The sequence below is a fragment of the Pseudogemmobacter sp. TB195 genome (assembly GCF_058313095.1).
This window is the reverse complement of sequence record NZ_JBZEGG010000004.1, coordinates 171,099-227,227: the sequence shown is the minus strand read 5'-3', so window position 1 is coordinate 227,227 and position 56,129 is coordinate 171,099. Positions and strand designations below refer to the sequence as shown.

Below are 56,129 nucleotides of genomic sequence, written 5' to 3'. Positions count from 1 at the left end.
ACGATAGCGAGTCGGGGTTTCCAGCAGGGCCGCTTTGTAATCAAGAACATTATCCTGTGTGATTGATTTGGCCGGGATGGGCTTCCCGAGAAACTCCTCGAACATGCGAATTGCAGTGCGATGTTCGTCCATCGTCTTTTGGGCAAGGGTTTCTCGACCGGCTGTGCGTTCCTTGTGGAACGCTGTCAGAACGTCCGAGAGGGTTGTTTCAGCGCCACGGGTTCTGGTCGGCATGGCAACCGGCTCGGGATCGGGTTCGGTCAGGATGGGCAGGCTTGGCGCGCTAACTTTGATTTTGCCTTCGTCACGCTCATTGAAGGCGTTCAACGCTTCGAGCTGCACTTCGGCCAGCGAGCGCAACAGCTCAGCCCTGGGCATGTCAGGAGCCAGCCCGCGCGCTTTCAGAACGTCAGCAGCATACCCGATAGGTGCCTCAGCCTCGTCTTTCTCTACTCGATCGGCCACCAGAAGCCGGAGCTTGTTCGCGTAGATCGGGCGCGAGAAAGCCTCGAAGTCGGCTGTCGTGGAATCGCGCACCGCACGAGCCTGATCGTCAGCAGTTAGCTCAGCGCGGAAATGAGCCTTTGCGGCGGTCGAGAGGGTAGGACGGCGCGAAGCCAAAACCTCGCGAGCTTCGTCGATCGTCGCATAGAAGCTGTTGATTACCGCGACAGCCTTACGCTCGCGCGCCTTCGCGTCTGACGGCAGCTCATAGTCAACCAGCTCGCGTTTACCGACGATCTCGCGCAGCTCCTCGGGAACGGTGACACGGACCACCCACTTTCCCCGGACATGCTGTAAATGCTTCATCCTCGCGACCCTGCTTGTAGCAAATTTTGTAGCAAGGTTTGTAGCGGAAGCCCTTGTAGAACAAGGGGTCTGAGTAAATTCAACGCTATAAGGGCTTAATGGCGGAGAGTGGCGGTAGGAATCTAAACCTATCACACACCGACGCTGACGAGCTTTTTCAGATACTTAGCGATTGGGATGCTCAACTCCGCAAGATGGCTGCGGCTCCGAAAGGGCCACGGCCATGAGGGGGGCACAGACCACAAAGCGTCTGCCGCCGCTCTCTATCCGGCTGTCTGCGGAGGAACGGGCACAACTCGCGCGGCAGGCGGGCAACCAGCCCCTTTCCAGCTACATGAAGGCCGTTCTGCTGCGGGGGGAAGCCCCACGCCAGCGGGATAGCCGCACACAAGCCGACCATGCCATATTGGCACGGGTGTTAGCGGTTCTGGGCAAAAGCCAGCTCGCTTCCTCGCTCGAACGGCTGGCACAGGCAGCGCATAGCGGCAGCCTGTATGTTGATGACCAGACAGTGCAGCAATTGCATGAAGCGTTCAACACGGTCGCCGCCATGCATTTTTGCCTGCTCACGGCTCTGGGCAAGCGCCCTGAACGCCCGATGGCACTGCCCGCCGATCTGTCTGACGTGTTTGCCAATGTGGCACAGGATCAGGAGGCGCAGCCATGATCCTCGTTGGCTCCCAGCGTGGCGGTGCGGGTAATCTTGCCCGCCACCTGCTCAATGACCGCGATAACGATCATGTCACGGTGCAGGAATTGCGGGGCTTTACCGCCCGCGACCTGCACGGGGCGTTTGAGGAAGCCCATGCGATTTCTCTGGGGACGCGGTGCAAACAGTTCCTGTTTTCTCTAAGCCTGAACCCACCCAAGGATGGGAACGCCAGCCTTGATGACTTCATGGCGGCAGCTGACCAAGCTGAGCGCAAGCTCGGCCTGGTCAGCCATCCCCGCGTGGTGGTGATCCATGAAAAGAAAGGCCGCAGACACGCCCATGTGGTGTGGTCGCGTATTGATGCCGAGAGCATGAAGGCGGTGAATCTGCCGTTCTTCAAAACCGCGCTCAATTCCCTGTCCAAAGACCTGTACCTTGAACATGGCTGGAAGCTGCCGGAAGGCTACCGCGAAAACGGCTGGAAAAACCCGCTCAACTTCACCCTTGCCGAATGGCAGCAAGCCCAGCGGATCGACCTCGATCCGCGCGAGATCAAGCAAGTATTCCAGCAGGCTTGGGCGGGATCGGACAATCAGCAAAGCTTTAGGGCAGCCCTTGAAGACAGTGGGTATTTTCTGGCGCGGGGTGATCGGCGCGGCTTTGTTGCGGTTGATATTCATGGCGAGGTGTATTCGGTCGCCCGCATGACGGGGGTGAAAACCAAGGATGTAACCGCCCGCCTTGGCAGCCCTGATGCCCTGCCAAGTGTGGAAGACACCAAAGCCCAAACCCAAGCCAAGCTCTCTTCGGGCTTGAAAGAACACCTGAAAGCCTCACGCGAAGAACAGCGCCGCGCCCTTCAACCGATTGAGGATGAACGCGCTAAGTTGGTGCGCGATCACCGCACGGAGCGGGCACGGCTGGAACGCGGCCAAGCGCAACGCTGGCAAGCGGAAGCCAAAGAGCGTGCCGAGCGCCTGCGTTCTGGCCTGAAAGGCGTGGTTGATTTCATCACTGGGAGGGCCGCGCGGATGCGGGCGCAGAATGGCCGCGAAGCCCTTGCCGCCCATCAGCGTGATCGCAATCAACGGGACGCTTTGCATCAGGCACAGGCAACTGACGTGGTCGCACTGCATAAGCGCTACGCCGATCTCAAAACCCAGCAACGCCAAGAGCGCATGCAACTGGCCGCCAAGATCGGCCAGATGCTGCGCCTGACACGGGCAATGGGGCTGGATGCGAAACCCGCCCCTGATGCGTCCCGTAGCAGGCTTTCCAAACAACGCGGCTTTGATCTCGACCTTTAAGACGGGAGAACACCATGACCAATGGCCTTATCAATCTGCCCACCAGCACAGGCGGCGCGGGTGCTGTCGCAAAAGCTGACGCTGCGCATATCCCGCTCGGCACGGCGGCGTGGCACAATTTTGATGCCGCGAGTACTTTCCGATTTCGCACGGGCGATCTGTGGTTATCGCGTGATCTTGCGGGCGAACCTGCCGGATATCGTGACGACCGCCATGTGCTGCTGGTGAGCGGCACACGCATGGGCAAAGGCGCATCCGTGATCGTGCCGAATTTGTGCCTGTGGCCGGGGTCGGTGGTCGTGATCGACCCCAAGGGCGAAAACGCGATTGTCACCGCCCGAAGACGTGGGGCGGGGTCTGCCTATAGCGCGGGCTTGGGGCAGCGTGTGCTGATCCTTGATCCCTTTGGGGAAGTGGTGCGGGGTGAGGATGATTTTGCGGATATGCGGGCAGCGTTCAATCCGCTGGATGTGATCCTGACGCGCAAGCGTGAAGCGGTTGATGATGCTGCCAGAATTGCAGATGCCCTGATCGTAAGCGAAGGCAGCGGGGATTCCTTCTTTGATGATACAGCCAAGGGCATCATCAAGGCGCTGATCCTGCACGTTGCCAGTGACCGGAACTATCCCGATCATCAACGCAATCTGCTGACTTTGCGCCACGCTTTGCTGGCTGGCGATGATGAGATGCGCCGGATGCTTGAGCGTAACGGTGTCGAAACACCGCCCAGCGGTATCGACCTGTTATTTTCCCGCATGAAATTCAACGGGGCGTTTGGCGGCGTGGTCGCCAAACATGGGGCAATGCTGCAAGAATTGCTGGATACCTCGCCGCGCACCCTCATGTCGGCGCTGCAAGTGGCGCGAACGAACACGGATTTTCTGGATAGCCCTGCACTGCGCTCCTGCCTTGATAGCTCGACCTTCCAGCTATCCGATCTGAAAGCCGCGCCTACCAGCCTGTATCTGTGCTTGCCGCAGCGCTTTATGGGCAGCCATTATCGTTGGCTGCGCATGATGACCACGCTGATCCTAGGCGAGATGGAACGCGCCCGTGTGCGTGTGCCGCCAAAGCACCCCATGCTGATGGTGCTGGATGAGTTTCCGGCGCTTGGGCGTATGAAGGTGATCGAGAACGCGGCAGCCCAGATTGCGGGCTATGGCGTAAAGATGATGTTCGTGGCGCAGACCATGGCGCAACTCAAGGACGTGTACAAAGACAATTGGGAAACCATGGTGGCGAATGCGGGGGTGAAACTGTTCTTCGGGAACGATGACAATTTCACGCGGGAATATATTTCCAAGATGATGGGCGACATGGAACTGCGCCGCTGGGCGCAAAGCTATAGCCACAGCGAAGGCCGCAGCCAAAGTACCAGCCATGGCAGCCAGCAGGGATATTCGGGCAATCGTACAACGGGTGCTTCCAGCTCTGTCTCATTCGGGCAGAATGGCAGTTTCACGATGGGGGACTCCCGCAGCAAAAGCGAAGGCTGGTCACGGGGTGAGAGTCACAGCACGACCCAAGGCACCACCGAGGGTAAAACCGAGGGCGCAAGCGAAACGTTTCACAAACGCCCCTTGCTGACACCGGACGAAGTAGGGCGGTTGTTCGGTAGCCGCCAGACCCCCGCCATGCTGGCGCTGATCTCTGGCCTGCAACCTATCGCCCTTAAGCGCACCCTGTATTTCGCTGATCCGGTGCTTTCTGAAAAGTTCGATCCGCACCGCGATCATCCTCCGCCGCCCACGCGCGCGCAGCTTGCGCAGCGCGACATGGCGATCTTTTTCAAACACATATTTTCACCACCGCCTGCCGTGAGGCAACCAACCCAAAAGGCGACAAGCGCCACCTTGCCGCAAACGATCAGCGTGGATACGGCGCCGACACCCGCCGCCAGCAACGGCTTGATACAGGCAGCTTTGTACTCCGCCATGGTCACAGCGTTGAAGGTGCTGGCGGTAGGCAGCGCAGTTGCAGTCTATGCGCTTGCGGTCGGTTTTTAGCTCACCACATACGGCTGGCAATCTCGCGTTCTTCCTGCCCCAGCACATGGGTATAGATGGCCGTGGTGGACAGGCTTGCATGACCCAGCCAGCGCTGCACAAGCGTAATAGGTATGCCTGAACGGATTGCGTGAACGCCGAAAGCATGGCGCAAACCTTTTGGCGTTGCGTGCGGGCCTGTGCTGATCTTGGCTTCGCTCATGACGGCCTTCACCAACCACCAAGCGCGGCTGCGCGATAGCGGCCACAATGGGGTATCATGTGGGCTGTCATGCCCGCCGCCCAGGGCATCCAGCCGCCGGATGATTTGATCGGGCATGGGGATCTCCCGCACGACGAGCGCTCCGCGTTTTTTGAGGCTGCACACGGCTATGATGCCGTCCTCGGCATTGATGTTGCCCACTGTCAGCGCAAGCGCTTCCGAGATGCGGCAACCAGTGAAGGCCAACACAAGGCACAGTGCGGCCACTTCGGCGCGTGGGTGCTTGCCTGCGGTCACGATGAAGCGCCCGCGCTCCTGCGCGGTCAGATACTTGCGCCGACCGTCACGGGTGTAGAGGCTGGCGGGGCGTGTAAGGTGTAGATTTTCCATGTTTTCCCTTATCGGCACGAGGGTTGCCGAGAAGGGAGGACACGACAGAATTACACATTCTGTTCAGTCACCGTGAAGGCCATGGAACCGCAAGGCTTTCTCGGTGGTATCACCTACGCCACTTAACATTGGGATTGCCCAGAATCAAGCAAAACTAGCCCTTTTGTGGACGACTGAACAGAATGTGTAATTCTGTTCAGCGCCTTACACGGTGGTATCTCCGGCATTTATTCACCTCAATTCAGGGGCTGAATTTTTGCTGGGTCGGACTTCCCTGTTTTGGCTGCCAATACAGAAAGGCGCGATCATGTCCAATGACGACTACCTGCGTAAGCAGGCGCAGAACCAGTTCGAGCAAACGCCGCAAATGCAGAATTTGCAAAGCTATCAGGCCAATCATCACATGGTGCAGACCTACAACAACGAGCTTGAGCGCCTGCGCCGCGAACAAGACCAAAAGAGCCGCTGACGTTCAGCAGATGATGCTTCTTGCCGGGCTGGAAAGCATCCAGTCCGGCATTACGGATTCCGGCGACACAGAAAATATACTGCGAGGACATTATGCTGAGTACGGAGGATAAAAAGCGCATTGAGGCTGAGGAGGCCTATCGTGCGCAAATTGCTTCCCGTAAAAGGCCATCCGCTGCAAGCACCGGATTCTGGCTTGAAATGGGACGGGTGAAGTTTAAGCTCGTAGCCCTGCTTATTCTAGTCGCACTTACCTTGGCAATGTGTGCGGGACGCGCGGTGCTTGTGGGTGCCTCTGACAGCGAGCGCCCTATGACGGACAGGGAGGCCTTCATCGCCGATTTGGATGCAGATATTGCGGAGCTTAAGGAGCGGTTTGGGGATGATTTTGATCCCGAAATGCTATCCGGAAAGCCTTACAATTTCTTAGATGAAGGTGTTGAAAATCTTCTGCCTCCGCCCCCACCACAGTGAGTAAGGCGGGCAATCAGATAGATAATCACTCTGTCTGACTTTCAAATTCAACTACAAATCAGGTGAGATATGTCACAAGATGGAATGCTCTGTGGGTTTTGTGGAACGGAAGTGATGAGCGGGTTCACTATCTGCAAAGGGTGTGGGGCTAATTATCGCAGCAGCCATGCATTGGCCAAAGTCGGCGCTGCGGTCGGGATGTTTGGTCTGGTCGGCATGACGGCGAACGTTGCGGTTGGCATAACCATCATCTTGATCGGTATTGGAATATATTTCATTCCACTGCCGAAGCGGTGGTATCGCCGGAATGACTGATCGCTGCCAATGATCTGATGGAGTAAATACATGAAAACACTGAATGTCACATCGACGCTTGCGGGTATCGTGGTAAGCATGGCTCTTGCTTCGCCGTCCATGGCCGATGCGTGGGCATATGCGGGCGATAGCAGTGACAAGAAGGTCTATACTTACAGCGAAAACAAGGCCACGAGCATTGCAATCGGTTGTGATCGCATGGGCCTGTATTTTGACCTGTATTTTCTGTCTGGCCTTGCTGGCTGGCAGGGGAATGGTGATGTGAGCCTTGTTGTCGGCCAGCAGACCTTCCCTGTGGTCGCACTCGATGGCGGTTCCGATTATGCCAGACTATTCACACGTGCGGATGGGCAGGATGGTGTATCGGAGGCGCTGATTTCTGCAATGTCGTCTGGTAGTGTCCTAACCATTGAGGGTGCCGCAACGGCGAAGATGAAAGCAAGCTCTCGTACCTACGGCCTGAATGGCTCTGCGGATGCAATTTCCCGAATTCGCCGCCAATGTGGGCAATGATTGAAATATACTGAAAACAAGACAGGCGCGGGATTTTTCCGCGCCTGTTTTCTTATCTGACAGTAAGAACAGAAACAGCTCCTGCGCCCCGCGCCATTCTCGGGCGGATCATGATTTCAACGTCCTGATCCAAACGCGTCAGAAGTTCCATCAGGCGCTCCACTGAAAATTCATTCAGTTTGTAGCGTGACAGAGCAGAAACGCGAGGCTGCGGAATGCCGAGGATTTCGGCACTTTCAGCTTGCTTGAGCTTACGATCTGCAATGAGTTCGTTTATCGCCATCGCTAGTCGTGTTTTTGTCTTGCGTTCGACGGCATCTGGTTTTCCCAGATCGGCAAACACATTCCCAGTGCCAGTTTTGATTTCATCACTCATGTTACGCCCCCTTTCCGGTGGGGTGGTTCTTTGTCATTTCGTCGTAATGCGCTTGAGCACGTTTCAGTCGCTCATGCACCAAGTCCTGATCCCGCTTGTCAGTCTTGATCCCTTTAGGGGATTTCTTTTGAAAAGCGTGCAGGACGTAAATCGCGCCCTCGAAGCGTACCGTGTAGATGGCGCGGTACGCATCACCATCATAGCGTTCGACAATCTCAAGAACGCCGGGGCCTTCGCCCTTCCAGTGCTTGGCATCAGGGTGTTTGCCACCTAACTGTGCAACACCAAGAGCATACCCAATGTCGTCTATGACCGCTTCGGGAAAAGCGAGCAAATCGTCTTTGCTCGACCCTACCCAGTGTATCGGTGTTTCTTCGTGCCGCGTGCGCTTCATCATCAAAATATATCAGACTTGGTATAAAAGTCAAGTTTGCCGCAGGTAAACGCCCAGGGCGTGGAGGGTGGGCAAGAAGCCTTGCAGCCGCCTACTGAGGCGGTTGCGCATGATCCTAGAACAAAGATAGCTGCTGCGCGGCGGGTTTGCACCATCCAGTGCGGTCGGCCTCGTGGTCAAGCCATGCGGTGACGAAGGCCACCGCCCCGCCATGTGCGGCCACAGTGCCAGCGGCGATAAAGTGCGAACGGTAGCCCGTTTCTGTCACGGGCAGCGCGGCCTTGCCTGTGCTGTGCAACTCTATGTGGTCAACCAGCCCGAATGCCTCCGGTGTAAAGTCGATGCGTAGCGCGATGCCGCGCCACGTGATGTTGTGTGTTTCCATCTGCTCGGCCTGCCTTGGGGAACACGCCGCTTACGCGGCGCGTCCTTCCTGTAAGGGGTTGGGTTGAACGGTTTGGGCTTGCAGGTTGTGCAGATAGTCGGCGGCACGTTGGGCGTGTGCGGCTGCGGTGAAGATGGCGCGTCTGTCGTCCTTCAAGACGGTAAGCCAGCTTTGAATATAGGCGGCATGGTCGGCGCTCGGCTCCGGCCTCAAGGCCAGATCAGCGCAAAGGAACGCCGCGCCCAGCTCGGCCACCAGTTCTTCGCGGGCATAGCCTTCATCCCCCCATTTCTTCCGGCCAAAATCCCGATCCAGCCGCGCGGGGTGTTTCGTCCAGTGGGTCAGCTCGTGCGCCAGCGTAGCATAGTAGGATGCTGGGCTGCTGAACGCCTCGAACGCTGGCATCTGCACATGGTCAGTGCCGCCGCTGTAGTAGGCACGGTTGCCGCCGTGGCGAAGGGCTGCGCCTGTCGCGGCAAAGAATGCCTCCGCATGGGCGATGCGCGGCAACATATCAATCACAGCGGGCGGGGGTGCGCGGTATTGGTCTGGCAAGCCCTCGATCTGCTCGACGTTGAATACGGTGTAGCCCTTCATAAACGGGATGCTGCGTTCTTCGTCCTGCCCGTTCTCGCCTTCCTCGGTCTTGGTGATGGTGTTGGCATAAACCACCAGCGAGCCGCGCTCTCCCTTGCGCACATGCCCGCCAAGTTCCTTGGCCTGCTGGAAGGTCATCCAGTGCGGGGCGATAAAGCCCGCTTCCACCGATGCTGCCCAGAGCATCAAAACATTGATCCCGTTGTATGGAGTGCCGTTGTGCCGCAAGGGGCGAGTGATCCGCCCTTCAAGGTTGCCATTGCTCCAAGGCTTGATCCAAGTAAGCTGGCCTTGCTCAAGATCAGCCACAATCTTGTCGGTGACTTTTTGGTAAACATCGGTTTTCATTGGGCGTTCTTCCTTTTCTAGATGTCGTTTGCGCATGCAAACGGGACTAGGCCCGCGCCAATGAGCGGGGGAAAACCGTCCAGACCGTATCCGGTGGAGGGGGATCACCCGCCCTGCACGCAGGCGAAGACAAGGAAGGGTGGGGATACCGCCGGATACGCCCACGCGCCAAAGGCGCAGGGCTTGGTCTTGACGGTTGGGGGCAAGGCCCCTTCCTAAAAAAGGGCGTTCAGCCTCCCAGCACTGTCAGGTTTCTAAAGGAAAGCTCGGCTCGTTAGGGTGCTAAACCCAAACATTTCATACGTTCTGATTATGTTCGGCTTGAACTTCTGAGAGCACAGTGCTTGCGGCAACAACTGCAGCAGATGGACGTGCCTGCTATGCGCAGTCATACTCTAATATTATTGCATATATGATGAACCCCGGTAATATGAGCAAGCATATTGCTTTCTGGAGGGTTGGATATGAGAATTTCTTCGTTTAATTTGAAGGGGTACAGAAGGCTAGCCGATGTTAGTTTAGTTCTTGGCGACAGGAAAACCGTGTTGGTCGGGGCAAATAATAGCGGCAAAACTTCATGCATAGGTGCGCTCCATACGTTCTTAAAAAGCCCCGATAATCTTAGAATCCGAGATATATCAAAACGAAATTGGAAAGAGATTCAGTCTCTTGGTCAGGAGGTTGAAATCGACTTTCCTTCAAGTGAAAAATTGGAGGAAATTCTTTTCAAGTTGGCTAGTCTAATGCCCACATTGGATGTAGCAATCGACGCAAATGCAATCGAAGCATACAAGGTTCGGGATATTCTTCCTGATTTGGAATGGAGCGGGGGGATATTAAGGGTTAGGCTATCCTATGAACCAAAAGATATAGCTAAGCTACTTCGTGATTTTGTTGATGCGAGAAACGTTGTGTCAAAACACAGCGGCGCTGTAAGCTTGTGGCCAAAAGATCTTTGCGACTTTTTAGAGAAGGGTAACAATTTTAGCTCTTACATTCGGCAAAATCACTACATATTAAGCAAGTCAGCCGATCCTAAAGAGAATGATGTGCTGCAGCCTTTAAAATCAGACGCATTGAGGAAATTGGTTCGGGTAGATGTGATTTCCGAACAAAGGGGTTTGGGTTCAGAAGATGGCGAGGATCAAAGAGGCCCATATTCCGAGAAGCAAAGGCTGAATAAGCTGCTCCGTGATTACTACGAGCGAATTCTGAATCCCGATGACCACCCTGAGGAAGGCGATATTAAGGTATTGGGACAGCAACAGGTTTTGGAGAATGGCTTTACAGACAGGCTAAACGAGCAGTTCAAAAATCCCTTCGATGAGCTGAGGATTATGGGATACCCAGGCATTGGTGGAAATCCATCCGTCGAAATTGCTGCAAAAATAAGCGGCACTGATGCGCTGAGAAAATCATCATCTGTGAGGTACCGTTTTGACAAAAATGAAGATGAGTTTCTTCCTGAAAGCTATTTGGGACTTGGATATCAAAATCTTATCTACCTGACTTTTCGACTCTTAGGGTTCCGTGACAGTTGGATGCGTGTTGGGAAAGCGTCTCTCGCTACAGAAGGCGTTGAGGAGCAAATTGAACCTATTCACTTGGTCCTCCTCGAAGAACCGGAAGTGAATTTGCATGCTCAAGTTCAAAGGGTGTTTATCTCAAAAGCTTATGATACGCTGAGAAATCATTCACGACTGCGTGATAAAGAAAGCAAGCAAGACAAACCTGAATACCAAACGCAATTGGTGATTAGCACCCACTCAAGTCACATTATTGATAATGTAGATTTTAAAGATCTGCGATACTTTAGGCGAAATGTAGCGAGCGCAGATATTGCCATGGATCACACATCAATCGCGAATATGTCAGAACTTTTTGCCACCCCCAAGAAGGAGCTTCAGTTTGTAAGAAAGCATCTTAAACTCACACACTGCGACATTTTTTTTGCCGATGGCATCATTTTCGTAGAAGGCCAAGCTGAGAGACTTCTAGTGCCTGAATTTATTTCAACTAAATTTCCCGATCTGTCGAGTAGATATATTTCTATGTTGGAAGTGAGTGGTGCACATACTCATAAGTACAGAGAGCTGGTTGAGAAGCTTGGTGTTACAACCTTGATCCTCACAGATCTGGACTCTGTGGACAGTGAAGGGAAATCATGCGTTCCTAAGGTTGGGTCAGGTCAAAAAAGCAACAATGACACCTTGAAGATGTGGCATCCTAAAAAAACGACATTGGATGAGTTATTGGGGCTGCCAAAGGAAAGTCACTCCTCGACATGCCAAGATGCGTCTATATATGTGGCCTATCAAAAATCAACACACGTTCTAGGGCAGGAAGTTTTATCAAGAACCTTTGAAGATGCTCTGATTTTGGCGAATATTGACCACCCCAAATTCCAAAGCATTGAATTTCTCAATGAAGCTAAGGCAGACGCTAATAATGGCAAGAAGCCCCTGTCGGAATCACTCTATGAGTACGTTAAAGGATTGAACAAGGGTGAATTTGCCTTTGGTTGCCTATTGCATCTTTCTGATGAGAGTGCTCTGAGATTTGAGCCCCCAGAGTATATGAGTGATGGCCTCAAATGGTTGGAAAAAAATCTCTCGATAAAAACGCAGGAGCCATGACTATGCCGCAAGATGTATTTTTGGCCGAAACTAGGCGCATTGACCATGACGGTAAAGTCGATGAACGCATTAGAGACTGCCTTAGCCCCGGCTCAGGCAAGAGCTTCATCACGTTTGCTGGTGCGGGATCGGGCAAAACCTACTCTCTAAAAAAAGCACTGGATTTCCTGAAGGCAGAGCATCGTTCTGATTTTTCTAAAGACGGAAGGCAAATTGCGGTAGTCACATTTACAAACAATGCCGCAGAGGAAATACAGGACAGAATAGAGCAGAGTTCAATCTTTGCAGTCTCAACAATTCATAGTTTCTGCTGGGCATCCATTTCGGGATTCAACGAAGACATTAGAAAGTGGTTCTTGAGTAAGATCCCTGATGATATTGCCGATCATGAGGAGAAAGAAAAAACCGGGCGTCCAGGGAAAGCATCAGATGCGCGGAAGAGAGCTATCGCTCGACTTAAGGCTAAAATGGAGTGGCTGAATTGTCCGCGCTCGTTTGTTTATGATCCCAACGGCGTTAATTCATCGCAGAACTCACTGTCACATACAGATGTTTTGAATATTTTCTCAGATTTCTTGACACATAAACCCATGATGGCAGAGATCATAGTGAATAAATTTCCATTCATATTCATCGATGAGAGCCAGGATACTAACCAAAAAGTTATGAATGCATTTTTTTCGCTGAAATCTTCCAAACCTGACCGTGTTGTTATAGGCCTCATGGGCGACACGATGCAGAGAATTTTTGGTGGCGGCGAGCCCGATCTTGGCAAGGGCAAGCCATCAGGTTGGATCAATCTTGATAAAGAGATGAATCACCGATCCGCGCGAAGAATTGTGGGATTAGGAAACCAAATTCGTAGTGAGGATGATAAGCGTACTCAATTTGCCCGAGAGGGAGCGGTGAATGGAGTTGTCCGCTTCTTTCTACTGCCCTACGGCGTCATCAATAAAGATTCAATCGAGAGTAAAATTCGAGAGAGAATGGCTGTAATTTCTGGCGACTCCGGATGGAATGCTGTGGATGACAAGGATACTGCAATTCTACTATTGGAGCATAAAATGGCAGGGCCGCGCTTGGGGTTTTCAGAGCTCTGGGCTAAGCTGTCGCAATCAGAAGTAATAAAAGATCAAATTTCCAGCGGGGAAAATTCTGAGTTAAATTTCTTCTCAAGCATTGTTTTCCCTATGGCTGAAGCTAGCATATCTAAGCGTCGAGCTGAACTGATGTCCATTTTGAGGGAGCACAAATCCCCTCTTTTAGAGATGTCAGTTTTTGAAGCCAGCAAGGATGATCCTCTTGCCGCCGCACGGGCTGCGGAACAAGCATTTAATAAAGTCGTCTCAGAACCACAAGCGAGTTTTCGCGCGGTTTTGGAAATTATTAGTGAGCACAATCTACTAAAAATCCCGCCAAAGCTTAGGGCGTTTTTGCCAACCTCTTCCGACGATGCCCCTGAATCGAAAGTAAGTGTGATCGAGAATGACTTTCAGGAAAAGCTGGATGAAACTGAGGAGTCGACCGATGACAGCGAAATCGCTGCGTGGGCGGACGCATTGGAAATCGAGTTCTCTCAAGCTGGGCTTTATCAAAGCTATATCAAAGAAAATTCGCGTTTTCGGACACATCAAGGTGTGAAGGGGAACGAATTTAATCGCGTTATGGTTATCATGGATGATGAGGAAGCTGGGGGATTCTTGTTTTCATATGAGCAATATTTCGGCGTAAAGGATCTCTCTGCGGCGAGCCGGAAGAAACAAGATGCTGGAGAAGAGACTGGGCTTGAACGTACACGTCGGCTATTTTATGTTACATCAACGCGAGCAAAAAGCAGCCTTGCACATGTAATCTACACTTCTGACCCCATTAAACTCAAAGCCAATCTTCTGGGTAGAAAGCTATCTGCAGAAAATGAAGTGATTATTGTCGACCCCCAGAACGGGTTTTCTGTATAGAGGAAATTCAGGATGAAATGCTGGAGAAGGTGCTGAATGGCGTTCAGGCGTCAAACGCTTGTGCATGGTTCGGTGCAGGTGGAGAAGCATATCTCCAAGCCCTGCTCGTGGGCTCAGGGGGAGCGAAAGCCCTCTGATCGGGTTCAGCGTCGATACGGTGGCGGCATCCAATCCACGAAGGGTTGGTCAGGGTTCCATAGGGGCAAGAACGCCTCTTGGTCGATGGGGGTCTTGGGGGAGCGCGAAGGCTCCCTCCCAAGTGGTGCTGCAACGGCCAGACGTTTGCGAGTGATTGACCGACGATACGGTCTGTCAGCCTGCCGAGTGGCTCAATGCCCGAAGTCAGGCCGTGGCGTGGGGGATGCAACGGGGGCGCGCAGCGGACCCCTTGCCAACGAAGGTACGACAGTACACATCGTTGCAGTGCAGGGCGTAGCCCACATGTCCCAGTGCAGGGCGTAGCCCACATGTCCCAGTGCAGGGCGTAGCCCACATGTCCCATGTGTACCACCTTGCGCCTGCTATGATAGGCTGGCGGCACCCACACCAACTTGATGTATCCAGCGCTCGACTCTCCGCAGCAAGAGGATAAAATGGGTACCAAAGAAAATAGGAGGTGTGACCTAATGGTACGTCGATCTGACGGGCAGAAATCACCGAGAGAAGGCGCCCCTGTCCCCCGCGAGTTTTCTACACAACCATTGCTTCAAGCTCCCAAGGAAAACCTTAAGGATGTCAATGTATTTGGTGTAAAACAAAGCGGCATTCGCTTTGGTCCACACGAAACAATGATACAAGTTTCCGCAAGCCCAAGCGGGAACAATATAGACATCCAGAAGACTAAACGGGATTTGCTTTTTGTTTCCCAGCTCCGGGAGGCATCCGAAGCAATAAAATTGCCTCAAGAGGCAGTTGAAATTTTCTTTGATGCGCTGACAGTTCACGTTTGCACTTCGCCCCTTCCATTTGATCTTCATGGCGGGGAAAATTGGGGAAATTTGCTTAAAGATAGCAATGCGCTTATTATCTCAAGAATGAGCGCAGAGCACCAGAGGAAAGATAGTATACGTAATGTATTTGGCAGAATCGCTGAGGGTGAAGATTTTTATTCATCTGAAGTGATTGAAATTGCCAAGGCCATTGCGAGCATGAATGGCGATCAGATATCCATTCTATCTTCCGCCATGAAACGTATTGTTGATGGTACATATCAAGAGCCTCAAAATGTCGTCCTCGAAGGAGGAAGCGAAGAAACCACGGCCCGTGCCGCCAAAGAAATTGCCAATGCAAACATACCTTTCTGGGCGAACAGAAAGAATCTACAAGGAACGGGAGAGCGGTGGAAAGGTAGTGCCGTTGACTTCATTCAGCATTGGTATGGGGAATGGATTGAGAAAAATGAGATGAGATTGTCTCATCTTCGAAGAGATATACCTTTGTATAATGCATATTTGGCTTACGTTGTGCGATGTAAGAAAGTCGATATCACGCCAGCGCTTGATATTCCTTCAGACGTAAAGCGCTACTCCGATGAGGAGCTTGCAGCTGCGAAACTCCCTTCCGGTGCCTCGAAGTATATTCCAACGGCACAGCTTTCGCCCGACCAACAAGCGCAGAGGCGAGCTTACGGTGCGGCACACCAGAGAAAGCAGCGTGATAAAAATTCTTTAAAATCAGGAAGATATATAAAATAATATAGTTTTGAACTATACATGCTGACTTTCAGTGTGGCGCGTGTCATGCTGGTGTTGGCAGCTTAAAGAGCTGCTGATTCGAGGAGAACTCAGCATGCCTACCAACAGGACTTCTGGTACCTTCGGCACACCCAACGCCTCTGAGCGCTCCAGAACGGCTAAGGTAATTGCCAAAATCTGCTATTCCGGCGAATATCAGTTTCAGAAGGCTTACTTTGACGAACGAGGCCGTCTCATCCAAGTTCTTGCCGAAAGCTTTTCTAAAGGTGAGCCCGACATTTTTGATATCAATGATGCGGCCGATATTTCCCGTCGGCCAAAAGCCTCCAATTCGTAGCTAAGGGTCGACTTAATTCAGGCTAATCTATCGTGTGAATTTATGGGATAATATTCCTATAAATTCACACAGCTTTCTGATATGCTACACGGTCTGCACCTGTCCAACGAAAGGAGGCCGGACATGAGCAATGAAGAATTTTCAGGCCTCGACAGCCAAGAGACTGCTCGCAAGGGTGACTTTCCCGCACTGAATTTTGATGTCGAAGCCTACCGTCACCACCTTGCCGACAGCGATTTGAGCGAAACCCAGCAAACTGAACTGCTGGCAGTGATCTGGAAAATCATGGTGTCCTTTGCTGATCTGGGTTACGGGTTCGATCCCGTTCAGTATCTCCAATACCTTCAAGCTATGAATAGCACCCCACCCAGCCCTGAACTCACTCAAAAACACGACGCAAATGTGGTAGGATGTGCGGGCCAATTCACTGAAAACGCTAACCCCAAACCTGCAAAGGCACGTAAGCGGCCTCCTGCGGAAAGGAAGGAGTCATGAATCCCAATAAAAACAATCACAATGCAATGGTAAACCATGCCGTAATATATGCGAGAGTGTCGAGTGCTTCGCAGGTCTCTAAAGGCCATGGAATGGTCTCGCAAGAAACCCGATGCCGTGAATTTGCGCGGATGAAAGGCTACGAAATTGCCGAGGTGTTCACTGACGGTGCTGTGACGGGTGGCCTGATTGACCGCCCCGGCATGTCGGCCATGCTGGCATGGCTGAAAGCTCGGAAGAAGTCAGGCTCTTACGTCGTGCTGATTGACGACATCTCGCGCCTCGCGCGGGACGTAAAGGCGCATCTTGAATTACGCAGCGCGATCTCAGCTGCGGGCGCACGGCTCGAAAGCCCTTCCATTGAGTTTGGCGAGGATTCCGACTCCATTCTGGTTGAGAACCTGCTCGCCAGCGTTTCGCAGCATCAACGCCAGAAGAACGCGGAGCAAACACGGAACAGGATGCGTGCGCGCATTCAGGCGGGATTTTGGCCATTCATTTCCTGCGCAGGCTACAAGTTCAGGCACAGCGCGGGAGAGGGCAAAATCCTCGTACGGGATGAACCTGTGGCCTCGATTATTCAAGAAGGGCTTGAAGGTTATGCGTCTGGTCGCTTTCAGCAGCAGAGCGAGGTCAAACGCTTCTTTGAATCCTGTCCGGCCTTTCCGGGCAAGAACAAGCGCGGGGAAGTACGCAATGAGCTTGTGAAGCAGATGCTCACGAAGTCGCTCTATGCAGGTTATGTCGAAGCGCCCGACTGGGGGGTGCCGCTAACCAAAGGGCGGCATGAAGGCTTGATCGACTTCGCGACCTTTGAGCGCATCCAAGCCCGCCTGAAAGAGGGGGCGCGTGTACCCGTGCGCGTCGATGTGTCGGCTGACTTCCCCTTGCGTGGTGCCATTGCCTGTGCGTGTTGTGGCAGGCCGTTCACTGCCTCATGGTGCCGCAGCAAGACGGGTGAGCGTCACCCTTACTATCTGTGCTTCACCAAGGGCTGTGAGCGCCGCAACAAGCATATCCGGCGTGATTTGGTCGAGGGGCAGTTTGTTGCCATGCTCGACACGCTGACGCCTGCGCCCAAACTGTTCACGCTGGCTCATGCCATGTTCAAAGATGCGTGGACGCAGCGCATGGCTCAGGCCAAGGCCGTGGCAAAGACCTATGAGCGTGAGATCGCTAAGGTGGAAACCCAGATCGAGGGGCTGCTTGACCGGATCGTTGATGCTACGTCTCAAAGTGTGGTTACTGCCTATGAGAAGCGGATTCACAGCCTTGAGCGTAGTAAGGTTGCGCTTGAGGAAAAGCGTGCACGCAGCACCCAGCGGCATGGGACCTTTGAGGAGTTGTTCGAACTCGCCTTCGGATTCCTCTCAAACCCTTCAAAAATATGGAATCTTGGCAGAATCGAGTGTCAGAAACTGGTGCTGAAATTGGCGTTTTGCGATAGGCTGGAATACGCGCCCGAAACTGGGTTTCGAACCCCCAAAACGTCCTTACCCTTCAATATGTTAGGGAGTGTTTCGCCTAATAAATGCGAAATGGCGGAGAGGGTGGGATTCGAACCCACGGTAGGCGCAAACCTACAACGGTTTTCGAGACCGCCCCGATCGACCACTCCGGCACCTCTCCGCGCTTTCTGGGGGTCGTCTATGGAGGCGGGGTTTAGCTTCGTGTTTAGGGAAGCGCAAGCCCGTTTCGACAGGATTTTTTCAGGATGACTGTTTAGGGCGGAAAACTGGGAGCGGCCGGGTTGGATGGCGCGCGGCCCGAGCCAGGTCAGCGGGGCTTTGTGTTATGCGAGGCCCGCTGACCTGGCTCAGGCGGCGCACGCAGGTTTGAGAGATCCCCCACTTGGCCTCTGGCCCGGTGACGCTTAGGCTGCCTCTGAAACCGGCAAACGGGAGAAGCGGGATGCAGCGCAATGAGGGAAGGCGAGGTCTGGCGGTCAGGCATCCGGACCAGGGCCTGGCTTATCCGTCCCGAAGCTGGCGGCAAGTGGCCGCTTTCGCCGCGCTGATTGCGATCTTGCCCATGCCGGGAGCCGATTTTGCGGTGCTTGCCGAGGGGCGTGACGGGGCGGTCACCGAAGAGGCCCCCACCGGACAGGTGCCTGCAGACCGGACTGGCGGAGAGGACGCGGCTGCTCAGGGCGCGACGGTGGCGGCTCTGGAGCAGAGCCTCGGACTGGATGCGCTGTTCGGGGTGATCGCGCGCGAGGGGCACGGATATGGCGAGGGGCTCGATCAGGGCCTGCTCGGGGGCAAAGGTGGTCTTCGCTGGCAGGCCAGTGTGGCGCGGATCTATCAGTCGGACGTCCTGCGGACGCGGTTCTCGCAGGCGCTGAGCGAGGCGCTGGCAGGCAAGCCTGAGGTTCTGGCTGATGCGGTTGCGTTCTTTTCCTCCCCGACCGGCAAGGCCATTGTGGCGCGCGAGATCGCCGCACGCGAGGTACTGCTGGATCCGGACAGCAAGGAGGCCGCCGAGGTCGCCGCCGGCAAGCTGCGCGATGCGCGTGCGCCAAGGCTTAAGCTGATCCGCAATCTGATCGAAGCCTCGGATCTGATCGAAGGGAATGTCGCCTCGGGTCTCACCGGATCGGCGGCTTTCAACGAGGCGCTCACCGCCACGCTGCCGCCGGAGCAACGCTTGCCGGAGGCCGACCGGATGGCCCAGGTCTGGGCGCAGGAGGCCGAGATCCGGGCCAGCACCACCTCCTGGCTTCTGGCCTTCATGACCGAGGCCTATGCACCGCTCAGTGATGCCGAGCTGGAGCAGTTCCTCGTCTTCAGCAAAAGCGAGAGCGGCAAGGCGCTGAACCAGGCGCTGTTCACCGCATATGGTGAGACCTTCCGGATGGTGATGCAGGAGCTGGGCCACGAGGCGGGGCAGGTGCTGCGTGGCGCGCGGATCTGAGCCAACGGATCTGACACGGGCAGGGGGCGGAGGCAAACCTGGCGGGCCCGCGCCGGGCCCGCTGAATGACTTGACGCGATGGCCGATGCAGATCATAAGCGCACATCTTCCCCAGGGTGCGAATCCAGGGGTGGATTCTTTTTGAACATCATCCGGTGACGGATGCGCTGTCCGAAGGCGGGGAAACCCATGAACACCAAAGGCCCGCTACGGGCAAGAGGGGCCACAGGACGCGGGCAATGAAGGAAGACAGATTATGACCTTTGCGGTCCTGAAAACAGGCGGCAAGCAATATAAAGTGCAGGCGGGTGACGTTCTGCGCGTGGAAAAGCTTGATGCCGTCGCTGGTGAAAAAATCCAGTTCAACGAAATCCTGATGGTGGACAGCACCGTCGGCGTGCCCTTCGTGGCAGGTGCCGCTGTGCAGGCCGAAGTGATCGACCAGATCAAAGGCCCGAAGACCATCCACTTCGTCAAGCGCCGTCGGAAGCATTCGTCGCAGCGCACCAAAGGCCACCGTCAGCACCTGACGCTGGTTCGCGTGACCGAAGTTCTCGCCGCCGGCGCTGACAAGTCGGGCGTCAAAGCTGCGACCGGCACCGCTGATGCGCGCCGCACCGCTCATGAAGCCCCGGGTGCTGCCAAGGCTGCTCCGGAAGCTGCCGAGAAACCGAAGCGCGCCCGCAAGGCCGCTGCTGCAGAGGAGTAATCCCCCATGGCACAGAAAAAAGCAGGCGGTTCGTCCCGCAACGGTCGCGACTCGGCTGGTCGTCGCCTTGGTGTGAAACTCTATGGCGGCCAGGCCGTCATTCCGGGCAACATCATCGTGCGTCAGCGCGGCACCACCTTCTTCCCGGGTGAAGGCGTTGGCATGGGCCGTGACCACACGATCTATGCGGTTGCCGAAGGCGCGGTCAAATTCCGCAAGGGCCTCAAGGGCCGCACTTTTATTTCGGTGCTTCCCGTTGCGGAGGCGGCCGAGTAAGCCGAACCTTTACATATCAGATGTATCGGAGGGATCGGCTGTAAAAGCCGGTCCCTTTTCTTATTTCCGCCGTGGAAAAGCCCGGGCGGCTATGGGAGAACAAGGATCCGATACCCACATGAGCTTCGAGCAGGAGGGAAGCCATGGAATTCGAGACGATCCGCAGCCCGGGGCCTTACGGCGCCGGTAAGGGAATCGCTGCGGCAGCGGCTTCAGTGGAGGGCGTCAGTGACCGGCAGATCGCGGCGGGGCGCTTTATCCTGCGCCCGGTCCGGGCATCTGATGCCGGTCTGATCGCGCATTACGCCGGCGATAAGCGCGTGGCCGATGCGACGCAGAACATCCCGCACCCATTCCCGCCCGGCGCCGCCGAGGCCTATGTCAACCGGTCGATGAACCATGACCGGCCGGGTTCGGTCTGGGTGATGGACGGGGCCGCACATGGTCTGTCCGAACTCCTTGGGGTGATCAGCCTCAAACCGATGGAGGTGAAGGCAGGCCGCTCCGGCCAGTCCGAGGTCGCCTATTGGGTCGCGCCGGTGTTCTGGAATACCGGCATCGCCTCCGAGGCGGTGCGGGCGCTGGTTGCGGCCAACCCTCTGGAAGACAGCACCTATTTCGCCGAAGTGTTCCAGGACAATCCCGGATCGGCCCGCGTGCTTACCAATGCGGGGTTTGAATATCTGGGCGATGCCGAGGCATTTTCGGTGGCGCGCAATGCGATTGTGCCGACCTGGACCTATATCCGCAAAATGGTGAAATGATGCAGATCCGCGATGCCCTTGACCATGACGCCGCAGGCATCGCGGAGATCTATAATCACGCCGTGCTCCACACCACCGCGATCTGGAACGAGGCGACGGTGGATGCGGCCAACCGGATCGACTGGATGGCGGCCCGGCGCGCAGCGGGCTACCCGGTGCTGGTGGCGCAGGCCGAAGATGGCGGGGTCACCGGCTATGCCTCATACGGCGCCTGGCGGGCCTTTGACGGCTACCGGCTGACGGTTGAACACTCGGTCTATGTGGGCGTCGCGTATCGCGGGCTTGGCCTTGCCCATGCGCTGATGGAGGCCCTGATCACCCGCGCCCGCGCGCAAGGCCTGCATGTGATGATTGCCGGGATCGAGGCGGAAAACACCGCCTCGCTGGCGCTGCACCGCAAGCTCGGCTTCAGCGAAGGCGCGGTAATGGCCCAGGTCGGGCAGAAATTCGGCCGCTGGCTCGATCTGCACTTCATGAGCCTGCAACTGGATCAGCGCGACACCCCTGCGGCGGGCTGATGGCCGGGCGGGGCGCCGGGCGCTGATCTGTCTTTGCCCGCGTGTTTCAGTCTGACGAATGCACCAGGCGCAGCTTTGGCCGTGCCGAAGGTTCTGTCGCCTGAGCCGCGCCGCCCGCACCTTCCCCGAGGGGGGCCGCAGTAAAATCGGCAGGTTTCGCCGCGAAGATATAATCCGGGACCCGCTCTTCGGTCTGGCTGTTCTGGGCCTGCGCCAAAGCGCTCTGGCCAAAATCCGGCAGGGTGACTGAATGCCTCGGCGCGGCAGAGGCTGATTTGATCCGCTTGCCCAGCCGCTCTTCCACCACAGCTGTCACCATGAACCGACGCGGCGCACGGCCGGTCTCACCCAGGGTCGAGAGGCATCCGAGCACCGTCGGCTGGCCCCGCAAGGGTGCTGCCAGCGGCAGGAGCAAAAGCCGCGCCGTCAGCGCCGGGCGACCAAAGCCGCCTTCCGCCTGCAATTCCATCGTCACGAGCGAGTTGTGATTGCAGACCCGTTCCACCGTATGGGCCAGCGCTGGCCGTGCCTCGGGCAGGAACATCGCCGAAAGCGGCAGCCCCTGCATATCGACCCCTGCCGGAGCCGAGACCCGGCGCCCGGCGATTTTCAGTCGCAAAAGCCCCTCGCCGATCCGCTCGGCCAGGAACACATCCTCCAGTGCCGGCAAAAGCCCGCGAGGATCCAGCGCCGCCGGCCCCGGAAGCGCGCCGCCCGGCCCGATCAGCCCTTCCCAATAGCCGCGCACCCTTTGCAGGCTGATAAAGCGTGCCTCTTCAGCCGGGTCGCGCCGTGCCGGTCCGAGGGTGAAGAAATCCTGTGTCAAACCCGCCTCCTGCACCAAAGGCCGGGCGGACCCGGTCGCATGTGTGCCTGTAAAGCAACCTGTAACGTAACCTGAAACGCCCCCGCGACCCTGTACCCCGACAGCAGAGGCTGGTGGAGCCGGTCGTCGCAAAGACGTTGTATCGTCGGGTATATTTTAGAACAAAATCTACCGGGTTTGCATGGAAATCTCTTAAAATGGTAAAGAGCTGTAATGGGAACCAGAACGGTCCGGGCCAACCGGGCTGACGGGAGTTTATTTTGACAATTTCAATGACGGGATTTGCGGCCGGACGGGGTCAGGCTGCGGGATTTTCATGGACCTGGGATCTGCGCTCGGTCAATGGCAAAGGGCTTGATCTGCGGCTCCGGGTGCCGGACTGGATTGACGGGCTCGAGGCGGGGCTGCGCGCCGCGCTGCAAAAGGCGCTCGGGCGCGGCAATGTCAGCCTGTCCCTGCGGCTGAGCCGGGACGAAGGCACCCAGGCGGGCCCGCGTCTGAACACGGAGGTGCTGGATGTGCTGTTGCGGCTCGCGGGGGAGGTGACCACGCGGGCGACTGCGGCCGATCTGCTGCTGACACCGCTGACGGCCGGTGATCTGATGGCGATGCGTGGCGTGATCGACACCTCCGGGACCGAAGAGGATACCGCGCCGCTTGCGGCAGCGATTCTCGCCGATCTGCCGGCGCTGATCGAGGCTTTCAATGCCTCGCGCGCCTCGGAGGGCCAGGCCCTGAACGGCGTGATCGCGGCGCAGCTGGGCATGATATCCGACCTTGTCACGGCGGCAAAATCCGCCGCAGAGGCCCGCCGCCCGAAAGCCCGCGAGGCGCTTGGCGAGGCGCTGGCGAGGGTCGGCAGGAATGTCGACGGCTTTGATGAGACCCGCCTCGCGCAGGAACTCGCGCTGATGGCGGTGAAGGCAGACATCACCGAAGAGATCGACCGCCTTACCGCCCATGTCGCGGCAGCACGGGCCTTGCTGGCCGATCAGGCCCCGGTCGGGCGCAAATTCGACTTCCTGATGCAGGAATTCCTGCGTGAGGCGAATACGCTCCTGTCAAAGTCCCAGGATATCGACCTGACCCGGATCGGGCTTGACCTGAAGACGGTGATCGACCAGATGCGCGAACAGGTGCAGAATGTCGAATAACGGGGAGTGGTAATTTGGCGCGGCGCGGGCTTCTTCTGATCCTTTCCTCGCCTTCGGGCGCAGGAAAATCCACCATGGCGCGGCGGCTGATGGACTGGGATACGACGCTGAAATTCTCGGTCTCGGCCACCACGCGCAAAGCGCGGCCCGGCGAGGAACATGGTGTCCATTACTGGTTCCACGACCATGACGGCTTTCGCGCCATCGTGGATCAGGGGGGGATGCTGGAACATGCCGAGGTCTTCGGCAATTTCTATGGCAGCCCGCGCGCGCCGGTCGAGGCCGCGATGGCCGAGGGCCGCGACACCCTGTTCGATGTCGACTGGCAGGGCGGCCAGCAGATCCGCAATTCGGCCCTCGGGCGCGACGCGGTGTCCGTTTTCATCCTGCCGCCCTCGATTGCCGAGCTTGACAGCCGGCTGCGCGGGCGGGGTCAGGACAGCGAAGAGGTGATCGCGGGCCGTATGGCGAAAAGCCGCGATGAGATCAGCCATTGGGCCGAATATGATTACGTCCTGGTCAATGACGACCAGGACGATTGTTTCGAACGGCTGCGCGCGATCATCACCGCGGAGCGGCTGAAACGGGAAAGACAGCCCGATCTGGCCGGCTTTGTGCGCGGCCTCAATGAGGAGTTTGCCGCAAGATGATCTGGGAACTGGATGGAATCGCGCCTGAAATTGACGCGGAAGCCTGGGTCGCGCCTTCGGCCGATCTGATCGGAAAACTGCGGCTGGGGCCGGGCTCGAATATCTGGTTCGGCGCAGTTTTGCGCGGCGATAACGAGCTGATCGATGTCGGCGCGGGGACGAATATCCAGGAGAATGCGGTGCTCCATACCGATCCGGGCTACCCGCTGGTGATCGGCGCCAATTGCACCATCGGCCATAAAGCGATGCTGCATGGCTGCGAGATCGGTGAGGGCTCGCTGATCGGGATGGGGGCCACGGTGCTGAACGGGGCAAAGATCGGCAAAGGCTGTCTGATCGGCGCCTGCGCCCTGATCACCGAAGGCAAGGTCATCCCCGATTACAGCCTTGTCATGGGCAGCCCCGGCAAGGTGGTGCGTGTGCTGGATGAGGCAGCGCAAGCCCGGCTGATCCGCTCGGCCGAGGGCTATCAGGCCAATGCGCGCCGCTTCCGTGCCGGGCTGAAACCGGTGGAGCGCGCGTGATGTCGGACGAGGACGGCGAGGCACAGCCAGGGCTGGTCGAGCAATTGCTGGATGGGCTGCCATTGCCAGCCTTCACGCTGGACGAGCGCGACACGGTGCGGGCGGCCAATGTGCCGGCGCTGGCGATTTTGGGCGAAAAGGCGCGAGGCCGCAATCTGGCGCTTTCGCTGCGCGGGCCGGAGCTGCTGGATGCGGTTTCAGGCACAAGGCGCGACGGGGCGCAACGGCGCATCCTTTTGCGCCTGCCCGATGATGCGCAATATCGGGTCAAGGTCTCGGGCCTGCCTGCCGCCGATCCGCCGCAGGTGATCTGCGTGATGCAGGATGTGACCTCGGAAGCGCAGAACGAGGCGATCCGCCGTGAATTTGTCGCCAATGTCAGCCATGAGCTGCGCACGCCGCTGACCGCGATGATGGGCTTTATCGAAACGCTGCAATCGGCGGCCAAGGATGATCCGCTGGCGCGTGACCGCTTTCTCGGCATCATGTCGCGCGAGGCCGGACGGATGAACCGGCTGGTGCGCGATCTTCTGCATCTGAGCCGGGTCGAGGCTGAAGAACGGGTCCGGCCGCGCGAAACCATTGATCTGCCAGGAATTTTGCGTTCGGCCGCAGCCTCGGTGCGTCAGGTGGCCGAGGCGCATGGCAGCATGATCCGGTTTCAGGGGATCGAGGGGCGGGTCATGGTGCCGGGAGATGCCGACCAACTGACCCAGGTCTTCCTGAACCTGATGGAAAACGCGGTGAAATACGGGGCGCGCGACAAGCCGGTGACGGTGACGATCTCGCGCGAAACCACGTCGCGCGGGCCGGTGATCCGGGTGGATGTGGCGGATCAGGGCGACGGGATCGACCCGATCCACCTGCCGCGCCTGACCGAGCGGTTTTACCGGGTCGATGCCCATCGCTCGCGGGCCGAAGGCGGCACCGGGCTGGGTCTCGCCATTGTCAAACATATCATCAACCGCCATCGCGGCTGGCTCAGGATCGACAGCGAAAAGGGCAGGGGCTCGGTGTTTTCGGTGATGCTGCCCGAAACCTGACCGCCCCTGAAATGCCTTACAGCCGCGCGATGCGTTCGGTCAGAAGGGCGTAGAAGCCGTCCCGGTCAACCGATCCGATGAAAAGCGCGTTGGGCGCCCGTTTTGTGACGCCCCACCAGTCGGCGACCGTCATGCCAAGCGTAAGTTCAGATTTCGTCTCGATCGCGACATTGATGAAGCGACCAGAGAAGAGCTCCGGGCGCAGCATGAAGGCGATCACGCAAGGGTCATGCAGCGGGGCGCCCTCGGTGCCATATTTCGCGGTGTCGTAGCGTTCAAAGAAATCAGTCCAGGCGGCGACCGCGTCCCCGGCGCGGGTGCCGAGCGCGCGCAGCCCATCCACCCAGGCACGCGAGGTCAGCGCCTTATGCGTGGCATCAAGCGGCAACACGACCAGATCGACGCCGGAGCGGAAGACGATATCCGCCGCCTCGGGGTCGACATAGATATTGAACTCGGCCGCCGGGGTGATATTTCCGCCTTCGAACAGGGCGCCGCCCATCAGAACGATCCGGCGAACCCGCGCGATGATATCCGGGGCGCGGCTGAAGGCGGTGGCGATATTCGTCAGCGGGCCGAGGGTGCAGAGTGTTACCGTCCCTGACTCTTCACGACGCAACGTTTCAATAATGAAATCAACGCCATGTTGCGAATTGACCGTCAGGTCCGGCTCGCCCAGGTCGATCCCGTCCAGACCGGTCGCGCCATGGACCTCTTCTGCGGTGACGCCCTCGCGGCTCAGCGGCCGGTCGCAGCCGGCAAAGACCGGAACATCGCGCCGCCCGGTGAGGCCGACAATGTTCAGCGCGTTGCGCACGGTCAGTGACAGCGGCACATTCCCGGCGACCACCGTCACGCCGAGCACCTGCAGCGCTTCGGGGCTGGCCAGCGCAAGCAGGATCGCGACTGCATCATCCTGGCCCGGATCGGTGTCGATGATGATTTTTTGTTGTTCTGCCATGAGCTGTACCTGCGCTGTACCCGGGATCTGACGCAAGCTTAGCCAATCCTGGCCTGCGTTGCGAGAGGGCGCGAAAACGGGGCAGGCGGGCAGATCACGGCGGCAGATCAGGGCACACGCGTTGTCCCCTCATTGCCGGGCATGAGGGGTTTGACCCGGATCTCGCATTGAGGGGGCGCAAGAAAGCTGACCGGGCTGCGATCATGAACATCGCTGTTTCTTGACCTCGCCGATAGGGTCGCCATCCACAAATTTGAATGAATCGCCCGAGGCGATGGGATTGGTGAAGACGCAGTAACAGGAGCCGAGCCGTGACAGTCCAGAATCATACCTGCCGGGGATCGTGCCGCCACAGAGGCGCAGCTAATGGGCCATGCCGCTTTCGCCTGTGGTCATGTTCGTCGCAGTGAAGATACGGAATGACCGGGCAACATGGACGTGGTTACCGATCTGGTCGATATCACCTCTCAGACTATGCCGGGAGCTGTCCTGGCTTTTCTCGCCGGTCAAAAGGCCTATGCAGCGCGCCGTTCAACATAGAATTTCCCCTTTGCCAGCTTGCATGATCAAGGCCGAGATCGCGGTTGGAGACATCTGATAAGGTCTGCTCATGGGATCACCGGCAAAGGTGAGAGGGTGCAGAGAAGGGCATCTGCCGGGTATGCGGAAACTGGCCTGCAGAGAGATTAACACCCGCGCCCGTGCCGTCCGTTTCGCGGTCTGTTCTCCTGATATCTCCGGGCTAATCGACGTAAAACCTGCGCAATGCCGGATCAGGATCTGAGTTGAGGCGCGGCTTACCTTACCCCTTGTCGCTCTGCTTCGCAGCCTTCTCTTCTGCCTTGGCCCGGTCCCACAGCGCATCCATCTCGGCAAGGTCTGACGCCGCCGGGCTGCGGCCATCCTCGGCCAGCCAGTCCTCGATCCTGTTGAAACGGCGGGTAAATTTCTGGTTTGCCGCCCGCAGCGCAGCCTCGGGATCGACCTTGAGATGCCGCGCGAGATTGGCCATGACGAAGAGGAGATCGCCCATTTCCTCGGCCAGTTCCGCCTCGCCCAGCCGGTCACGCGCCTCGACCACCTCGGCGGCTTCCTCGGTGATCTTGGCCAGCACATCAGCCGCACCCGGCCAGTCAAACCCGACCCGCGCCGCGCGGTTTTGCAATTTCACCGCCCGCGTCAGCCCGGGCAACGCCATCGCGACCCCGTCAAGGACGCGCGCGGGCCCGCGTTCGCGCGCCTTCAGCTCCTCCCAGTCGATGCGCTGCCTGTCAGGGCTTTTGTCGCGGCTCTCGTCACCGAACACATGCGGGTGGCGGGCGATCATCTTGTCGGAAATCGCGCGGATCACATCCGCGAGATCAAAGCGCCCGGCCTCTTCCTGTATGCGCGCATGAAACACAACCTGGAGCAAAAGATCCCCGAGCTCGCCCTTCAGCTCGTGCCAGGCCTCACGCTCGATGGCATCGACCACCTCATGCGCCTCTTCCAGACAATAGCGCGAAATCGAGGCCGAAGTCTGTTCCACATCCCACGGGCAGCCGGTTTCCGGATCGCGCAGCCGCACCATGATTTCAGCCAGCCGCGCGATATCGCCGGCCCGGTTCGCGTCATCGTTAACCAATTGGTCACTTTCGGCGCGGTCAAGACGGGATACGGACATTGCGAAGCTCCGGTTTGGGTCACATTATACGGGTGATGAATCGGTCCCTTTGGGCCGTGAGACAACCAGGAAAGCCGCCGCAATGCCCGTACTGAACCGTATCGCTTCTTATGCCGGGGAAATGAAGGGCTGGCGTCAGCATATCCATGCCCGGCCCGAGCTGGAATTCAATTGTCACGAGACTGCGGCCTTCATCGTCGAGCGGCTGCGGGAATTTGGCGTAGATGAGATCCATGAGGGGATCGCGAAATCCGGCGTCGTGGCGATTATCGACGGGCGGGGCCCGGGTACGGTGATCGGGCTCAGGGCTGATATGGATGCGCTGCCGATCACCGAGCAGACCGGGGCGGACCATGCCTCGACCGTGCCGGGCCGCATGCATGCCTGCGGTCATGACGGCCATGTGGCGATGCTGCTGGGCGCGGCGAAATACCTCGCCGAGACCCGCAACTTCGTCGGCAGCGTCGCATTGATGTTCCAGCCGGCCGAGGAAGATGGCGGCGGCGGCGAGGTGATGGTGAAAGAGGGCGTGATGGATCGCTTCAACATCGCCCGCGTCTTCGGGATCCATAATGCGCCGAATCTGGCGCTTGGAAATTTCCAGACCACACCGGGGCCGATCATGGCCTCGGTCGATACGGCCTGGGTCACGGTGACAGGCCGGGGGGGGCATGCCGCGACGCCACATGAATGCGTCGATCCGGTGGTGGCGATCGTGGCCATGGTCCAGGCGGTGCAGACCATCATTCCGCGAAATGTCTATGCGCTGGACGAGGCGGTGATCTCGGTCACGATGATCAATGCCGGTTCCGCTTCGAACATCATCCCTGAAAGCGGCACTTTCGCCGCCACGATCCGCGCCTTCCGCCCCGATGTGCGCGATCTTTTGAAAAAGCGTTTCCTCGAAATCGTCTCGGGCACCGCGACCGCTTTTGGCGTCGAGGCAGAGGTGAATTACGAATGGGGCTATCCGGCCACCATCAATGACGAGAAAGAGACCGAATTTGCGGCCTCGGTCGCGCGCGAGATTTCGGGCGATGCGGCGGTGAATGACCAGTCAAATCGTGAGATGGGGTCCGAGGACTTCTCCTATATGCTGGAGGCACGTCCGGGCGCGTATCTCTTCCTCGGCATCGGTCCGGGGGCGGGGCTGCATCACCCGGCCTATGATTTCAATGACGAGGCCGCGCCGATCGGCGCAAGCTTCCTCGCGCGCCTTGTCGAGAAGTCTCAACCGATCGCAGGGTGAGGCCGGTTTCTGCCGGGGTCCGGCCATAACCGGTCCCCGGCCAGACCAGGAGTAATGCAGATGTGGCGGTTTCTTCTCCTTTCGGTGCTGGCCTTCGGGCCAGTCACCGTCTTCGATGCCAGGCCGGTAGCGGCTCAGGATCAGAGCGGCAGTTTTCGCAGCCCTTCGGACAATATCCACTGCTATTATGATGCATCTGAGGGCGATCTCTGGCTGCGCTGTGATATGGCAGAGGGCAAACAGACCTATACCGTGCCGCCCGAGGATTGCGATCTTGACTGGGGGATGTCTTTCCTGATCGGCGAGACCGGGCCGGCAGAGCTGACCTGTCACGGCGATACGGTCCGAGATCCTCGTTCGGCGGTTCTGGGCTATGGGGCAGAGCTGGTGATCGGTGAGATCATGTGCCAGTCGGAAAAGACCGGTCTGACCTGCCGGAATGGCGAAGGCCATGGCTTCCACCTTGCGAAGGCCGGTCAGAAAATATTCTGAAGCAGGCAGTTACAGGCTTTTAATCGCGCACGCCATCACCGGGGCGACTGACGTTTCTTGCGTAACCAGGGCCAGATCGGATCCCGCAATTCCGGGCACGGAGCCAATCGCAATGACACTGGTCGATATCACCGGCTGGCAACGGGTGCCGGGCGATCTGTCGCCGCTGATCCGGCGGCGGCGCGCGCCGGAAGCGATCCTGATCCTGTAAAGCACCTTTCTGCGCTTTGGCGCTGCACCGGCTGACCTCTGGCAAGGGTGATGCAGGTGGTAACAGTTCGGTCATGGTCTGGCAGCCGGAGCGCTGCGACTACATTTCGGGGACACCTCGCCGTGGTACAGGGCAGGGAGGATTTCACCGGCGCCCGATGCGGGCGGACAAGCGCTTCATCTCCTGTGTGGCGCAGCCGGTGATCGCGGCAGGCCGCGCGATATGGCGGTGAAAACCCACGCCGAACTCATGCTCCCTGGCGTTAGCCCGGGCAGCAATTCGGTGCGCTGCCCTGGGTCCGGCGGCGTCTTGCACGCCTTGCGGCCGTCAGGCTGCCCGGGGTCGAGGTCAAGGGGGGGGACCCTGGTGGACCGCAAGGGCTGGCGCATGATCTGGTCGGATGCCAGGTTCGGGCCGGTCCGCCAAAGGCTGTTGCAGGTCATACGCGCCACGGGCCGCAAGGAGTCGTCTTCCTGACCTTGGGCTTTGTGACAGCTGCGCCCCCTTGACCCGCGCCGTCGCGCACGGCAGGGGTTATCCATGCTGCCGCAAGACAAACTCGCCCGCATCACCCAACGGTTTGAATATGTCGAGGCCCGGCTGAATGCCGGCGCCGCGGCAAGCGAGATTGCCGCGCTGAGCCGTGAATATTCCGAGCTGAAGCCGGTCGTCACGGGGATCGCGGCCTGGATGCGCGCCCGGGCCGATCTGGCCGAGGCCGAGGCCATGCTCGCCGATCCCGAGATGCGCGCGCTGGCGGAAGAAGAACTGCCGCGTCTGCGCGAGGCATTGCCCGAAATGGAACACCAGCTGCGGCTGGCGCTTTTGCCGAAAGATGCCGCCGATCAGCGCCCGGCGATCCTCGAGATCCGCCCCGGGACCGGTGGGGAGGAGGCGAGCCTTTTCGCAGGCGACCTTGCCCGCATGTATCAGCGCTATGCAGAAGCCCAGGGCTGGCGGTTTGAGGTGCTGGAAAGCCAGATCTCCGATCTTGGCGGTGTCAGGGAATTCACCGCCCATATCCAGGGGGCCGGGGTCTATGCGAAACTGAAATACGAATCCGGCGTCCACCGCGTGCAGCGCGTGCCCGAGACCGAGGCAGGGGGCCGCATCCATACCTCGGCCGCGACCGTCGCCGTGCTGCCAGAGGCGGAAGATGTCGATATCGACATCCCGGCCTCGGATATCCGGATCGACACGATGCGGGCCTCGGGTGCCGGTGGCCAGCATGTGAACACCACCGACTCGGCAGTCAGGATCACCCATTTGCCCACGGGCATCATTGTGACCTCATCCGAGAAATCGCAGCATCAGAACCGCGCCAATGCCATGGCCGTGCTGCGCGCCCGCCTGTTCGAGATCGAGCGCGACCGTCTGGCCCGCGAACGCGCCGCCGACCGCAAGTCGCAGGTCGGCTCGGGGGACCGGTCGGAACGCATCCGCACCTATAATTTCCCGCAAGGCCGGATGACCGATCACCGGATCAACCTCACGCTCTATGCGCTGAACCAGATCATGCAGGGCGATCTGGACGAGGTAATCCAGGCGCTGAGCGCCCATGACCAGGCCAGCAGGCTGGCCGAGGAAGAGACATGAGCACCGGTCCGGGCCGTCTGGCGAAACAGGTGCTGGCGGAGGCCGTGGTGAAACTGCGTGCGGCAGGGGTCGAGGATCCCGCCCGTGATGCGCGGCTCTTGCTGGCGCATGCCATCGGGATCGGGCCTGACCGGCTGTTGCTGCATCTGGCGGATCCGCTGGATCATGGCTCCGCTTCCCGGTTCGATGCCGCGATCCTGGCCCGCGCCGCCCGCAGGCCCGTATCGCAGATCATCGGCCAGCGGCTGTTTTACGGTCGCAGTTTCATCGTCACAGCCGATACGCTCGATCCGCGCCCCGAGACCGAGATCCTGATCACCGAAGCGCTGCGGCTGCCATTCTCGCAGGTCATCGATCTTGGTACCGGGACAGGGGCGATCCTTCTGACCCTGCTTGCAGAACTGCCCGCGGCGACGGGGCTTGCAACCGACATCTCGGCAGCCGCGCTCGCCGTGGCGCAGCGCAATGCCGAAGCGCTTGGTCTGAGCGGGCGGGCGAAATTCGCCCGGACGGGCTGGCTCGACGGGATCACCGAAACGGCCGATCTGATCGTCTCGAACCCGCCCTATATCACTCTTGACGCTATGGCCAGCCTTGAGCCCGAAGTCCGCGATCATGAGCCCCATCTTGCCCTGACCGATTTCGGCGACGGGCTGAGCGCTTACCGCGCCATTGCGACCCAGGCCCCCGCGGCCCTGCGGCCTGACGGCCGGCTGATTGTCGAGATCGGCTGGGATCAGGGCAGGGCGGTGGCTGAGATATTTGCCGACGCCGGCTTTAAAAATATAGACATAATTCAGGATTTTGACGGCAAAGACAGGGTGGTCAGCGCCAGAGCTGCGGCCTGATCTGCGCCTTTGACCGCCTTAATCAGCCGGGCATTTGCAGATATTGAGCGGCTTGAATCCGGCAAATGGGCAACTATATCGTATTTCACCGCAAAAACCCTGTGGATGAGTGCATTTCCCGGCAGAATCAGCTTGCCAGACTGCGGCTCACATGGTTTAGCAAATTCATGCGGTGGATCTGGCGCTGACCGCGCCCTTCCCGCAAAACCGATCCCGCCCCTGCATTTCCCGTCGCACAAAGCGGCATTATGGGGGCCACGGTGATCCCTGGACATTAGGCAAAGATGCGCTCTTCCAAGAAACGCTCGCGTTCAAATCAGAACCGCCCGCGCTCGCTCGGCAATATCGTCAACCGTGTGTTCGATTCGTCGGGTCCTGAAGGCAAGGTGCGGGGAACGCCGCAGCAGATTATCGAAAAATACCAGACGCTGGCGCGGGATGCGCAGCTGTCGAATGACCGCGTGGCGGCAGAGAATTTCCTCCAGCATGCCGAGCATTACACAAGGATGCTGGCCGAGGCGCAGCGCGAGCTTGCCGTCGAGCAGGAAGCCCGCCAGCAGCAATATCAGCAAACCGGCACTGGCCAGAGCTCCGGCCACCAGAGCTCCGGCAACCAGAATGGCGGCCAGTATGGCAACCAGAATGGCGGCAACCGCGACAATCGTGAGCGTGGTGAGCGTGACAACCGCAATGATCGCGGCGACCGCTTTGAGCGCAACGATGGCCGAAATGACAGCCGCAATGAGGTCCGTAGTGACGGCCGCAATGACAACCGGGGGGACAACCGGGGTGAAGGTCGCAACGAGGGCCGGAATGAGACCCGCGCTGATGGGCGCAACGAGAACCGGAACGACTCGCGCAATGAGCCACGCGGCGAAGGCCGCAGCGACGGACGGGAGCCGCGCCATCAGCGCGAGGACACCCGCCAGCCGGATCTGATTTCAGATGTGATCGATTTTGGTTCGGATAATGGCGGCCTCGTTGATCTTCCCGAACGTGGCGCCCCGGCGCCTGCAGTTTCGGAACCGGTGCTGTCCGGCGGAGACAGCGCGCCCGCTCCGGCTCCAGAGGCCGTTGCAGATACGCCGCTTTTCGCCACTGCCCGCCAATCGGTCGAGGCCGGCGAAGAGCCCGCCGCCGCATCTGCCGTGACCGAATCTGCGTCCGGGGGCCGCGCCGCGCGTGGTCCGCGCACGCCGCGCGGTGAGAAAACTGCCGAGAAACCTGCGAAAGCCGAGCGTCCCGCCGGCAGCCGCGCGCCGCGCGCCAATACCCGTCGTGAGGCTGACGAAGCTGCCGGGCCCGCAGAGGTCGCCGAGGTCGAAAAACCGCGTCGTGTCAGCCGCCCGCGCAAGACCGCCAGTGGCCCGGAGACACCCGAAGCCGCTGAGTGAACGACAGAAAGGCCGCCTTGGGGCGGCCTTTTTGATTTCTTCTCCGGCGGTCTCAAAGTGACGGATGTGGCAATCTGGCTTGTGCTGATGCCCCCGGGAAGGGGAGATCGGGGCGCAAACCAGTTTCTGAGACCGTCGCTGCCGGTTCTTGTCCGGAAAGCTCCGGCCCTGGCGTGGCCCCAGAGGCGTCGGCAGATTGAGCCGGGCCCCGGCGCCGCCGACTGGCGCTAAATGTCGCCTTCTGTCGGTCCCGCGCGCGTTCTTTCATCATGGGTGGGCCGCGCGCGGAAAGCCCAGTCAGGCCTCGCGCACCGGAGCCAGCTGTCTGCAGGGGCGCCGGGAGCTGTCAGTCGCTGGCATGTGCCGGTTCCTCTCGCAAGGTTCTGGCCTGGCGGGGTGCTGACATGCCGGAGCGGAGCTTCTGCCACAAGGCGCTGAACGCTGCCGCCTTCGCTTCGGTGTGCCAGAGACAGCGATAGGGCCCCGCAACTGCCCCCCTCGTCTGGAAAGATCGCCTGGCCACGGGGGTCGCCTGGTTCCAGACTCACAGGCCAGGGACGCGATCAGCCATGGGATCTTTACTCAGGATCGAAACTGATGAAACCGAACAGCCGCCAGCGAAATTCAGCTGAACAGGGATATAGCGAGCAGCTCAAATTGTGTCCGCGAACGGGGTGTCGATGCGGGCCAGGCAGCCCCTGGCCCGACATCCCTTAAACCGCGCTCGAAATATTGCGGGCCAGCGCGCAAAAGGCCTCCAGCCCGATTTCCTCGGCGCGCGCGGTCGGCGCGATCCCAACCGATTCCAGCCGTGCCTCGACATCAGGCGCGAGCCCCTTCAGCGAGGAACGCAGCATCTTGCGGCGCTGATTGAAGGCCATGGCGGTGATCCGGTTCAGCACTTTGCCATCCGCCGGAAAGCGCGGCTCCTCGAGCCGGGTCAGATGCACCACCGCCGAATGCACTTTGGGCGCCGGGGTGAAGGCTTCCGGCGGCAGGGTCATGACGATCCTCGCGTCGGTCCGCCAGCCCGCCAACAGCGCGAGCCGCCCGTAATGGTCGCTGCCGGGCTTTGCCACGATCCGCTCGGCCACTTCTTTCTGAAACATCAGCGTCAGGCTCTGCCAGAAGGGCGGCCAGACCGGCGGCGACAGCCAGCGGACCAAAAGCTCGGTGCCGATATTATAGGGCAGGTTGGCCGCGATCTTTACCGGAGCGGTCAGATGCGCCGCCACATCCAGCTCCAGCGCATCGCCATGCAGCACCGTCAGCCGCCCCGGATAGGCCGCCGCGATCTCGGCCAGCGCCGGCAATGCACGGGCGTCCTTTTCAACCGCCACCACATGGCGCGCGCCTTCGGCCAGCAGCCCGCGCGTGAGGCCCCCGGGCCCTGGCCCGATCTCAAGCACATCCGAGCCCTTCAGATCCCCCGCCGCACGGGCGATCTTTGAGGTGAGATTGAGATCGAGCAGGAAATTCTGCCCCAGCTGCTTTTTCGCGACCAGGTCATGGGCGCGGATCACCTCACGCAGTGGCGGCAGCCCGTCTATCGTCGCCAAAGCTCCGCTCCTGTCTTTCTCTTGATCCTGATATTCCGGGGAGGGCGGGGCCGACCCCGATTATGTGCCCCCCGGGCTTGCCCGTCAGCCCGATATCAGGGCCGGCGGATCAGCGCCGCATGGCGCAGTTCCTCGAGATAGTTCTCGGCCAGGCCATCGAGCTTCTGGTTCATCAGAACCTCTTTCACCCGCTCGCGGTTCGGGGGCGGATCCATGACCGGCTGCCGTTTGCACAGCATGATCAGCCGCCGCCAGCCATCGCCGCGCGGCTTTGTTACGAATTCCCCCTGATCCAACTTTGCAAGATCAAGCGCGATCTCGGGCGAGATTTCCGACAATGCCTGCGTGCGGATCGTCAGATTCTCGGCCGGCAAACCCTTCGCCAGGGCGTAAAGATCGTTGCAGACATCCGAGCCCGCGCTGACCCGCACCACCTCTTCCATCGAATCCGGGATCAGGAAATCGGCCCATTCCACCGTGACGCTGATCGGCGCAGCCTTTTCATCCGTCGCAATCGCGCGCAGCTGGAACAGAACCACTGCCCCCGGGACCGAGATGGGCGCCGAGGTCTTGCCCGGCGACAGCGCCAGCAGCTGCGAGGAAATCGCGGGCGGCAGGTTGGAAAGCTGCAGCCAGTCCGGCACGCGACCGCCGGTTGGCGCGGTGGGCGCCGCCGAATAGTTGCGCGCCGCCGCCGCGAAGGCGGCTTCGGACTTCACCTCGCGCGAGAGCCGCTCTGCCAGCGCCATCGCCTCGGCCTCACGGCCGGGCTCGGCCGGGATCACCAGCTCTGAGACCTGAACCTTCATCGCCCGTGGACGGGTCGCGGCTTCAAGGAACTTGTCGACATCGGCGTCGGAGGCCGGAACACGGCCGGCAAAACGATCCCGGACCACCTGGCGCCACAAGGCACCGGCCTGGACGAAATCTCGATAGGTTTCAGCCGAGACACCGGCTTTGGCCAGTTCCGCGATCAGCTGTTCGGCGGTCAGATTGGCGCGGGTGGCGAATTCTTCCATCCCCGCAGTCAGCTCTTCCGGCTTCAGCTTTACGCCAAGCCGTTTCGCCTCGCTCATCCGCAGCCGGTCGTCGATCAGCGATTTTACCGCTTCGGTTTCGGGATCGCCGGGCGCATTCAGGATCTGGAGGAAACGCGCGCGCTGCGTCACCTCATATTCGGTGATCACCTGCTCGTTCACATAGACCCGTGGCGCAAACAGGTTCTGCGCCAGCGCGGGCGGCGCGAAAATCACCGAGGCCGCCAGAGCCGCAGCAAAAGCCGCGCCCATGACCAGCGCCAGTCCTGATGTCGCATTGCGCAGCCTGTTGCGCGGGGTGTTCTCAGCTTTTACCATCTGTCCGACCGCCTGCCCGTAGTCTCTTGTCAGCTCGTAATCTCTGGCAAACCTGTGACGGACAGGGCCAATCGGGGCCCGCCGCCGCAGCTTTCCTCTTATCCCTGCCTGCCACTCCCGAAGCCGGGGCGCAAGCCCTGCCAGCCTGACCCGCCCTGGTCGGGCGGCGCCTTGCGCGGCGATCAGTAGCAGCGCCTTGAAGGGCCAGCCTTCTGGCCGCTGCCAAAGCCGATCAGATCGACAGAAAGGCCGAATGACGTGGTGGGGGTCACACTATCTGACGAGGTGAAACGGCGCGAGAGGGAAACATCCACCACAACGCATTCATTACGGAACTCCAGCCCGAGGCCCGCAATGGTGCCGCGGGTCTGGTTGAAATCATAGCGCCCTTCGGCCTTGGCCGCGAGGGCAGGGTTCACCCGCCAGACCGCATCAAAGGTCAGCTCGCGGGTCGGGTCGGGTCGGTTTTCCTCGATATCCGCGACCGCCCAGAGTGCGGAAGAGGACAGGGTCACTGTCTCATTCGCGGCGCTCAGCCGCAGCTCGGCTTTGCTGAGTTCAAGATCATTGTCAAAAACCGTGCGCCCGGTGGCAGAGAGGCCATTGGGAAGCCCCACGGTTGCCGCCAGCAGCCAGTCGGAATTCAGCCCGCCAAGGCCCGATCCGGGGCTGAAACTGTCGCTGTCATTGCGCCGGAACACCTTGCCCAGCGTGAAGCCTGCATTCCAGCCCGCCGGATCGTAGCGCGTCCAGGTCAGCCCGACATTGGCGCGGCTGGACTGTTCAATCGCATCCGCACCGGGAAAGCGGTCAAGCGCATAGATATTGCCCTCGTCAAACTCGACCAGCACCGAATCCTCATTGGGCAGGCCGGAGCGGTCCCGGGTCGCGCCGATCAGCTGAATCACCGGCTCGATCACATGCGTCGCACCTGAGGCGGTCGCTTTGACAAAAGGCCAGCGCAGCTCGAGCCCGGCTGCGGCATGGCCCCGGGTATAGCGGCCGGCAAAGACCGCATCCTGGCGCAGCCGGTAGGCATCAACCTGGGCCTCGCCCAGCAGCGTGGCAACGATACCCGGATCGCTGACAAAGCTGCGGCGCCAGTCGAACCGCGCGGAAAGCCGGCTTACGTCACGGCCATCGGCGATCCCGTCGGCTTTGGCCGGGTCAAGGCTGTCATAGGGACTGGACGAGGTGCGGTAATGTGAATGCCATTGCAGCCGGAAACCACCCAGCCCCCCGAGCGGCCCCAGCGAGAACCTCCGGTGGAAGGTCAGATCGGTCGCAAGCGCGGGCAGGGTGTCATTGTCCTCGTCATCCCGAAGCGACTGGAAGCTGACCATCCTGGCCGAGAAAAACCCGTTGCGGCGCACCCGGCTGATCTCGGCCCGGCTGTCGAGCCGGTCGGTATCGGAATAGCCGTAATCCAGCAGATAGGCATTGTCGGATGTGGTCTGGATATCAAAGGTCAGCCGGAAATCATCGGGCAGCTGAAAGCCGCCCCGGGCCCGGAACCAGCCGCGCGTCGTCTCTTCGGTCAGCTTGTCCTTCGTCACCGCGCCTTCAAGCTGGATCGCGCCGGTCCGGAAGGCCTGACGGTAGCGCAGTTCCAGCGTCTGACTGTCGCGGGTGGTGACATAGGGTGTGAGCGTCAGATCGCGGCTTTCGCCAAGCGCAATGAAATAGGGCAGTTTCAGCCCCGAGCCGAGGCTGGATGTGGTGCGCAGCCGGGGCGCAAGAAAGCCGGTCGCCCGTTCGCGCGTGGAATCGGGCAGGCGCAGACGCGGGATATAGGCCACCGGCATCCCGGCCACGCGGAACTGGGCGTTTTCAAAGAAGATCATCCGCTCTTCTGCGTCATGGATCACGCGTTTCGCCCGGATCTCCCACAAAGGCGTCGGATGGCTGGCGCAGACCTTGCAGCTTGAGGCGACCACATTCGACATTGCCGAATAGCGCCCGCCGATCCGCGCGATATTGCCCGCTGCGAGTTGCAGCTGATGGTCCAGCACGACGCGGGCGCTTTGCAAAAGCCCCTCATTCATATCGGCGGACAGTTCGGCCTGCGAGGCGAGGATCAGCATTTTGCCTTCGGCATCTGTCAGGCTCAGCGGCCCTTCGATGAAAAGCCTGTCGGTCGATTTGTCATAGATGACCCGCGTGGCCGAAAGCCGATAGCCGCCCTGCAGCACCTCGACCTTACCCGAGGCGACGAGACGGTTGTTCCCCTCGATTTCCAGCCGGTCAGAGATCAGCGTGGCGCGGTCATCCGTTGCCTGTGCCAGAAGTGGCGCCGTGGAGCATAAAAGCGAGACGGCCAGCGATGCGACGAGGCGGCGTATCCGCATATCAGCCGTCCTCCAGATGCAACAAAAGACCAAGCGCCAGCATCACCGCTGCAAGCGGCGGGCTCCACGCGGCCAGTGATACCGGAATCTGGCCACTGTCGCCAAGGGCCTGCGCGAAATTCCTGAGGAAGAAGAGCGCGAATCCGGCGAGGATGGCGTAAAGCACACGGATGCCGGTTTTGCCGGCGCGGGTGTGGCGCATGGTAAAGCCTGCGGCAACCAGAACCATTGCGGTCAGCAAAAGCGGCTGGGCCAGCTCCATCTGGAACCACAGACGATAGGCGCGGGCGGAAAAACCGGCTTGCTCCAGGTCTTTGATGTAAGTCGGCAATTGCCAGACCGGCACGGCCGAAGGCGTGCCGAAACTGTCGCGGATCCGTTCGGGCGTCAGGTCCGTGGGCAGGCGGGTGCCATCGGGCCAGGATTTGACCGACAGTTCGGGATTGTCGGCGTTCAGGTTCCAGACCCTGGCGCCGGAAAGGATCCAGGCGCCCTTGACCAGTTTCGCACTGGTGGTCTCGATCCGGGTGACCGGCAATCCCTCTTCGCCAAAGGTCAGGAAGGTCACGCGGGTCAGTTCGGTTCCGTCGAAATTGGCGCGTCCGGCCTGGATTACCGTCTGGCCATAGCTGCCACCCTGGCGCAGCCAGAGCCCGGCATCTGACACCGACAGGACCGAACTGCCATCCGCCGCATAGCGGGCCGAAAGATCATCATAGGCGCGCGAGGTGGCCGCCACCATCGGGTTCAGCACCGCGACTGCCATCAGTCCGATCAGCGTCGCCACCACCACCGGCGTCGCAAGAAACCGCAGCCCCGAACGCCCGGCCGCGCGCACCACCACCAGCTCGGAAGAGCGCGCCAGCGACAGGAACATCGCGATGGACCCCATCACGAAAATCAATGGCAGAATGCGGTACAGGGTTTCGGGCACATTCAGGATCGAGAGGTGGAACGCATCCCCAAGACCTGCACCCTTTCCCGAGAACTTGCGCAGCTGTTCGATCATGTCGATCAGCATCAGGATGCCGAAAAACACCAGAAACACCTGGCCCACGGTCATTGCAAAACGGCGCGCGATATAGAGGGAAAGCGTCATGCAACGCCCCCGGCTTCGGCCTGTGGCGCCCTGATGCAGCGCGGGCGCCCGGCATACCACAGCATCACCGTGGCCAGAATGATGCCGAGGACCGGCGCCGCATAGACCAGCGGCCAGCGGTTTTCAGACCGCAATGCCGCGCCCGAACCGGCGGTATTGACCAGTTGCAAGAGGATGATCAACAGCACCGCCAGCCCGATCTGTCGCCACAGCCCAAAGCGCGAATAGCCCCCGAGCATCAGCGCGGCAAAGCCCAGGAGCGGCGCCGCGATCCCAAGCAGCGAGGTCGCGATCCGGCCATGGCCTTCCTCCAGCAGCTTTGCCCGGCTTTCGCCGGTCTCGGCCTGAAGGTCTGGCCCGGCGATCAGCAGATCTGGCGTCGATACCTCGCGCAGGCTGCGCAGGCGGGTGGCTTTTGCGCCAACGATTCCCGCCATATCAAGGGTGAAATCGGAGAATCGCGTGACCGAGAGCCGCGCGCTTCCGTCCTGGGCGAGGTTCTGCGCCATCCCGTCCAGCATCACGAGACGCGGCCCTTCTTCGCCGCGCACGATCAGCGCCTGGCGGGCAGTATAGGTGACGCGCTCCCTCGGGTTGCGGTCATCGGCAAGAAAAATGTCATTCAGCTCGCCCAGCTGGCTGATTTCGCGGATGTAAAGTGTAACCCCGGCGGCGGGATGCATGAAACGCCCCTCATTGAGAAACCGCGCGGTGACGTTTTCCGAGATCTCGGCCGAGCGGGCGGTCAGCCGGGCCTGGCTTCTGGGGACAAGGAAATTCGTCAGGGCCATCTGCATCGCGAAAACACAGATCCCGAAGAAAAGTACCGGCCGCGCGAGGCGAAAGGCAGAGAAGCCGGTCGCCTGCATCACCACCAGCTCAGAATCCTGCATCAGCCGGTTCACCGCGTAAAGACAGGCGGCAAAGGCCGAGACCGGCAACACCAGGCGGATCACATTCGGCAGCGTCAGCAGCGAGAATTCGACAAAGACCAGCGCGGTCTGACCGTCGCCGATCAGCTGGTCAAAAAGCCCCACGGCGCGATTGACCCAATAGACCGCCACCAGCACAAGGCTGAAGAAGCCGAACAGGGCCAGAAGCTGGGAAAGCAGATAGCGGTCGAATTTCGACAAGTGGGATACCGGAAGTCGCAATCTGCGGCCACGCGGGCCGGCAGGGGGAGTGGCTGTTTCGGCGCCGACCCTAGCCGATATCGCGGCCAGGGAAAACTCATATCTGGTCAAGCGCGGTCTTGGGGGCTAGCTTTGGGCGAAAGCGCGGAAATGCCGGTCGCCGGCCCTTTGTTTTCGCGTTGAAATCATCTTGTTTTGCAGGGAAATCAACACCATGTCGCATCCTGTTCAGATCCGTTTTGAAGATTCCGATAAGGGGGATCTGACGGATCTTACCGGACGGATCGCCCTTTTCGCCGATGCCGCAGGCGCCTTGTCGCCCATGGCGCGCAAGCTGGACCGCGCCGCCAAAGGCGCGCTGACCCGCGCAGTCGGGTCTGAGGCATTCGGCAAGCTCAAACCGGGCGAAGCGCTGGAGCTGGCCTTTCCCGCCGGGCTTGCAGCCGATGCGGTGCAAATCCTGCGCCTGCCAAAGCGCACCGATGCGGACGCCGCGCGCAAAGCCGGTGCAAGCATTGGTGCGGCGCATCGCGACAAGGCGCTGACGGTTTTGGCCGAGACCCATCCGCGCGCGGCGGAAATCGCCTTTGGCCTCGCGCTGCGGGCCTATGAGTTCGAGATCTACCGCTCGGGCGACAAGAAGGATTATGGGCCGGTCTCGTTCTGTGTGGCGAAACCCGAAGAGGTCGCGGCCGAAGCCGCTCCCTATGCCGCGCTGGCAGAAGGCGTGTTCTTCACCCGCGATCTTATCAATGAGCCTGCGAATGTGCTGAACACCTATGAATTCGCCGCGCGGCTGGCTGCGATGGGGGAACTGGGCCTTGAGGTCGAGATCCTCGAGGAAGAAGAGCTGGAAAAGCTCGGCATGCGGGCGCTGCTGGGCGTTGGTCAGGGATCGGAAAGCCCGTCCAAGGTCGTGGTCATGCAATGGAAGGGCGGCGCAAAAGACGAGCCGCCACTGGCGCTTGTGGGCAAGGGCGTCTGCTTCGACACCGGCGGCATCAGCCTGAAACCTGCGGCCGGAATGGAAGACATGGTGATGGATATGGGCGGAGCCGCCACCGTCGCCGGGGTGATGCGGACGCTTGCGCTGCGCAAAGCAAAAACCAATGTGGTCGGGCTGGTGGGCCTTGTCGAGAACATGCCTGACGGCAAGGCACAAAGGCCCGGCGATGTGGTGCGCTCGATGAAGGGCGACACGATCGAGGTGATAAACACCGATGCCGAAGGCCGTCTCGTTCTGGCGGATGTCCTCTGGTACACGCAAGAGCGGTTTGCGCCGCGCGGGATGATCGATCTGGCGACCCTGACGGGCGCGGTGATCGTGGCGCTTGGCGACGAGAATACCGGGGTGTTTTCCAATGATGACACGCTGTGCAACGCCTTCCTGAAGGCAGCGGCGGGCGAGAATGAGGCCGCCTGGCGGCTGCCTCTGGGCCCGGTCTATGACCGGATGCTGAAAAGCCGTGTCGCGGATATGCGCAATTCCTGCGGGCGCGAGGCCGGCTCGATCACCGCCGCGCAGTTCCTGCAGCGCTTTGTGAAACCCGATACGCCCTGGATCCATCTGGACATCGCGGGCACCGCCTGGGCGAAATCGGGGACAGAGTTCAGCCCGAAAGGCGCAACCGGCTGGGGTGTCAGGGCGCTGAACCGGCTGATCCAGGACCGGTTCGAGGGCTGAGCCGCCCATGGGCGCGGTTAAATTCTACCATCTGACGGCGCGCAGTCTTGCCGAGGCTGCGCGCCCGATCCTGACCCAGGCTCTGGGTCAGGGCTGGAATGTGATGCTGCGCGGCCCGGATCCTGCGCTGCTGGAGCGGCTGGATATGCAGCTCTGGCTGGAGCCGAGGGACGGGTTCCTGCCGCATGGGCTTGCGGGGGGCGATCATGATGCCCTCCAGCCGGTTCTGCTGGGCACGGGGGCTGCGGTCAATGGCGCGAAGGCGGTGATGCTTTTGGCGGGATCGCCGGTCGATCCGGGCGAGGCGGCTCTGATGGAGCGGGTCTGGCTTTTGTTCGAGGGCGCCGATGAGCGGCAGATGCAGGCGGCGCGTGCCGAATGGAAAGCGGTGGTCGCGGCCGGGCTGGTGGCGGAATACTGGTCGGATGCCGCGGGGCGGTGGGAAATGAAAACCTCGACCGGCGGGGCGTCTGGCTGACGGTGAACGCCTATGGCGGAAAGTGGTCAGGAGGAAGCTCGCAGGGCTTCAGCGCGTCAGGATCATGCGGTCGCCTTCGATGCGGATCGAGAAGCGGCGCAGGTAATCCATGCCGAGGAGCGAGCCGTCCATGTCACCCTCATTCACCCAGGCGTCCATGGAGCGGTCAGTGAAGGGGCCGAAATCGATTTCATCAAGCGTGACACGGGCCGTGCGCACGATACCATTGGCGGTGGAGGCCTCGCCGAAGTAGCGCAGCTCTTCAGGGTGGAAGCCCAGCCGCTCCGCATCACGGCGTGAAATCACCATATTGGTGGCGCCGGTATCCACCATGAAGAAGACCTCGGTGCCGTTGAGGTCAAGGGCAGCGTAGAAATGGCCGTCAGCGGCGCGGCGCAGCACCATCTCACCGGCTTCACTGGCCATCTGGCGCGGGCGGTTCTCGCCCTGGATATCCTTCCAGAGCCCGTAGCCAGCGGCAAGGCCCACGAAGATCAGCCCCCAGGCGGCGAAGGTGCGCAAGGCCGCGCCGAAGCGGCCGCGATATTCGACGAGGATCCAGCCCCCAAGCGCCGCCACCAGCAGGCTGAGATAGATGACGCGAGGCCAGAGCTCTGAATCCATTTGGGTCTCCTTTGCGCTGACTATGGCGCAAAGGCGGGCGGGCTGGAAGGGCGTCAGCCGGTGATCAGCCCGGTCTGGCGCACCCCGTCGATCACGAACTGGACAGAAAGCGCGGCGAGCAGCATGCCCAGAAGCCGGGTGATCACCACGGTGCCGGTGCGGCCCAGCAGGCGCTCCAGCAGCGGCGAGGCGAGGAAGAAGAGGAAGGTCACCAGCATGATCGCCGCGAGGAGGAGGAGGACGGCGAGTTTGGCGCTCCAGGCGTCACCCGCCTGGCCCATCAGGAGGATCATGGTGGCGATGGCGCCCGGGCCGGCGATCAGCGGTGTCGCGAGCGGGAAGACCGAGGGGTCGTGATCGGGATCGGGCTGCTGGCCCTCGCGCCGCTGGGTGCGGCGTTCGAACAGCATGTCGAGGGCGGTGAGGAACAAAAGGATGCCGCCGGCGATGCGGAAGGCCGGCATCGAAATTCCGATGAAGTTCAGGATCACTTCGCCGAAGAGACCGAAGATCAGCAAAAGGGCGGCAGCGATCAGGCAGGCGCGGCGTGCCATGGCGCGACGATGGCCTGGGTCCATGCCTTGCGTCAGGGCGATGAACAGCGGCACGAGACCCGGAGGGTCGATCACCACGAAAAGCGTGGCAAAGGCGGTGATCAGAAAAGCGCTGTCCATGGCTGACTGTCGGGGGCGAAACCCGGTTCCGTCAACCGGGTTTCACCGCCCCCCGTGACAGAAATGCAAAAGGGGAAGGCGCGTGGCCTTCCCCTTTTGTGGTAAGTTCCGGCTCGGCTTACTTGCCGAGAGTAACGAAGCGATGCGCGTCTTCGATGAAGGCCTTGTCAAGGAAAGGCGCTTCATTCGAGCCGAAGGGCATTTGCGCCTGGAGTTTCCAGCTGGCGGGCAGGTTGAACCCGGCGGTCAGCGCGGCATCGGCGATCGGCGAATAGTGCTGCAGGCTGGCGCCGATGCCTTCTTCGGCAAGCGCGGTCCAGACGGCAAGCTGCGCCATGCCCGCGGAATGCAGCGAGAAGCCCGGGAAAGCATCGGCATAAAGCGGGAAGTTTTCCTGCAGGCCTTTGATCGTGTCCTGGTCTTCATAGAACAGAACAGTGCCAAGGCCGGCAGCGAAGGATTTCAGCTTGGCTTCGGTCGAGGCGAAAGCCTCGGCCGGAACGATCTTGCGCAGTTCGGCATCGATCAGCGACCAGACTTTCTCGCTGTCGGCACCGAACAGGATCACAGCGCGCGAGCTTTGCGAGTTAAAGGACGAGGGGGCCTGGCGGATCGCCTCTTTGATCAGCGCTTCGATCTGATCTTTCGACAGGGTCACATTGCGGCCAAGCGCATATTGGGTGCGGCGCTTGGTCAGGGCTTCGATGGTCTTCGACATTTTCAGGTGCCTATCTGGATGCCGCAATGCGGCGTTTGCGTTGGCACCTATCAACTCCCGCACCGGGAGAATTTCAAGACGGGTTGACTGTGCAGAGATGAACAGTTCGGGTTCATCTCTGCGGCCATTATGGATTGGCTTTCTCCAGCGCCTCCTGGGCGTTGATCCAGAGGGATTCGGCCCGGTCCAGCGCCTCCATTACCTCGGCATATTTCCGGTTCCAGACCCCCAGATCGCCCTTGCGGTCATCTTCGTAAAGCGCCGGATCCGCGAGTTTCACCGCCAGTTTCGAACGCATATCCTCGATCTTGGCGACGCGTTCCTCGCATTTCCGAAGCTCGGCCTTCAGCGCGGTCACTTCCTCGCGGCTGGCCTTTTTCACCACAGGCGCGGCTTTCGCGGGTTTGCTCGCCTCATCCGGGGTCAGAAGCAGACGGCGGTAATCTTCGAGATCGCCATTATAGGGCTCGACCGCGCCGCCTTTCACCAGCCAGAGCCGGTCGGCCACGAGCGACAGCAAATGCATATCGTGGCTGACCAGGATCACCGCGCCGGAATATTCGGTCAGCGCCTCCACGAGCGCCTCGCGGCTTTCGATATCGAGGTGGTTTGTGGGCTCGTCGAGGATCAGCATATGCGGCGCGTCGATGGTCGCAAGCAGCAGCGAGAGCCGCGCTTTTTGCCCGCCCGAAAGCCGCCCCACGGCGGTTTCCGCCTGATCGGCGCCAAGGCCAAAGCCCGCAAGCCGCGCGCGCAGTTTCGCCTGATGCTCGGACGGGCGCAGGCGCTGGATATGCTGCAGCGGCGTCTCGTCGATATAAAGCTCATCGACCTGGTGCTGCGCGAAATAGCCGATGCGCAGCTTTGAGGACCGGGTGACGCTGCCACCCGACTCCTTCAGCTTGCCGGCAAGCAGCTTTGACAGCGTCGATTTGCCCTCGCCATTGCGGCCCAGAAGCGCGATCCGGTCGTCCTGGTCGATCCGGAGCGAGAGTTTTTTCAGAACCGGCGGCCCGTCATAGCCCACGCTCGCGCCATCCAGCGTCAGGATCGGCGGCGAGAGCTCTTCCGGTGCGGGGAAGGTGAAAACCACCCGCGCCGCATCTTCGGGCGCGGTGATCGAGGTCATTTTCTCGAGCATTTTCACGCGGCTCTGGGCTTGCGTCGCTTTCGAGGCCTTGGCCTTGAAACGGTCAACGAAGCTTTGCAGATGGGCGCGGCGGGCCTCTTGCTTTTTGGCTTCGGCGGCCTGGAGGGCGCGGCGCTCGGCCATCTGGCGGGCGAACTGGTCATAGCCGCCCTGCCAATAGGTGAGTTTCCTGTTGTCGAGATGCAGGATGCCCTGCACCGCACGGTTCAGCAGGCCGCGATCATGGGAGATAATGATGACGGTATGGGGGTATTTCTGGAGGTAGGCCTCCAGCCAGAGCGCGCCTTCGAGGTCGAGATAGTTGGTCGGCTCGTCAAGGAGCAAAAGGTCCGGCTGCGCGAAAAGGACCCCGGCCAGCGCGACCCGCATCCGCCAGCCGCCGGAAAAAGCCGAACAGGGCATGAGCTGCTGGTCTGCATCAAAGCCAAGACCTTTGAGGATCGAAGAGGCGCGGCCCTCGGCCGACCAGGCGTCGATGTCACTCAGGCGCGACTGGATCTCGGCAATCCGGGCCGGGTCGGTTGCGGTCCCGGATTCCAGGATCAGGCTGGCGCGCTCAGTATCGGCGGCGAGCACCGTGTCGAGAAGCGAGGTCTCCGACGAGGGCACCTCCTGCGCGACGCCACCGATCTTCGCGCGGCTGGGCAGCGAAATTTCGCCGCCCTCCAGCGCCAGCTGGCCCCGGATCAACCGGAAGAGCGTGGTCTTGCCGGCGCCGTTGCGCCCGACAAGGCCGACCTTATGGCCGGTGGGAATGGTGGCCGAGGCCCCTTCAAACAGGGGGCGGCCTTCGACGGAATAGGTGATGTCAGAGATGCGCAACATGGCGCCCGCCTTGCCAGCGCCCGCGCCTCAGGTCAACCGGGATCAGGAGGGGATCGGCAGGGAACCCGCGCTTTTGGCCAAAGCCGCTGCGCGGCCCCGGTCCAAATGGCGCGGGCGGGGGCAGGCCTGCTGGCGCAGGCCTGCGGCCGGCATGGGGGGGCAGGCGGCACCGCGCCGGCCCGGCCGCCAGGTCAAAGGCCTGGTCAGAAGCCGCGCGAGAGGGCTGCGACACCTGTTCGGGCGATTTCTTTCAGGCCAAGCGGCCGCATCAGATCTGCAAAAGCGTCGATCTTGTCCGGAGTGCCCGTCAGCTCGAAGATAAAGCTTTCGAGGCTGGTATCGACCACTTTGGCGCGGAAAATCTCAGCCAGCCGCAGGGCCTCGATTCGCTGGTCGCCCTTGCCCACCACCTTGAACAGTGCGAGCTCGCGCTGAACGCTCGGCCCTTCGGCGGTCAGATCATGCACGGCATGCACCGGCACCATGCGCGACAGCTGTGCCTCGATCTGGTCAATCACCGCCGGGGTCCCGCGCGTCACAACAGTGATCCGCGAGCGATGCCCGGTATGGTCGACCTCGGCCACCGTAAGGCTGTCGATATTATAGCCCCGGCCCGAAAACAGCCCGATGACGCGCGCCAGCACGCCCGGCTCATTCTCGACAATCACCGCCAGCGTATGGCTCGCCTCTACCTCGCTGTGATGATCGCGCAGGTCATAGGCGGAATGGCTCGTCGAGCCCTTTTTGATCTTAAGCGCAGACATCTGCTGCCCTTTCATCTGTCTTTAAATATCCCGGGGGTCCGGGGGCAGGGCCCCCGGCACGGCATCACACCAAAACAGCGCCCGATTTGAACGCATCCGCATCGGCCGAAAGCAGCATCTCGTTATGCGGCCTGCCCGAGGGAATCATCGGGAAGCAGTTTTCATGCTTCTCGACGCGGCAATCAAAGATCACCGGCCCGTCATAACGGATCATCTCCAGGATCGCGTCATCGAGATCCTTCGGATCGTCGACCCGCAACCCTTTGCAGCCGAAGGCTTCCGCCAGTTTCACGAAATCGGGCAGGCTTTCCGACCAGGAATGCGAATAGCGCTCGCCATGCAACAGCTCCTGCCACTGGCGCACCATACCAAGCCGCTCATTGTTCAGGATGAACTGTTTGACCGGAGCGCGGAACTGCATCGCCGTCCCCATCTCCTGCATATTCATCAGCCAGGAGGCCTCACCCGCCACGTTGATCACCAGCGCCTCGGGATGCGCGACCTGCACCCCGATCGAGGCCGGAATGCCATAGCCCATGGTCCCGAGGCCGCCAGAGGTCATCCAGCGGTTCGGCTCGTCAAAGCCGAGGAACTGCGCCGCCCACATCTGATGCTGGCCGACTTCGGTGGTGATGTAGCGATCCATGCCCTTGGTCAGCGCTTCGAGCCGCTCCAGCGCATATTGCGGTTTGATCGTGCTCGAAGACGGCGTGTAGGAAAGGCAATTGACCGCCCGCCATTCATTGAGCTGACCCCACCATTTCGCGAGCCCCTCTTTATTGACGCGGCGCCCGCGCGCCTTCCAGATCTTCAGCGCATCTTCCAGGATATGGCCGACATCGCCCAGGATCGGCACATCGACCCGGATCACCTTATTGATGGATGACGGATCAATATCGATATGCACTTTCTTCGATTTCGGCGAGAAATCGGCGACGCGGCCGGTGATGCGGTCATCGAAACGGGCGCCGACATTGATCATCAGATCGCAGCCATGCATCGCCAGATTGGCCTCATAAAGCCCGTGCATCCCCAGCATCCCAAGCCAGGCCTTGCCGCTGGCCGGATAGGCGCCAAGCCCCATCAGCGTCGACGTGATCGGGAAACCGGTCGCCTCGACAAACTCACACAAGAGCTGGCTCGCGCCCTTGCCGGAATTGATCACGCCGCCGCCGGTATAGAACAAAGGCCGCTCGGCGGTCTCCATCAGTTCCACCATCCGGGTGATGGCGTCGATATCGCCCTTCACCCGCGGCTGGTAATGCGAGACCTTTGCTTTCTCCGGCGCGGTATAGGGGCCGGTGGCAAATTGCACATCCTTGGGGATGTCGACGAGCACCGGGCCCGGACGGCCCGATTTCGCGACATGGAAAGCCTGGTGGATCGTATCCGAGAGCTTCTCGGTCTCTTTCACCAGCCAGTTCATTTTGGTGCAGGGGCGAGTGATGCCAACGGTGTCAGCCTCCTGGAACCCATCGGTCCCGATCATGAAGGTCGGCACCTGGCCCGAGAGGACGAGGATCGGGATCGAATCCATCAGCGCATCGGTCAGCCCGGTCACGGCATTGGTTGCACCCGGCCCCGAGGTCACCAGCGCCACCCCCACCTTGCCGGTCGAACGCGCATAGCCTTCGGCCATATGGACTGCGCCCTGTTCGTGACGGACAAGAATATGGCGGATGTCGTTTTGCTGGAAAATCTCGTCATAGATCGGCAGGACTGCGCCGCCGGGATAGCCAAACACCACCTCGACGCCCTGATCCTTCAGAGCCTGCACCACCATCTTCGCGCCGGTCATCACCTTTGCCGTCATCGCTGCACCGTCATCCTCTCGCCAGCTCCTGCCAGCCGTTCCAAAACAAAAAGCCCCCGAGGGTTAATCCGGGGGCGCATGGGAGACCATTATGGCAACCGTTACCGGCCCATGCGCCTGTCCCTTACGACGACAATAATCCTGCCCATACGCATCTCCTCAGCGCAGCGAACTGTGAAAGCCCGCGCGACTGACGGGACCCTAAGGCAAGCTGCTGAGGGGCGTCAACCGTAAATCTGCACCGAATCTGTCCGGGATGGGGCGAAAATCGCAACAATATTTCGACCGCTGGTCGCGGAGGGCAATTTTCGTGTTTTCGTGCCCCGAATCTGTTGCAGCGCTGGCTTGTGGCTGAGGAGGGAGCGCGCCGCGCCGCCTGATTTTCCTTCAGGGTGAACCCGTACTCACAACGGATAATCGCAACAGGGCACGGAGGCGGACGGGCGGGTGCAGGCTTCATCCTGGCACTAATTGTCCCGACGGCGGCAAGCAGGACCAGCGGCAGGTGCGTAATCTTTTCAGGAGCCACGCGCCTCCGGCAGACTGATCTTTGCGACCTGTTCGGCGATCGGATCGACCGAGAGCGGATGAAGCTCGGCCCGGTGATCGGCGGGCGAGCCCAGATCGGTCCATTGCCCGCCCTTGAAAATCTCCAGCGCGTCAAAGCTGGCCTTATACCCCATCTTGCGGCTGCCTGGCACCCAATAGCCAAGATAGACATAGGGCAGCCCGGCCTCGCGCGCGATCTCGACATGATCAAGGATGATATAGCTGCCCAGCGAGCGCGCGTTCATCGCAGGGTCGTAAAAGGAATAGACCATCGAAAGCCCGTCATCGAACACATCGGTCAGACAGACCGCCGCGAGCCGGCTGTCCTGGTCTGAACCATAGCGGTCTGATCCATAGCGGTCCGACCCGCCAGGATCCGCGCCGTCCACGGGACGGGTATATTCGATCACCCGCGACCGGATCGGAGTTTCCTCGATCATGGCAGCGAATTCGAAAATATCCATATCCGCCATACCCCCATCGGCATGACGGGTGTCGAGATAGCGGCGGAACAGCTGGAACTGGTCTTCCGTCGCCCAGGGGCTGGTTGCGTTGCGGGTCAGATCCTCGTTCTTTTTCAAAACCCGCTTCTGGGTGCGCGAGGGCTTGAAATCCGCAACCCGGATCCGCGCCGAGAGACAGGCCGAACATTCCGCGCAGGACGGGCGGTAAAGCACATTCTGGCTGCGCCGGAAGCCCTGTTTCGACAGCGCATCATTCAGCTTTTGCGCATGCTCGCCCTGCAATGCGGTGAACAGCTTTCGCTCCATCCGCCCGTCGAGATAGGGGCAGGGCTGGGGTGCTGTCACATAGAATTGTGGGGCGATGGGAAGGGTATGGCGCATCGGGCTGTCGGGGGTGTTACAGGTCTCTGTCGGTTGGCGTGTCTTAAGTCCGGGCGCGGGAAGGGCGCCCTTTCGCAGGATGGTCTTTGGGACGCGGGCAATATTTTCAGGCAGGCCTGGCGGATCGGGCATAAACCCGGAGAGAGCCGGCGGTGGTCAGGCGAGACCCTAGCAAGGGCAATCCCATCCGACAACAGTGCAATTTCGGCAAAGTCACGCTCCGGCCACTGGCCGGAGCGCTTGTGTTTTCCTGTCTGTCAGGTGGTGGAAATCCTTCGCCGGGCACCTCTCAGCTGGTATGCCTCGCCGGCTGCGGCTTTGAGACAGGCGACATCAGGGGCGCAGTGCCTCAGTATTCGCCCCGGCGGGGCGCTTCGCCGGTTTCCGGCCGGGTTTCAGCGCCGGTTTCAGGCCGGGCGGCGGCGGCATCAGAGACGCCCCGGGCGCGTTCTTCCATGAAATGGTCGAATTCCTGCTTGTCGCGGGCATCGCGCAGGCGTTGGAGGAAGGATTCAAATGCGCCCTGTTCGTCTTCCAGACGGCGCAGGGTCTCATCTCGGTAAGAGTCGAAGGCCGCGTTGCCGGTGGCGCGGAACGGCGCGTGGCGGTCAAAGCCCTGGCGGCCAAAGCCATTACGGGCGCTACGGTCATGTCTGCGGTTGCTGCAGGCGAATCCGAACATCTGTTTTCCCCAGATCATCCAGGCCAGAATTGCGAGGCCAAGTGGAACGAAAATCACGAACCCCGCCACCATGGCGGCAATCCAGGCCCATTTGCCACGGGCATCAAGCCAGGCCTCAGCCTGGCGAAGCCGGTCGGTAAACCCGCGAAAGGCCATCATGCCCGTGCGGGAACCAGCTGTGCTGTTCATCTCAAGGTCACTCCCTGTTCAGATGTAAATGTCGTTCACATGGATAATTTGCGGCTGGCTCCCGGTTCTTTCAAGGGGGATGTGAATGATATTTACATGACCGGAGCCGCGCCGCCCGGCGGTTCAGCGGCTTTCCGCCTGGGCCAGCCGTGACACCTCAGGCAGGCCGGGCGTGTCCTGCTGGCCGGAAAGGTGGAATTCTTTGCCAAAGCCGCGCCGCCCGCGATCAGGGGAATTGACCCCCCCGTCACCGCGCCGCATTTTGCGCTCATGTCAGATCACGCCTTTGCCGCCCGCGTCACCCGCCAGCCCATCGCCTTCGATCCCGCAGCTGGGGCGGGGGCCATGGCTGAATTTGCCGATCTCGGGCCACTGATGGCGGGGTTGATCGGGGGCATAGCGGGCTGTTCGCCCTATCTCGGCGGCTTGCTGGAACGCGAGCCCGTCTGGATCCGCCAGGCGCTCGCGGGCGCGCCGGAACATGCGCTCGCCTCGCTGCTGGCCGAGCCGCGCGAGGCCGGGCTTGATACTCTGGGTGCGGCGCTGCGCCAGGCCAAGCGGCGTGCGGCGCTCCTGACGGCGCTGTGCGATCTGGGCGGGGTCTGGCAGCTGAATGAAGTGACCGGCGCGCTCACCGCGCTTGCCGATCTCGCGGTCGATCTCAGTGTCAAATGGCTTGTGGCTGAGGAAATCCGCCGCGGCAAACTGCCGGGTGCTGACCCGCAGGATGCGGAGACCGCGGGTGGCATGACCGTGCTTGCCATGGGCAAGATGGGCGCGGGAGAGCTGAACTACTCCTCGGATATCGACCTCATCTGCCTTTTCGACCAGGAGCGTTATGGCGAGGACCAGGCCGAGGCCCGCGCCAGTTTTATTCGCGTGACCAAGAAAATGACGGCGATCCTCTCGGACGTGACCTCCGAGGGCTATGTTTTCCGCACCGATCTGCGGCTCCGGCCCGATGCCTCGGTGATGCCTGTCTGCCTCTCGATGGGGGCGGCCTATAATTACTATGAGGCGGAGGGGCGCACCTGGGAACGTGCGGCCTATATCAAAGCCCGCCCCTGTGGCGGCGATCTGGAGGCCGGGCGGCGCTTTTTGCAGTCGTTGACGCCCTTTGTCTGGCGCAAACATCTCGACTATGCCGCGATACAGGACGCGCATGACATGCGGCTGAGGATCCGCGAACATCGCGGGCTGAACGGGCTGCTGACGGTCGAGAACCACAATATCAAGCTCGGCCTTGGCGGCATCCGCGAGATCGAGTTTTTCACCCAGACCCGCCAGCTGATCGCTGGTGGCCGCGACCCGGATCTGCGTGATCCGACCACCGAAGGCGGTCTTGCCGCGCTGGCAGAAAAGGGCTGGATCCCCGGCGATGTGGCCACTGAGCTGACCACGCTTTACCGCGCGCATCGCGAGCTGGAGCACCGGCTCCAGATGGTCGGCGACGCTCAGACCCAGACCATGCCGCCGACTGCAGAGGGCGTCGCGCGGATCGCCGCCTTCATGGGCGAAGCCGAGGACCAGTTCCGCGAGGGGCTGATCACGCGGCTGAAGCGCACCGATGATCTGACCGAGGGCTTCTTTGCCCCTGATGCGCCCGCAGAGGAAGCGCCGCAGCTCTCCGATCACGCCCGTTCGATCGTCGGGGGCTGGCAGCATTACCCCTGTCTGCGCTCGGATCGCGCCCAGACCATTTTCCGCCGCCTCCGCCCGCAATTCCTGAAATCGCTGGCCGCAGCCGCCAATCCGGATGAGGCGCTGGTGGCACTTGACGGGTTTCTGGCGGGCCTGCCCTCGGGCGTGCAGATCTTCTCATTGTTCGAGGCCAATCCGCAGCTGGTGGCCCTGATCATCGACATTGCCGGCACCGCGCCGGAGCTTGCCCGTTATCTCTCACGCAATGCGGCGGTTCTTGATGCGGTGATCGGGGGGGCGTTCTTCGAGCCCTGGCCCGGCGCGCGCGGCCTGACGGCGGCGCTGTCGCAGCGGCTTGGGGACCTTGCCGATTACGAACGTCAGCTCGACGAGGCGCGGCGCTGGATGAAGGAATGGCATTTCCGCATCGGTGTCCATCACCTGCGCGGGCTGATCGACAGTTTCGAGGCCGGCAAGCAATATTCCGATCTGGCCGAGGCGGTGGTTGCCGCGCTCTGGCCCCGGGTCCTGGCTGAATTCGCGGCCAAGCATGGTGAGCCGCCGGGCCGGGGCGCGGTGCTGCTGGGCATGGGAAGCCTTGGGGCAGGGCGGCTCAATGCCTGTTCTGATCTCGACCTGATCCTGATCTATGATGCCTTCGCAGACGGGGTCGAGGCTGAACATTCTGAGGGCCGCCGCCCGCTGCCGGTGCGCACCTATTACGCGCGCCTGACCCAGGCGATGGTGACAGCACTGTCGGCCCAGACGGCGGGAGGCAGGCTCTACGAGGTTGATGTGCGGCTGCGCCCTTCGGGGCGCCAGGGGCCGGTTGCGACCTCGCTGACAGGCTGGCGCGATTATCAGATGACCGAGGCCTGGACCTGGGAACATCTCGCGCTGACGCGGGCGCGGGTGCTGGCCGGCGATCCGACGCTTGCCGTCGCAGTCGAAGAGGCCCGTCGCGAGGTGATCGCGGTGAAAGGCGCAGGCGGAAATGTGGTCGCCGATGTCGCGGCGATGCGGGCGCGGTTGCAGGAGGCCAAGCCCGCGCGCGGGGAATGGGAAACCAAGAACGGCCCCGGCCGGCTCATGGATATCGAGCTTGTCGCCGAAATGGCGGCGCTGATCACCGCGAACCCGGCCCGAACGATCGAGCGCCAGCTTGCCGGCGCGAAACAGGTGTTTGAGAAGTCCGATCAGGAAGGCCTTGCAAAGGCCTGGCGCTTCCTCTGGTCGCTCCATTGTGCGGCGCGGCTCCTGAGCGAAGGGCCACTTGATCCGGCCATGATCGGCGAAGGGGGGCGCGCGTTTTTGCTGCGCGAGACCGGGGAAAGCGACATGGAGACGCTTCTGGCACAGCTTCGGTCGGTGGTGGTGCTTGCAGGCGGCGTCTGCGCGCGGCAATTTGCGGCAAAACAGAACGGATAAGGCGATGGGGAGGCTGGCTGTGCGGCTGGAAGAGGCAGATCCGAAAGGACTGGTCCGGGAGAGCTACCGGATCGAAGGGATTTCGCCTGGCGAATGCCGGTCGATCTTCATGGACTGGGCGCTGAGTGTCGCGGATAATCGCAAGATCCCCGATGCGCTGCGCACCCTGATCGCGGAATACAGCGCCACCGCGCCGGATCATCCGATGAACGAGGTGCTGACCGCGGGGCTGATGCCCGCCGCAGAGCCAAAGCGCCGCGGCGGTCGTCTGGGAAGGTCAGCCTGAGAGGTCAGCGGCGGGCAAGGCCCCTGGCCTCAGCGGCCAGCCGGGTGACCTCGCTCCAGCTGCCGGCCGCAAGCGCGTCTTTCGGCGCCACCCAGCTGCCGCCCACGCAAAGCACATTCGGCAGGCCGAGATAATCA

Annotated in this window: 53 protein-coding genes, 1 tRNA gene and 3 pseudogenes (2 of these 57 cut by a window edge); 31 read left to right on the top strand and 26 right to left on the bottom strand. The window is 60.4% G+C overall.

Annotated elements, in window-relative coordinates:
- Positions 1-810: the beginning of a site-specific integrase gene (locus AC4FS3_RS06780; protein ID WP_491019883.1), read on the bottom strand. It extends 813 nt beyond the left edge of the window; the window shows 810 of its 1,623 coding nt (coding positions 1-810); the start codon lies at positions 808-810; its stop codon lies off the left edge, out of view.
- Between the two features lie 223 nt (positions 811-1,033).
- On the opposite strand from AC4FS3_RS06780, the gene AC4FS3_RS06775 reads away from it, so the two are divergent.
- From AC4FS3_RS06775 to AC4FS3_RS06765, 3 genes are read left to right on the top strand one after another with little or no spacing between them, the layout of a single operon-like run.
- Entirely contained in the window at positions 1,034-1,477 is a 444-nt protein-coding gene (locus AC4FS3_RS06775; protein WP_491019882.1) for a hypothetical protein, read from the top strand.
- On the top strand, positions 1,474-2,769 hold the full coding sequence (locus tag AC4FS3_RS06770; RefSeq protein ID WP_491019881.1) for a relaxase/mobilization nuclease domain-containing protein: 1,296 nt from the start codon (positions 1,474-1,476) through the stop codon (positions 2,767-2,769). The genes AC4FS3_RS06775 and AC4FS3_RS06770 overlap by 4 nt, the downstream gene beginning before the upstream one ends.
- Before the next feature lie 14 nt (positions 2,770-2,783).
- Positions 2,784-4,775, top strand: coding sequence for a type IV secretory system conjugative DNA transfer family protein (locus AC4FS3_RS06765; protein WP_491019880.1), 1,992 nt, complete (start codon positions 2,784-2,786; stop codon positions 4,773-4,775).
- A gap of 1 nt (position 4,776) precedes the next feature.
- Here AC4FS3_RS06765 and AC4FS3_RS06760 read toward each other — a convergent pair whose 3' ends face one another.
- Complete coding sequence (locus tag AC4FS3_RS06760; protein ID WP_491019879.1) at positions 4,777-5,367, bottom strand: tyrosine-type recombinase/integrase; 591 nt, start codon at positions 5,365-5,367, stop codon at positions 4,777-4,779.
- A 307-nt stretch (positions 5,368-5,674) separates the two neighbouring features.
- Between AC4FS3_RS06760 and AC4FS3_RS06755 the strand changes: the two genes are divergently transcribed.
- From AC4FS3_RS06755 to AC4FS3_RS06740, 4 genes are all read left to right on the top strand, one after another.
- Positions 5,675-5,836: a hypothetical protein gene (locus AC4FS3_RS06755; protein ID WP_491019878.1), complete on the top strand. Its 162-nt coding sequence runs from the start codon at positions 5,675-5,677 to the stop codon at positions 5,834-5,836.
- Between the two features lie 92 nt (positions 5,837-5,928).
- Positions 5,929-6,309 (top strand): hypothetical protein, encoded by a 381-nt coding sequence (locus AC4FS3_RS06750; protein WP_491019877.1) that lies wholly within the window; start codon positions 5,929-5,931, stop codon positions 6,307-6,309.
- 114 nt (positions 6,310-6,423) lie between these two features.
- Positions 6,424-6,624: a hypothetical protein gene (locus AC4FS3_RS06745; RefSeq protein WP_491019876.1), complete on the top strand. Its 201-nt coding sequence runs from the start codon at positions 6,424-6,426 to the stop codon at positions 6,622-6,624.
- Between the two features lie 30 nt (positions 6,625-6,654).
- Positions 6,655-7,137, top strand: a complete 483-nt coding sequence (locus tag AC4FS3_RS06740) for a hypothetical protein (protein WP_491019875.1) — start codon at positions 6,655-6,657, stop codon at positions 7,135-7,137.
- A 52-nt stretch (positions 7,138-7,189) separates the two neighbouring features.
- Here the strand turns inward: AC4FS3_RS06740 and AC4FS3_RS06735 are convergent, their stop codons facing one another.
- From AC4FS3_RS06735 to AC4FS3_RS06720, 4 genes are all read right to left on the bottom strand, one after another.
- Positions 7,190-7,513 carry a helix-turn-helix domain-containing protein gene (locus AC4FS3_RS06735; RefSeq protein WP_491019874.1) on the bottom strand — a complete coding sequence of 108 codons (324 nt, stop codon included), beginning with the start codon at positions 7,511-7,513 and terminating at the stop codon, positions 7,190-7,192.
- 1 nt (position 7,514) lies between these two features.
- Entirely contained in the window at positions 7,515-7,910 is a 396-nt protein-coding gene (locus AC4FS3_RS06730) for a type II toxin-antitoxin system RelE/ParE family toxin (RefSeq protein WP_491019873.1), read from the bottom strand.
- A 112-nt stretch (positions 7,911-8,022) separates the two neighbouring features.
- Positions 8,023-8,292, bottom strand: coding sequence for a hypothetical protein (locus tag AC4FS3_RS06725; RefSeq protein ID WP_491019872.1), 270 nt, complete (start codon positions 8,290-8,292; stop codon positions 8,023-8,025).
- A 30-nt stretch (positions 8,293-8,322) separates the two neighbouring features.
- Complete coding sequence (locus AC4FS3_RS06720) at positions 8,323-9,237, bottom strand: ArdC family protein (RefSeq protein WP_491019871.1); 915 nt, start codon at positions 9,235-9,237, stop codon at positions 8,323-8,325.
- Positions 9,238-9,701: 464 nt separating this feature from the next.
- On the opposite strand from AC4FS3_RS06720, the gene AC4FS3_RS06715 reads away from it, so the two are divergent.
- The 6 genes and pseudogenes from AC4FS3_RS06715 to AC4FS3_RS06690 all read left to right on the top strand — a co-directional run.
- Positions 9,702-11,873, top strand: coding sequence for an ATP-dependent nuclease (locus AC4FS3_RS06715; protein WP_491019870.1), 2,172 nt, complete (start codon positions 9,702-9,704; stop codon positions 11,871-11,873).
- Entirely contained in the window at positions 11,831-13,831 is a 2,001-nt protein-coding gene (locus AC4FS3_RS06710; protein WP_491019869.1) for a UvrD-helicase domain-containing protein, read from the top strand. The genes AC4FS3_RS06715 and AC4FS3_RS06710 overlap by 43 nt, the downstream gene beginning before the upstream one ends.
- A 593-nt stretch (positions 13,832-14,424) precedes the next feature.
- Positions 14,425-15,525 (top strand): hypothetical protein, encoded by a 1,101-nt coding sequence (locus tag AC4FS3_RS06705; protein WP_491019868.1) that lies wholly within the window; start codon positions 14,425-14,427, stop codon positions 15,523-15,525.
- Positions 15,526-15,619: 94 nt separating this feature from the next.
- Positions 15,620-15,862: a hypothetical protein gene (locus AC4FS3_RS06700; protein ID WP_491019867.1), complete on the top strand. Its 243-nt coding sequence runs from the start codon at positions 15,620-15,622 to the stop codon at positions 15,860-15,862.
- A 123-nt stretch (positions 15,863-15,985) separates the two neighbouring features.
- Positions 15,986-16,357, top strand: a complete 372-nt coding sequence (locus AC4FS3_RS06695; protein WP_491019866.1) for a hypothetical protein — start codon at positions 15,986-15,988, stop codon at positions 16,355-16,357.
- Positions 16,354-17,355, top strand: a pseudogene (locus AC4FS3_RS06690) (recombinase family protein); the annotation flags it as partial. The gene AC4FS3_RS06695 and the pseudogene AC4FS3_RS06690, both read left to right, overlap by 4 nt.
- Here the strand turns inward: AC4FS3_RS06690 and AC4FS3_RS06685 are convergent.
- Both AC4FS3_RS06685 and AC4FS3_RS06680 read right to left on the bottom strand, forming a co-directional pair.
- Positions 17,293-17,685: a hypothetical protein gene (locus AC4FS3_RS06685; RefSeq protein WP_491019865.1), complete on the bottom strand. Its 393-nt coding sequence runs from the start codon at positions 17,683-17,685 to the stop codon at positions 17,293-17,295. The pseudogene AC4FS3_RS06690 and the gene AC4FS3_RS06685 sit on opposite strands and share 63 nt — an antisense overlap.
- Positions 17,686-17,896: 211 nt before the next feature.
- Positions 17,897-17,986, bottom strand: a tRNA-Ser gene (locus AC4FS3_RS06680).
- 282 nt (positions 17,987-18,268) lie between these two features.
- Between AC4FS3_RS06680 and AC4FS3_RS06675 the strand changes: the two genes are divergently transcribed.
- The 5 genes and pseudogenes from AC4FS3_RS06675 (at position 18,269) to AC4FS3_RS06655 (ending at position 21,537) form a co-directional block, all read left to right on the top strand.
- Positions 18,269-19,270, top strand: coding sequence for a DUF2059 domain-containing protein (locus tag AC4FS3_RS06675; protein ID WP_491019864.1), 1,002 nt, complete (start codon positions 18,269-18,271; stop codon positions 19,268-19,270).
- Between the two features lie 256 nt (positions 19,271-19,526).
- Positions 19,527-19,901: pseudogene (rplU, locus tag AC4FS3_RS06670) on the top strand (50S ribosomal protein L21); the annotation flags it as partial.
- Positions 19,902-19,985: 84 nt separating this feature from the next.
- The gene (gene rpmA / locus AC4FS3_RS06665; RefSeq protein ID WP_092897840.1) at positions 19,986-20,255 is read left to right on the top strand and encodes a 50S ribosomal protein L27; all 270 of its coding nucleotides are present in this window, start codon (positions 19,986-19,988) and stop codon (positions 20,253-20,255) included.
- A gap of 143 nt (positions 20,256-20,398) precedes the next feature.
- Entirely contained in the window at positions 20,399-21,019 is a 621-nt protein-coding gene (locus AC4FS3_RS06660) for a GNAT family N-acetyltransferase (protein WP_198838141.1), read from the top strand.
- Positions 21,016-21,537 (top strand): GNAT family N-acetyltransferase, encoded by a 522-nt coding sequence (locus AC4FS3_RS06655; protein WP_491019863.1) that lies wholly within the window; start codon positions 21,016-21,018, stop codon positions 21,535-21,537. The genes AC4FS3_RS06660 and AC4FS3_RS06655 overlap by 4 nt, the downstream gene beginning before the upstream one ends.
- Before the next feature lie 46 nt (positions 21,538-21,583).
- Here the strand turns inward: AC4FS3_RS06655 and AC4FS3_RS06650 are convergent, their stop codons facing one another.
- Positions 21,584-22,363: a PAS domain-containing protein gene (locus AC4FS3_RS06650; RefSeq protein WP_491019862.1), complete on the bottom strand. Its 780-nt coding sequence runs from the start codon at positions 22,361-22,363 to the stop codon at positions 21,584-21,586.
- 260 nt (positions 22,364-22,623) lie between these two features.
- On the opposite strand from AC4FS3_RS06650, the gene AC4FS3_RS06645 reads away from it, so the two are divergent.
- Genes AC4FS3_RS06645 through AC4FS3_RS06630 form a run of 4 tightly spaced genes read left to right on the top strand, consistent with a single transcriptional unit; the run spans position 22,624 to position 25,734 of the window.
- Entirely contained in the window at positions 22,624-23,517 is an 894-nt protein-coding gene (locus AC4FS3_RS06645; protein WP_491019861.1) for a YicC/YloC family endoribonuclease, read from the top strand.
- A 14-nt stretch (positions 23,518-23,531) separates the two neighbouring features.
- Positions 23,532-24,167, top strand: coding sequence for a guanylate kinase (gene gmk / locus AC4FS3_RS06640; RefSeq protein WP_198838138.1), 636 nt, complete (start codon positions 23,532-23,534; stop codon positions 24,165-24,167).
- Positions 24,164-24,691 (top strand): gamma carbonic anhydrase family protein, encoded by a 528-nt coding sequence (locus tag AC4FS3_RS06635; RefSeq protein ID WP_283178030.1) that lies wholly within the window; start codon positions 24,164-24,166, stop codon positions 24,689-24,691. The genes gmk and AC4FS3_RS06635 overlap by 4 nt, the downstream gene beginning before the upstream one ends.
- Positions 24,691-25,734: a sensor histidine kinase gene (locus AC4FS3_RS06630; protein ID WP_491019860.1), complete on the top strand. Its 1,044-nt coding sequence runs from the start codon at positions 24,691-24,693 to the stop codon at positions 25,732-25,734. The genes AC4FS3_RS06635 and AC4FS3_RS06630 overlap by 1 nt, the downstream gene beginning before the upstream one ends.
- A gap of 16 nt (positions 25,735-25,750) precedes the next feature.
- On the opposite strand, the gene AC4FS3_RS06625 is transcribed toward AC4FS3_RS06630, so the two are convergent.
- Both AC4FS3_RS06625 and mazG read right to left on the bottom strand, forming a co-directional pair.
- Positions 25,751-26,695 carry a nucleoside hydrolase gene (locus tag AC4FS3_RS06625; protein WP_491019859.1) on the bottom strand — a complete coding sequence of 315 codons (945 nt, stop codon included), beginning with the start codon at positions 26,693-26,695 and terminating at the stop codon, positions 25,751-25,753.
- A gap of 802 nt (positions 26,696-27,497) precedes the next feature.
- Complete coding sequence (gene mazG, locus AC4FS3_RS06620; RefSeq protein ID WP_491019858.1) at positions 27,498-28,358, bottom strand: nucleoside triphosphate pyrophosphohydrolase; 861 nt, start codon at positions 28,356-28,358, stop codon at positions 27,498-27,500.
- Between the two features lie 82 nt (positions 28,359-28,440).
- Here mazG and AC4FS3_RS06615 point away from each other — a divergent pair, with 82 nt between their 5' ends.
- The 5 genes and pseudogenes from AC4FS3_RS06615 to AC4FS3_RS06595 all read left to right on the top strand — a co-directional run.
- Complete coding sequence (locus AC4FS3_RS06615) at positions 28,441-29,607, top strand: M20 aminoacylase family protein (protein ID WP_491019857.1); 1,167 nt, start codon at positions 28,441-28,443, stop codon at positions 29,605-29,607.
- A 60-nt stretch (positions 29,608-29,667) separates the two neighbouring features.
- Positions 29,668-30,099: a DUF6636 domain-containing protein gene (locus AC4FS3_RS06610; protein ID WP_491019856.1), complete on the top strand. Its 432-nt coding sequence runs from the start codon at positions 29,668-29,670 to the stop codon at positions 30,097-30,099.
- 751 nt (positions 30,100-30,850) lie between these two features.
- Positions 30,851-31,906, top strand: a complete 1,056-nt coding sequence (prfA, locus tag AC4FS3_RS06605; protein WP_491019855.1) for a peptide chain release factor 1 — start codon at positions 30,851-30,853, stop codon at positions 31,904-31,906.
- A complete protein-coding gene (gene prmC / locus AC4FS3_RS06600) occupies positions 31,903-32,754 on the top strand; it encodes a peptide chain release factor N(5)-glutamine methyltransferase (RefSeq protein WP_491019854.1) in 852 nt (283 codons plus the stop codon). The genes prfA and prmC overlap by 4 nt, the downstream gene beginning before the upstream one ends.
- 284 nt (positions 32,755-33,038) lie before the next feature.
- Positions 33,039-33,500: pseudogene (locus AC4FS3_RS06595) on the top strand (DUF4167 domain-containing protein); the annotation flags it as partial.
- A 1,361-nt stretch (positions 33,501-34,861) separates the two neighbouring features.
- Here the strand turns inward: AC4FS3_RS06595 and rsmA are convergent.
- The 5 genes from rsmA to lptF form a co-directional block, all read right to left on the bottom strand.
- Positions 34,862-35,707, bottom strand: coding sequence for a 16S rRNA (adenine(1518)-N(6)/adenine(1519)-N(6))-dimethyltransferase RsmA (gene rsmA, locus AC4FS3_RS06590; RefSeq protein ID WP_283178020.1), 846 nt, complete (start codon positions 35,705-35,707; stop codon positions 34,862-34,864).
- 95 nt (positions 35,708-35,802) lie between these two features.
- Positions 35,803-37,062 (bottom strand): peptidylprolyl isomerase, encoded by a 1,260-nt coding sequence (locus AC4FS3_RS06585; RefSeq protein WP_491019853.1) that lies wholly within the window; start codon positions 37,060-37,062, stop codon positions 35,803-35,805.
- A gap of 182 nt (positions 37,063-37,244) precedes the next feature.
- Entirely contained in the window at positions 37,245-39,410 is a 2,166-nt protein-coding gene (locus tag AC4FS3_RS06580) for an LPS-assembly protein LptD (RefSeq protein WP_491019852.1), read from the bottom strand.
- 1 nt (position 39,411) lies between these two features.
- On the bottom strand, positions 39,412-40,509 hold the full coding sequence (gene lptG, locus AC4FS3_RS06575) for an LPS export ABC transporter permease LptG (protein WP_491019851.1): 1,098 nt from the start codon (positions 40,507-40,509) through the stop codon (positions 39,412-39,414).
- Positions 40,506-41,642: an LPS export ABC transporter permease LptF gene (lptF, locus tag AC4FS3_RS06570; RefSeq protein ID WP_491019850.1), complete on the bottom strand. Its 1,137-nt coding sequence runs from the start codon at positions 41,640-41,642 to the stop codon at positions 40,506-40,508. Before lptF ends, lptG begins: the two co-directional genes overlap by 4 nt.
- 214 nt (positions 41,643-41,856) lie before the next feature.
- Here lptF and AC4FS3_RS06565 point away from each other — a divergent pair, with 214 nt between their 5' ends.
- Complete coding sequence (locus AC4FS3_RS06565; protein WP_283178015.1) at positions 41,857-43,326, top strand: leucyl aminopeptidase; 1,470 nt, start codon at positions 41,857-41,859, stop codon at positions 43,324-43,326.
- A gap of 7 nt (positions 43,327-43,333) precedes the next feature.
- Positions 43,334-43,804 carry a DNA polymerase III subunit chi gene (locus tag AC4FS3_RS06560; protein WP_283178014.1) on the top strand — a complete coding sequence of 157 codons (471 nt, stop codon included), beginning with the start codon at positions 43,334-43,336 and terminating at the stop codon, positions 43,802-43,804.
- A 48-nt stretch (positions 43,805-43,852) separates the two neighbouring features.
- Here the strand turns inward: AC4FS3_RS06560 and AC4FS3_RS06555 are convergent, their stop codons facing one another.
- The 9 genes from AC4FS3_RS06555 to AC4FS3_RS06515 all read right to left on the bottom strand — a co-directional run bounded on the left by AC4FS3_RS06555 (position 43,853) and on the right by AC4FS3_RS06515 (position 52,898).
- Positions 43,853-44,428 carry a retropepsin-like aspartic protease family protein gene (locus tag AC4FS3_RS06555; RefSeq protein WP_491019849.1) on the bottom strand — a complete coding sequence of 192 codons (576 nt, stop codon included), beginning with the start codon at positions 44,426-44,428 and terminating at the stop codon, positions 43,853-43,855.
- A 53-nt stretch (positions 44,429-44,481) separates the two neighbouring features.
- A complete protein-coding gene (locus AC4FS3_RS06550) occupies positions 44,482-45,102 on the bottom strand; it encodes a MarC family protein (protein WP_491019848.1) in 621 nt (206 codons plus the stop codon).
- A 118-nt stretch (positions 45,103-45,220) separates the two neighbouring features.
- Positions 45,221-45,820 carry a nitroreductase family protein gene (locus tag AC4FS3_RS06545; RefSeq protein ID WP_491019847.1) on the bottom strand — a complete coding sequence of 200 codons (600 nt, stop codon included), beginning with the start codon at positions 45,818-45,820 and terminating at the stop codon, positions 45,221-45,223.
- Positions 45,821-45,947: 127 nt separating this feature from the next.
- Positions 45,948-47,795 carry an ABC-F family ATP-binding cassette domain-containing protein gene (locus AC4FS3_RS06540; RefSeq protein WP_491019846.1) on the bottom strand — a complete coding sequence of 616 codons (1,848 nt, stop codon included), beginning with the start codon at positions 47,793-47,795 and terminating at the stop codon, positions 45,948-45,950.
- 203 nt (positions 47,796-47,998) lie between these two features.
- On the bottom strand, positions 47,999-48,559 hold the full coding sequence (gene ilvN, locus AC4FS3_RS06535; protein ID WP_491019845.1) for an acetolactate synthase small subunit: 561 nt from the start codon (positions 48,557-48,559) through the stop codon (positions 47,999-48,001).
- A 64-nt stretch (positions 48,560-48,623) separates the two neighbouring features.
- Positions 48,624-50,372, bottom strand: coding sequence for an acetolactate synthase 3 large subunit (locus tag AC4FS3_RS06530; RefSeq protein ID WP_491019844.1), 1,749 nt, complete (start codon positions 50,370-50,372; stop codon positions 48,624-48,626).
- A 518-nt stretch (positions 50,373-50,890) separates the two neighbouring features.
- Positions 50,891-51,766 carry an arginyltransferase gene (locus AC4FS3_RS06525; protein WP_491019843.1) on the bottom strand — a complete coding sequence of 292 codons (876 nt, stop codon included), beginning with the start codon at positions 51,764-51,766 and terminating at the stop codon, positions 50,891-50,893.
- A gap of 349 nt (positions 51,767-52,115) precedes the next feature.
- The gene (locus AC4FS3_RS06520) at positions 52,116-52,637 is read right to left on the bottom strand and encodes a DUF2852 domain-containing protein (protein WP_491019842.1); all 522 of its coding nucleotides are present in this window, start codon (positions 52,635-52,637) and stop codon (positions 52,116-52,118) included.
- 123 nt (positions 52,638-52,760) lie between these two features.
- Positions 52,761-52,898, bottom strand: a complete 138-nt coding sequence (locus tag AC4FS3_RS06515; RefSeq protein WP_491019841.1) for a hypothetical protein — start codon at positions 52,896-52,898, stop codon at positions 52,761-52,763.
- A gap of 9 nt (positions 52,899-52,907) precedes the next feature.
- On the opposite strand from AC4FS3_RS06515, the gene AC4FS3_RS06510 reads away from it, so the two are divergent.
- Both AC4FS3_RS06510 and AC4FS3_RS06505 read left to right on the top strand, forming a co-directional pair.
- A complete protein-coding gene (locus tag AC4FS3_RS06510) occupies positions 52,908-55,706 on the top strand; it encodes a [protein-PII] uridylyltransferase family protein (protein ID WP_491019840.1) in 2,799 nt (932 codons plus the stop codon).
- 19 nt (positions 55,707-55,725) lie between these two features.
- Positions 55,726-55,992 (top strand): hypothetical protein, encoded by a 267-nt coding sequence (locus AC4FS3_RS06505; RefSeq protein WP_283178800.1) that lies wholly within the window; start codon positions 55,726-55,728, stop codon positions 55,990-55,992.
- Positions 55,993-55,996: 4 nt separating this feature from the next.
- Here AC4FS3_RS06505 and eda read toward each other — a convergent pair whose 3' ends face one another.
- A protein-coding gene (gene eda / locus AC4FS3_RS06500; RefSeq protein WP_491019839.1) for a bifunctional 4-hydroxy-2-oxoglutarate aldolase/2-dehydro-3-deoxy-phosphogluconate aldolase crosses the window boundary here: on the bottom strand, positions 55,997-56,129 show its 3' end. 512 nt of this gene lie beyond the right edge of the window; the window shows 133 of its 645 coding nt (coding positions 513-645); the start codon falls outside the window, past its right edge; it ends in the stop codon at positions 55,997-55,999.

Bases quoted from the DNA above. Each gene is read 5' to 3' on its own strand.
- AC4FS3_RS06660 (WP_198838141.1), top strand. From the start codon at position 20,399: ATGGAATTCGAGACGATCCGCAGCCCGGGGCCTTACGGCGCCGGTAAG.
- AC4FS3_RS06735 (WP_491019874.1), bottom strand. From the start codon at position 7,513: ATGAGTGATGAAATCAAAACTGGCACTGGGAATGTGTTTGCCGATCTG.
- AC4FS3_RS06580 (WP_491019852.1), bottom strand. From the start codon at position 39,410: ATGCGGATACGCCGCCTCGTCGCATCGCTGGCCGTCTCGCTTTTATGC.
- AC4FS3_RS06530 (WP_491019844.1), bottom strand. From the start codon at position 50,372: ATGACGGCAAAGGTGATGACCGGCGCGAAGATGGTGGTGCAGGCTCTG.
- AC4FS3_RS06520 (WP_491019842.1), bottom strand. From the start codon at position 52,637: ATGAACAGCACAGCTGGTTCCCGCACGGGCATGATGGCCTTTCGCGGG.
- rpmA (WP_092897840.1), top strand. From the start codon at position 19,986: ATGGCACAGAAAAAAGCAGGCGGTTCGTCCCGCAACGGTCGCGACTCG.
- prmC (WP_491019854.1), top strand. From the start codon at position 31,903: ATGAGCACCGGTCCGGGCCGTCTGGCGAAACAGGTGCTGGCGGAGGCC.
- AC4FS3_RS06635 (WP_283178030.1), top strand. From the start codon at position 24,164: ATGATCTGGGAACTGGATGGAATCGCGCCTGAAATTGACGCGGAAGCC.
- AC4FS3_RS06560 (WP_283178014.1), top strand. From the start codon at position 43,334: ATGGGCGCGGTTAAATTCTACCATCTGACGGCGCGCAGTCTTGCCGAG.
- AC4FS3_RS06775 (WP_491019882.1), top strand. From the start codon at position 1,034: ATGAGGGGGGCACAGACCACAAAGCGTCTGCCGCCGCTCTCTATCCGG.
- AC4FS3_RS06565 (WP_283178015.1), top strand. From the start codon at position 41,857: ATGTCGCATCCTGTTCAGATCCGTTTTGAAGATTCCGATAAGGGGGAT.
- AC4FS3_RS06685 (WP_491019865.1), bottom strand. From the start codon at position 17,685: ATGCCGCTGGGTGCTGCGTGCACGCTTTTCCTCAAGCGCAACCTTACT.
- AC4FS3_RS06700 (WP_491019867.1), top strand. From the start codon at position 15,620: ATGCCTACCAACAGGACTTCTGGTACCTTCGGCACACCCAACGCCTCT.
- AC4FS3_RS06525 (WP_491019843.1), bottom strand. From the start codon at position 51,766: ATGCGCCATACCCTTCCCATCGCCCCACAATTCTATGTGACAGCACCC.
- AC4FS3_RS06760 (WP_491019879.1), bottom strand. From the start codon at position 5,367: ATGGAAAATCTACACCTTACACGCCCCGCCAGCCTCTACACCCGTGAC.
- AC4FS3_RS06725 (WP_491019872.1), bottom strand. From the start codon at position 8,292: ATGGAAACACACAACATCACGTGGCGCGGCATCGCGCTACGCATCGAC.
- AC4FS3_RS06655 (WP_491019863.1), top strand. From the start codon at position 21,016: ATGATGCAGATCCGCGATGCCCTTGACCATGACGCCGCAGGCATCGCG.
- AC4FS3_RS06750 (WP_491019877.1), top strand. From the start codon at position 5,929: ATGCTGAGTACGGAGGATAAAAAGCGCATTGAGGCTGAGGAGGCCTAT.
- AC4FS3_RS06745 (WP_491019876.1), top strand. From the start codon at position 6,424: ATGAGCGGGTTCACTATCTGCAAAGGGTGTGGGGCTAATTATCGCAGC.
- AC4FS3_RS06630 (WP_491019860.1), top strand. From the start codon at position 24,691: ATGTCGGACGAGGACGGCGAGGCACAGCCAGGGCTGGTCGAGCAATTG.
- AC4FS3_RS06615 (WP_491019857.1), top strand. From the start codon at position 28,441: ATGCCCGTACTGAACCGTATCGCTTCTTATGCCGGGGAAATGAAGGGC.
- AC4FS3_RS06625 (WP_491019859.1), bottom strand. From the start codon at position 26,695: ATGGCAGAACAACAAAAAATCATCATCGACACCGATCCGGGCCAGGAT.
- AC4FS3_RS06755 (WP_491019878.1), top strand. From the start codon at position 5,675: ATGTCCAATGACGACTACCTGCGTAAGCAGGCGCAGAACCAGTTCGAG.
- AC4FS3_RS06710 (WP_491019869.1), top strand. From the start codon at position 11,831: ATGGTTGGAAAAAAATCTCTCGATAAAAACGCAGGAGCCATGACTATG.
- AC4FS3_RS06585 (WP_491019853.1), bottom strand. From the start codon at position 37,062: ATGGTAAAAGCTGAGAACACCCCGCGCAACAGGCTGCGCAATGCGACA.
- AC4FS3_RS06715 (WP_491019870.1), top strand. From the start codon at position 9,702: ATGAGAATTTCTTCGTTTAATTTGAAGGGGTACAGAAGGCTAGCCGAT.
- AC4FS3_RS06550 (WP_491019848.1), bottom strand. From the start codon at position 45,102: ATGGACAGCGCTTTTCTGATCACCGCCTTTGCCACGCTTTTCGTGGTG.
- AC4FS3_RS06770 (WP_491019881.1), top strand. From the start codon at position 1,474: ATGATCCTCGTTGGCTCCCAGCGTGGCGGTGCGGGTAATCTTGCCCGC.
- AC4FS3_RS06695 (WP_491019866.1), top strand. From the start codon at position 15,986: ATGAGCAATGAAGAATTTTCAGGCCTCGACAGCCAAGAGACTGCTCGC.
- AC4FS3_RS06515 (WP_491019841.1), bottom strand. From the start codon at position 52,898: ATGCGGCGCGGTGACGGGGGGGTCAATTCCCCTGATCGCGGGCGGCGC.
- AC4FS3_RS06555 (WP_491019849.1), bottom strand. From the start codon at position 44,428: ATGGATTCAGAGCTCTGGCCTCGCGTCATCTATCTCAGCCTGCTGGTG.
- mazG (WP_491019858.1), bottom strand. From the start codon at position 28,358: ATGTCCGTATCCCGTCTTGACCGCGCCGAAAGTGACCAATTGGTTAAC.
- AC4FS3_RS06540 (WP_491019846.1), bottom strand. From the start codon at position 47,795: ATGTTGCGCATCTCTGACATCACCTATTCCGTCGAAGGCCGCCCCCTG.
- AC4FS3_RS06510 (WP_491019840.1), top strand. From the start codon at position 52,908: ATGTCAGATCACGCCTTTGCCGCCCGCGTCACCCGCCAGCCCATCGCC.
- AC4FS3_RS06705 (WP_491019868.1), top strand. From the start codon at position 14,425: ATGGGTACCAAAGAAAATAGGAGGTGTGACCTAATGGTACGTCGATCT.
- AC4FS3_RS06720 (WP_491019871.1), bottom strand. From the start codon at position 9,237: ATGAAAACCGATGTTTACCAAAAAGTCACCGACAAGATTGTGGCTGAT.
- AC4FS3_RS06610 (WP_491019856.1), top strand. From the start codon at position 29,668: ATGTGGCGGTTTCTTCTCCTTTCGGTGCTGGCCTTCGGGCCAGTCACC.
- lptG (WP_491019851.1), bottom strand. From the start codon at position 40,509: ATGACGCTTTCCCTCTATATCGCGCGCCGTTTTGCAATGACCGTGGGC.
- AC4FS3_RS06730 (WP_491019873.1), bottom strand. From the start codon at position 7,910: ATGATGAAGCGCACGCGGCACGAAGAAACACCGATACACTGGGTAGGG.
- ilvN (WP_491019845.1), bottom strand. From the start codon at position 48,559: ATGTCTGCGCTTAAGATCAAAAAGGGCTCGACGAGCCATTCCGCCTAT.
- AC4FS3_RS06765 (WP_491019880.1), top strand. From the start codon at position 2,784: ATGACCAATGGCCTTATCAATCTGCCCACCAGCACAGGCGGCGCGGGT.
- AC4FS3_RS06675 (WP_491019864.1), top strand. From the start codon at position 18,269: ATGCAGCGCAATGAGGGAAGGCGAGGTCTGGCGGTCAGGCATCCGGAC.
- AC4FS3_RS06740 (WP_491019875.1), top strand. From the start codon at position 6,655: ATGAAAACACTGAATGTCACATCGACGCTTGCGGGTATCGTGGTAAGC.
- prfA (WP_491019855.1), top strand. From the start codon at position 30,851: ATGCTGCCGCAAGACAAACTCGCCCGCATCACCCAACGGTTTGAATAT.
- AC4FS3_RS06545 (WP_491019847.1), bottom strand. From the start codon at position 45,820: ATGTCGAAGACCATCGAAGCCCTGACCAAGCGCCGCACCCAATATGCG.